Origin of the sequence: Streptomyces sp. NPDC051133 (assembly GCF_040682635.1) — a bacterium.
Taxonomy (GTDB): domain Bacteria; phylum Actinomycetota; class Actinomycetes; order Streptomycetales; family Streptomycetaceae; genus Streptomyces.
Window position 1 is genome coordinate 1 of record NZ_JBFBBK010000031.1, and the last position, 55,939, is coordinate 55,939.

The 55,939-nt window shown below is 73.6% G+C and carries 49 protein-coding genes, 3 pseudogenes and 1 riboswitch (1 of these 53 cut by a window edge); of the genes and pseudogenes, 27 read left to right on the top strand and 25 right to left on the bottom strand.

Features of this window, described 5'->3' with window-relative positions; translation table 11 throughout:
* A partial coding sequence (locus AB0N17_RS28460) for a cbb3-type cytochrome c oxidase subunit I (RefSeq protein WP_366014379.1) occupies window positions 1-473 on the bottom strand: 473 nt, incomplete at its 3' end.
* 106 nt (window positions 474-579) lie between these two features.
* Here AB0N17_RS28460 and AB0N17_RS28465 point away from each other — a divergent pair.
* Both AB0N17_RS28465 and AB0N17_RS28470 read left to right on the top strand, forming a co-directional pair.
* Window positions 580-1,143 carry a sigma-70 family RNA polymerase sigma factor gene (locus AB0N17_RS28465; protein WP_366014380.1) on the top strand — a complete coding sequence of 188 codons (564 nt, stop codon included), beginning with the start codon at window positions 580-582 and terminating at the stop codon, window positions 1,141-1,143.
* On the top strand, window positions 1,136-2,158 hold the full coding sequence (locus AB0N17_RS28470) for a CU044_5270 family protein (RefSeq protein WP_366014381.1): 1,023 nt from the start codon (window positions 1,136-1,138) through the stop codon (window positions 2,156-2,158). Before AB0N17_RS28465 ends, AB0N17_RS28470 begins: the two co-directional genes overlap by 8 nt.
* 84 nt (window positions 2,159-2,242) lie before the next feature.
* Here the strand turns inward: AB0N17_RS28470 and AB0N17_RS28475 are convergent, their stop codons facing one another.
* On the bottom strand, window positions 2,243-3,091 hold the full coding sequence (locus tag AB0N17_RS28475) for a bifunctional 5,10-methylenetetrahydrofolate dehydrogenase/5,10-methenyltetrahydrofolate cyclohydrolase (RefSeq protein ID WP_366014382.1): 849 nt from the start codon (window positions 3,089-3,091) through the stop codon (window positions 2,243-2,245).
* Window positions 3,092-3,117: 26 nt separating this feature from the next.
* Window positions 3,118-3,198, bottom strand: a riboswitch (ZMP/ZTP riboswitch).
* A 446-nt stretch (window positions 3,199-3,644) separates the two neighbouring features.
* Complete coding sequence (locus AB0N17_RS28480; RefSeq protein ID WP_366014383.1) at window positions 3,645-4,010, bottom strand: nuclear transport factor 2 family protein; 366 nt, start codon at window positions 4,008-4,010, stop codon at window positions 3,645-3,647.
* Between the two features lie 174 nt (window positions 4,011-4,184).
* Between AB0N17_RS28480 and AB0N17_RS28485 the strand changes: the two genes are divergently transcribed.
* Complete coding sequence (locus AB0N17_RS28485) at window positions 4,185-4,490, top strand: hypothetical protein (protein ID WP_366014384.1); 306 nt, start codon at window positions 4,185-4,187, stop codon at window positions 4,488-4,490.
* 65 nt (window positions 4,491-4,555) lie between these two features.
* Here AB0N17_RS28485 and AB0N17_RS28490 read toward each other — a convergent pair whose 3' ends face one another.
* Window positions 4,556-5,332 (bottom strand): acyltransferase domain-containing protein, encoded by a 777-nt coding sequence (locus tag AB0N17_RS28490; protein WP_366014385.1) that lies wholly within the window; start codon window positions 5,330-5,332, stop codon window positions 4,556-4,558.
* Window positions 5,333-5,599: 267 nt separating this feature from the next.
* Here AB0N17_RS28490 and AB0N17_RS28495 point away from each other — a divergent pair, with 267 nt between their 5' ends.
* The 4 genes and pseudogenes from AB0N17_RS28495 to AB0N17_RS28510 form a co-directional block, all read left to right on the top strand.
* Window positions 5,600-6,688, top strand: a complete 1,089-nt coding sequence (locus AB0N17_RS28495; RefSeq protein WP_366014386.1) for an S-(hydroxymethyl)mycothiol dehydrogenase — start codon at window positions 5,600-5,602, stop codon at window positions 6,686-6,688.
* Window positions 6,688-7,317: an MBL fold metallo-hydrolase gene (locus tag AB0N17_RS28500; RefSeq protein WP_366014387.1), complete on the top strand. Its 630-nt coding sequence runs from the start codon at window positions 6,688-6,690 to the stop codon at window positions 7,315-7,317. The genes AB0N17_RS28495 and AB0N17_RS28500 overlap by 1 nt, the downstream gene beginning before the upstream one ends.
* 86 nt (window positions 7,318-7,403) lie before the next feature.
* Entirely contained in the window at window positions 7,404-8,318 is a 915-nt protein-coding gene (locus tag AB0N17_RS28505) for an SDR family oxidoreductase (RefSeq protein WP_366014389.1), read from the top strand.
* Window positions 8,319-8,414: 96 nt separating this feature from the next.
* Window positions 8,415-8,779: pseudogene (locus AB0N17_RS28510) on the top strand (oxidoreductase); the annotation flags it as partial.
* On the opposite strand, the gene AB0N17_RS28515 reads toward AB0N17_RS28510, so the two are convergent.
* Window positions 8,770-10,173, bottom strand: a complete 1,404-nt coding sequence (locus tag AB0N17_RS28515; RefSeq protein ID WP_366014390.1) for an aminotransferase class I/II-fold pyridoxal phosphate-dependent enzyme — start codon at window positions 10,171-10,173, stop codon at window positions 8,770-8,772. The pseudogene AB0N17_RS28510 and the gene AB0N17_RS28515 overlap by 10 nt on opposite strands.
* Before the next feature lie 215 nt (window positions 10,174-10,388).
* Between AB0N17_RS28515 and AB0N17_RS28520 the strand changes: the two genes are divergently transcribed.
* Entirely contained in the window at window positions 10,389-11,084 is a 696-nt protein-coding gene (locus AB0N17_RS28520) for a L,D-transpeptidase family protein (RefSeq protein WP_366014391.1), read from the top strand.
* A gap of 4 nt (window positions 11,085-11,088) precedes the next feature.
* Here the strand turns inward: AB0N17_RS28520 and AB0N17_RS28525 are convergent, their stop codons facing one another.
* Window positions 11,089-12,291, bottom strand: a complete 1,203-nt coding sequence (locus AB0N17_RS28525) for a Gfo/Idh/MocA family oxidoreductase (RefSeq protein WP_366014392.1) — start codon at window positions 12,289-12,291, stop codon at window positions 11,089-11,091.
* Window positions 12,292-12,424: 133 nt separating this feature from the next.
* Between AB0N17_RS28525 and AB0N17_RS28530 the strand changes: the two genes are divergently transcribed.
* A complete protein-coding gene (locus tag AB0N17_RS28530) occupies window positions 12,425-13,573 on the top strand; it encodes an ROK family transcriptional regulator (RefSeq protein ID WP_366014393.1) in 1,149 nt (382 codons plus the stop codon).
* A gap of 99 nt (window positions 13,574-13,672) precedes the next feature.
* Window positions 13,673-13,858: a hypothetical protein gene (locus AB0N17_RS28535; protein WP_366014394.1), complete on the top strand. Its 186-nt coding sequence runs from the start codon at window positions 13,673-13,675 to the stop codon at window positions 13,856-13,858.
* Between the two features lie 118 nt (window positions 13,859-13,976).
* On the opposite strand, the gene AB0N17_RS28540 is transcribed toward AB0N17_RS28535, so the two are convergent.
* On the bottom strand, window positions 13,977-15,359 hold the full coding sequence (locus tag AB0N17_RS28540) for a S1 family peptidase (protein ID WP_366014395.1): 1,383 nt from the start codon (window positions 15,357-15,359) through the stop codon (window positions 13,977-13,979).
* 119 nt (window positions 15,360-15,478) lie between these two features.
* Window positions 15,479-16,309, bottom strand: coding sequence for an SAM-dependent methyltransferase (locus AB0N17_RS28545; protein WP_366014396.1), 831 nt, complete (start codon window positions 16,307-16,309; stop codon window positions 15,479-15,481).
* 398 nt (window positions 16,310-16,707) lie between these two features.
* On the opposite strand from AB0N17_RS28545, the gene AB0N17_RS28550 reads away from it, so the two are divergent.
* Together AB0N17_RS28550 and AB0N17_RS28555 are read left to right on the top strand one after the other, a co-directional pair.
* Complete coding sequence (locus tag AB0N17_RS28550; RefSeq protein ID WP_366014397.1) at window positions 16,708-17,886, top strand: aminotransferase class I/II-fold pyridoxal phosphate-dependent enzyme; 1,179 nt, start codon at window positions 16,708-16,710, stop codon at window positions 17,884-17,886.
* Window positions 17,887-17,979: 93 nt separating this feature from the next.
* A complete protein-coding gene (locus AB0N17_RS28555; RefSeq protein WP_366014398.1) occupies window positions 17,980-18,366 on the top strand; it encodes a PPOX class F420-dependent oxidoreductase in 387 nt (128 codons plus the stop codon).
* Between the two features lie 19 nt (window positions 18,367-18,385).
* Here AB0N17_RS28555 and AB0N17_RS28560 read toward each other — a convergent pair whose 3' ends face one another.
* From AB0N17_RS28560 to AB0N17_RS28570, 3 genes are all read right to left on the bottom strand, one after another.
* On the bottom strand, window positions 18,386-21,148 hold the full coding sequence (locus AB0N17_RS28560) for a hypothetical protein (protein ID WP_366014399.1): 2,763 nt from the start codon (window positions 21,146-21,148) through the stop codon (window positions 18,386-18,388).
* A gap of 308 nt (window positions 21,149-21,456) precedes the next feature.
* Complete coding sequence (locus AB0N17_RS28565; protein ID WP_366014400.1) at window positions 21,457-21,873, bottom strand: hypothetical protein; 417 nt, start codon at window positions 21,871-21,873, stop codon at window positions 21,457-21,459.
* Window positions 21,874-22,030: 157 nt separating this feature from the next.
* Window positions 22,031-22,777: a TetR family transcriptional regulator gene (locus AB0N17_RS28570; RefSeq protein WP_366014401.1), complete on the bottom strand. Its 747-nt coding sequence runs from the start codon at window positions 22,775-22,777 to the stop codon at window positions 22,031-22,033.
* A 183-nt stretch (window positions 22,778-22,960) separates the two neighbouring features.
* Here AB0N17_RS28570 and AB0N17_RS28575 point away from each other — a divergent pair, with 183 nt between their 5' ends.
* The 3 genes and pseudogenes from AB0N17_RS28575 (at window position 22,961) to AB0N17_RS28585 (ending at window position 25,639) form a co-directional block, all read left to right on the top strand.
* Entirely contained in the window at window positions 22,961-24,070 is a 1,110-nt protein-coding gene (locus tag AB0N17_RS28575; RefSeq protein WP_366014402.1) for a substrate-binding domain-containing protein, read from the top strand.
* Between the two features lie 427 nt (window positions 24,071-24,497).
* Window positions 24,498-24,635 (top strand): annotated as a pseudogene (locus AB0N17_RS28580) (carbohydrate ABC transporter permease); the annotation flags it as partial.
* Between the two features lie 152 nt (window positions 24,636-24,787).
* The gene (locus tag AB0N17_RS28585) at window positions 24,788-25,639 is read left to right on the top strand and encodes a hypothetical protein (RefSeq protein WP_366014403.1); all 852 of its coding nucleotides are present in this window, start codon (window positions 24,788-24,790) and stop codon (window positions 25,637-25,639) included.
* Here the strand turns inward: AB0N17_RS28585 and AB0N17_RS28590 are convergent.
* Window positions 25,626-27,869, bottom strand: a pseudogene (locus AB0N17_RS28590) (polysaccharide lyase 8 family protein). The gene AB0N17_RS28585 and the pseudogene AB0N17_RS28590 sit on opposite strands and share 14 nt — an antisense overlap.
* A 207-nt stretch (window positions 27,870-28,076) precedes the next feature.
* Between AB0N17_RS28590 and AB0N17_RS28595 the strand changes: the two are divergent.
* The gene (locus tag AB0N17_RS28595) at window positions 28,077-28,736 is read left to right on the top strand and encodes a peptidoglycan-binding domain-containing protein (protein ID WP_366014404.1); all 660 of its coding nucleotides are present in this window, start codon (window positions 28,077-28,079) and stop codon (window positions 28,734-28,736) included.
* A gap of 208 nt (window positions 28,737-28,944) precedes the next feature.
* Window positions 28,945-29,385, top strand: a complete 441-nt coding sequence (locus AB0N17_RS28600) for a flavin reductase family protein (RefSeq protein ID WP_366014469.1) — start codon at window positions 28,945-28,947, stop codon at window positions 29,383-29,385.
* 445 nt (window positions 29,386-29,830) lie between these two features.
* Here AB0N17_RS28600 and AB0N17_RS28605 read toward each other — a convergent pair whose 3' ends face one another.
* The 5 genes from AB0N17_RS28605 to AB0N17_RS28625 all read right to left on the bottom strand — a co-directional run bounded on the left by AB0N17_RS28605 (window position 29,831) and on the right by AB0N17_RS28625 (window position 36,869).
* Complete coding sequence (locus tag AB0N17_RS28605) at window positions 29,831-32,203, bottom strand: SpoIIE family protein phosphatase (protein ID WP_366014470.1); 2,373 nt, start codon at window positions 32,201-32,203, stop codon at window positions 29,831-29,833.
* 168 nt (window positions 32,204-32,371) lie between these two features.
* Window positions 32,372-32,752, bottom strand: a complete 381-nt coding sequence (locus tag AB0N17_RS28610; RefSeq protein ID WP_366014405.1) for a hypothetical protein — start codon at window positions 32,750-32,752, stop codon at window positions 32,372-32,374.
* Window positions 32,753-33,191: 439 nt separating this feature from the next.
* The gene (locus AB0N17_RS28615; RefSeq protein ID WP_366014406.1) at window positions 33,192-34,109 is read right to left on the bottom strand and encodes a MurR/RpiR family transcriptional regulator; all 918 of its coding nucleotides are present in this window, start codon (window positions 34,107-34,109) and stop codon (window positions 33,192-33,194) included.
* A 78-nt stretch (window positions 34,110-34,187) separates the two neighbouring features.
* On the bottom strand, window positions 34,188-35,891 hold the full coding sequence (locus AB0N17_RS28620) for a phospholipid carrier-dependent glycosyltransferase (protein ID WP_366014407.1): 1,704 nt from the start codon (window positions 35,889-35,891) through the stop codon (window positions 34,188-34,190).
* Window positions 35,892-36,206: 315 nt separating this feature from the next.
* On the bottom strand, window positions 36,207-36,869 hold the full coding sequence (locus AB0N17_RS28625) for a nucleoside/nucleotide kinase family protein (RefSeq protein ID WP_366014408.1): 663 nt from the start codon (window positions 36,867-36,869) through the stop codon (window positions 36,207-36,209).
* Between the two features lie 86 nt (window positions 36,870-36,955).
* Here AB0N17_RS28625 and AB0N17_RS28630 point away from each other — a divergent pair, with 86 nt between their 5' ends.
* On the top strand, window positions 36,956-37,696 hold the full coding sequence (locus AB0N17_RS28630) for a beta-phosphoglucomutase family hydrolase (protein WP_366014409.1): 741 nt from the start codon (window positions 36,956-36,958) through the stop codon (window positions 37,694-37,696).
* Window positions 37,693-40,047: a glycosyl hydrolase family 65 protein gene (locus AB0N17_RS28635; RefSeq protein WP_366014410.1), complete on the top strand. Its 2,355-nt coding sequence runs from the start codon at window positions 37,693-37,695 to the stop codon at window positions 40,045-40,047. The genes AB0N17_RS28630 and AB0N17_RS28635 overlap by 4 nt, the downstream gene beginning before the upstream one ends.
* 153 nt (window positions 40,048-40,200) lie before the next feature.
* Here AB0N17_RS28635 and AB0N17_RS28640 read toward each other — a convergent pair whose 3' ends face one another.
* Complete coding sequence (locus AB0N17_RS28640) at window positions 40,201-41,094, bottom strand: M48 family metalloprotease (protein WP_366014411.1); 894 nt, start codon at window positions 41,092-41,094, stop codon at window positions 40,201-40,203.
* On the bottom strand, window positions 41,091-41,474 hold the full coding sequence (locus AB0N17_RS28645; RefSeq protein WP_366014412.1) for a BlaI/MecI/CopY family transcriptional regulator: 384 nt from the start codon (window positions 41,472-41,474) through the stop codon (window positions 41,091-41,093). Before AB0N17_RS28645 ends, AB0N17_RS28640 begins: the two co-directional genes overlap by 4 nt.
* Window positions 41,475-41,640: 166 nt before the next feature.
* Here AB0N17_RS28645 and AB0N17_RS28650 point away from each other — a divergent pair, with 166 nt between their 5' ends.
* Window positions 41,641-43,128, top strand: a complete 1,488-nt coding sequence (locus AB0N17_RS28650; RefSeq protein WP_366014413.1) for a hypothetical protein — start codon at window positions 41,641-41,643, stop codon at window positions 43,126-43,128.
* Window positions 43,125-44,153 (top strand): lysylphosphatidylglycerol synthase domain-containing protein, encoded by a 1,029-nt coding sequence (locus AB0N17_RS28655; RefSeq protein WP_366014414.1) that lies wholly within the window; start codon window positions 43,125-43,127, stop codon window positions 44,151-44,153. The genes AB0N17_RS28650 and AB0N17_RS28655 overlap by 4 nt, the downstream gene beginning before the upstream one ends.
* Window positions 44,154-44,253: 100 nt before the next feature.
* Here AB0N17_RS28655 and AB0N17_RS28660 read toward each other — a convergent pair whose 3' ends face one another.
* From AB0N17_RS28660 to AB0N17_RS28670, 3 genes are read right to left on the bottom strand one after another with little or no spacing between them, the layout of a single operon-like run.
* Window positions 44,254-44,928 carry a phosphatase PAP2 family protein gene (locus tag AB0N17_RS28660; protein WP_366014415.1) on the bottom strand — a complete coding sequence of 225 codons (675 nt, stop codon included), beginning with the start codon at window positions 44,926-44,928 and terminating at the stop codon, window positions 44,254-44,256.
* A gap of 32 nt (window positions 44,929-44,960) precedes the next feature.
* Entirely contained in the window at window positions 44,961-45,566 is a 606-nt protein-coding gene (locus tag AB0N17_RS28665; RefSeq protein ID WP_366014416.1) for a phosphatase PAP2 family protein, read from the bottom strand.
* Window positions 45,563-46,222, bottom strand: a complete 660-nt coding sequence (locus AB0N17_RS28670) for a DedA family protein (RefSeq protein WP_366014417.1) — start codon at window positions 46,220-46,222, stop codon at window positions 45,563-45,565. Before AB0N17_RS28670 ends, AB0N17_RS28665 begins: the two co-directional genes overlap by 4 nt.
* A gap of 208 nt (window positions 46,223-46,430) precedes the next feature.
* Between AB0N17_RS28670 and efeU the strand changes: the two genes are divergently transcribed.
* From efeU to AB0N17_RS28690, 4 genes are all read left to right on the top strand, one after another.
* A complete protein-coding gene (efeU, locus tag AB0N17_RS28675; protein WP_366014418.1) occupies window positions 46,431-48,461 on the top strand; it encodes an iron uptake transporter permease EfeU in 2,031 nt (676 codons plus the stop codon).
* Between the two features lie 56 nt (window positions 48,462-48,517).
* Window positions 48,518-49,789 carry an iron uptake transporter deferrochelatase/peroxidase subunit gene (efeB, locus tag AB0N17_RS28680; RefSeq protein WP_366014471.1) on the top strand — a complete coding sequence of 424 codons (1,272 nt, stop codon included), beginning with the start codon at window positions 48,518-48,520 and terminating at the stop codon, window positions 49,787-49,789.
* 210 nt (window positions 49,790-49,999) lie between these two features.
* Window positions 50,000-51,151, top strand: coding sequence for a HoxN/HupN/NixA family nickel/cobalt transporter (locus AB0N17_RS28685; protein WP_366014419.1), 1,152 nt, complete (start codon window positions 50,000-50,002; stop codon window positions 51,149-51,151).
* Between the two features lie 83 nt (window positions 51,152-51,234).
* Window positions 51,235-51,723 (top strand): DUF5709 domain-containing protein, encoded by a 489-nt coding sequence (locus tag AB0N17_RS28690; RefSeq protein ID WP_366014420.1) that lies wholly within the window; start codon window positions 51,235-51,237, stop codon window positions 51,721-51,723.
* 29 nt (window positions 51,724-51,752) lie between these two features.
* On the opposite strand, the gene sthA is transcribed toward AB0N17_RS28690, so the two are convergent.
* Together sthA and AB0N17_RS28700 are read right to left on the bottom strand one after the other, a co-directional pair.
* Window positions 51,753-53,156, bottom strand: a complete 1,404-nt coding sequence (gene sthA / locus AB0N17_RS28695; RefSeq protein ID WP_366014421.1) for a Si-specific NAD(P)(+) transhydrogenase — start codon at window positions 53,154-53,156, stop codon at window positions 51,753-51,755.
* 185 nt (window positions 53,157-53,341) lie between these two features.
* Window positions 53,342-53,551 (bottom strand): hypothetical protein, encoded by a 210-nt coding sequence (locus tag AB0N17_RS28700; protein WP_366014422.1) that lies wholly within the window; start codon window positions 53,549-53,551, stop codon window positions 53,342-53,344.
* A 197-nt stretch (window positions 53,552-53,748) separates the two neighbouring features.
* On the opposite strand from AB0N17_RS28700, the gene AB0N17_RS28705 reads away from it, so the two are divergent.
* The gene (locus AB0N17_RS28705; protein ID WP_366014423.1) at window positions 53,749-55,587 is read left to right on the top strand and encodes a glycoside hydrolase family 15 protein; all 1,839 of its coding nucleotides are present in this window, start codon (window positions 53,749-53,751) and stop codon (window positions 55,585-55,587) included.
* Window positions 55,588-55,680: 93 nt separating this feature from the next.
* Window positions 55,681-55,914: a hypothetical protein gene (locus AB0N17_RS28710; protein WP_366014424.1), complete on the top strand. Its 234-nt coding sequence runs from the start codon at window positions 55,681-55,683 to the stop codon at window positions 55,912-55,914.
* A gap of 14 nt (window positions 55,915-55,928) precedes the next feature.
* On the opposite strand, the gene AB0N17_RS28715 is transcribed toward AB0N17_RS28710, so the two are convergent.
* On the bottom strand, window positions 55,929-55,939 hold the final stretch of the coding sequence (locus tag AB0N17_RS28715; protein WP_366014425.1) for a hypothetical protein. It continues 1,327 nt past the right edge of the window; the window shows 11 of its 1,338 coding nt (coding positions 1,328-1,338); its start codon lies beyond the right edge, outside the window; it ends in the stop codon at window positions 55,929-55,931.

Sequence of the window (55,939 nt, forward strand, 5' to 3'; positions counted from 1 at the left end):
CCCATGATCCACATGTCGGCGCCGATCCCCGGGCTGCGGACCGCGTCCGACAGCGGGGAGTAGGCGAACCAGCCGAAGTCGGCCGCACCCTGCGGGGTGAGGAAGCCGCCCACCGCGATGGTCGAGCCGAACAGGTACAGCCAGTAGGCGAACATGTTCAGCCGCGGGAACGCCACGTCGGGCGCGCCGATCTGCAGCGGCATGATCCAGTTCGTGAAACCGGCGAACAGCGGCGTGGCGAACATCAGCAGCATGATCGTGCCGTGCATCGTGAACGCCTGGTTGAACTGCTCGTTCGACATGATCTGCAGGCCCGGCCGGGCCAGCTCGGCGCGCATGAGCAACGCCATCACGCCACCGATCAGGAAGAACGCGAACGACGTGACCAAATAGAGCGTCCCGATCGTCTTGTGGTCGGTGGTCGTCAGCCACCGCACGGCCCTGATGCCCCTGATGTCTCTGATCCTCTTCACGCCCCGCCTGTGTCCGCGCCCCGCCCCTCGGTCACACTCGGACGACGCGAGGAGCATCACGGAGAAAGGGTGTGACGATCCGGGGGGCGCCGGACACGAACCGAACATGAGCAACGACGAGATCTTCGCCGCTGCCTATCGCGAGCACTACTGGGCGGTCAGCCGCTATGTGGCGAGGCGACTGCAGGGGCGCGCCGACGAGGTGGAGGAAGTGGTGGCGGAGGTGTTCACGGTCGCCTGGCGCCGCCGGGACGACCTGCCGGCCACCCCGCTGCCCTGGCTGTACGGGGTGGCCCGCAACTGCCTGGCGAACGCGGTACGCGGCTACGGGCGCCGGCGCCGGCTGGTGGACCGCATGGGCAACGACGAGGCCGCGCACGGACGGCACATCGTGGCGAGCCCCGACGCGGACGCCCCGGGCGCCTGGGTGCACGAGGCACTGGACCGGCTCTCCCCGGCGGACCGGGAGGTGCTGCGCCTCGCGGCCTGGGAGGAGCTCGGCGCCGACGAGATCGCGGTGGCCCTGGGCTGCGGCGGCCGGGCGGCGGCCATGCGCCTGCACCGCGCACGGGGCCGCCTGCGAGCCGAGATCGACCGGATGCGTGCCCTGGTCCCGCATTCCGCACCCAGCACCGACGCGACAGTCTGCGAGGACCACCGACATGGCTGACGAACTCGACCTCCTCCGCCGCGCCAACCCCGTGCCCGTCGACGCCCCCCACTTCGGCGACGGGCCGCTGGACCACCGCGCCGAGCGGCAGCTGGAGCGGCTGCTGCACGAGACGCGCGCCCGGCGCCGGCTGCGGCCGCTTCGGTCACTGCCCGGCCGTACCCCGCGCACCCGGCTGCTCTGGAGCCTCGCCGCCACCGCCGTCGTTCTCCTGATCGCCGTCGACGCCGTGCTCGGCGGTCCGAGCACCCCCCGGGCCGTCGCCGCGCCCCGCCCGCTGACCGTCCACGCCCACTCCAGGCCCGTACCCCTGAAGGAGCTGGCCGCCCTCGCCGACGCGGCCGCGTCGGGCGGCTCGCCCGCCCTGCGCAAGGGCACCCACGTGCAGTCGTGGAGCCTCGGCATGAGCGACGGGAAACCGCCCGTCACCCTGCCCGAGGAGCGTGTCGTGCGCTGGCGTGCGGACCACACCCACACCGAGCTGGTCGTGGCGACCGACCCGCGCACGCCCGGCCGGCCGGTCCTCACCGACGAGGGCGACACCCCGCACGAGGTCGCGGACGGCCATGTGATCAGCCGGACCACGTACCCGCCGATGTGGAGCGACGCCCCGCCCGAGGCGACCCCGCCGCACACCGCGGCCGCCATGAGCGCCTACCTCACCGAGCTCGCCCGGCCCCAAGCCGACCGCGGCACGGCCGCGCCGAGCACCGCCGAACTCCTCGACTCCGTCGCGGAACTCCTCGACCACTGGACCCTCGGGGCCCGCGAATCGGCGGCCGTCGTCCGGCTGTTCGCCCAGGCCGGGGGGATGCGGCCGGCCGGTGAGGTGACCGACCGCCTCGGCCGCCCCGGCCAGGCGTACCTGTACGACACCGACGGCATCCGGCACATGCTGATCCTGGAACCGCGCACCGGTGCCGTCCTCGGCATGGAGGCCACCTTCACCAAGGGCGACCCGGAGTACGGCGTGAAGGCCGGGGACGTGATGGGCTACAGCGCCTGGATGCGCTGACCGCCAGGTCCTTTCCTTCGGATCAGGCCGGCTCCGGCCGACGGGGCTTTCCGGCCGACCCCGGCAAGATCCGAAGGAGAGGGGCTAAGCCCCGAGCTGCCGGGCGGCGGCCTCGACGGTCTGCTCCAGCAGCGTGGCGATCGTCATCGGGCCGACACCGCCCGGCACCGGGGTGATCAGCGAGGCCCGCTCCACGGCCGAGTCGAAGTCGACGTCACCGACGTTGCCCGCGTTGTAGCCGGCGTCGATCACGACCGCGCCGGGCTTGATGTCCTGCCCGCGGATCAACCGCGGCCGGCCGACGGCGACGACGACGATGTCCGCCTCGCGGACCGCAGCCGACAGGTCCGCCGTCCGCGAGTGGCAGTACGTCACGGTGGCGTCCCGGGCCAGGAGCAGCATGCCCACCGGCTTGCCGAGGATCGCGCTGCGGCCCACCACCACGGCCCGCTTCCCGGCCGGGTCGACGCCGTACTCGTCCAGCAGCCGCAGGATGCCGCCGGGGGTGCAGGAGACCAAGCCCGGCAGGCCGAAGCTCATCGTGGCGAACGAGGCGAACGTGACTCCGTCGACGTCCTTCTGCGGCGCGATCGCCTCGAACGCGGCCCGCTCGTCGATGTGCTCGCCCATCGGGTGCTGCAGCAGGATCCCGTGCACACCCGGGTCGTCGGACAACTCACGCAGCGTGCGCACGAGTTCGGCGGTCGTCGTGGCGGCCGGCAGGGCCACGTGCCGGGACGCGACGCCGGCCTCGCGGCAGCGGTTCTGCTTCATGCGGACATACGTCACGGACGCGGGGTCCTCGCCGACCAGCACGGTCGCGAGGCAGGGGGCGCCGCCGGTGCGTGCGGTGAGGTCGGCGGCCTTCGCCGCGGTGTCCCCGACGATGCGCCGGGCGAGCGCGGTGCCGTCCATGAGGCGGGCCTGGGTCATGCGTCACACTCCTGAGCTGGATCGACTCTCCTCGCCCAGGCGCGCGGCATTCTCGACGGGCCGCTCCCCGGTGGTACTCCACCTCAGCGCCAGTCACGGCCCGGGTACAGCGTAGCCCAGCACGCGGACACCCCTCGGGGCGCGTCCGCCGGAACGGGTACCCACGCGGCCGGCGGGAGGCCGGCCCCGGCGGACGCCGGCCCCCGTGCAGCGGCGCCCGATTCCCTCGCTCCAGCGCTGATTTCCCTGCTCCGGTGCTGATTTCCCTGCTGTGCGCGGACGTTCGCCCCGGTTCGGCTCACCGCAGCCGGCCGTGCCGCGTGCGGCGTACGCGCGGCAGCGCGGGACGCGGGCGCCCGCGCGCCGCTCGCAGTGCCGAGCGAAGCAGCACGGCGGGCGGGAGCAGATGCGCCGGGGAGGCCTGCGCGTGTCGCCGAGGGCGGGCCGGGGGGAGTCGTCCGAGGGCCGCCCGGGCCGAGAAGGTCCAGGTCAGCCGAGAGCTGACCTGGACGCGCGCGTATCTCCTTCCGGCGCCCGTCATGCCGGGGTGCGCCTACTCGTCCCAGGCCTGGACGATCAGCTGGCTGGCGATCTTGCCGTCGCGCAGGGTGATCATCGATTCGGCGAGGACCCGGGTGCCGTCCCCGTACTGACAGCTCTCGCTGAACGCGGCGTGATCGCCCTGCACGACACACAGGTCCAGCTTGTGCGTCATGTCGCGCCGGTAGACGTCGTCCAGCATCTCGGCGATCTGGCCCCGGCCGCGCAGGACGGTGGGATGGCTGGGCTGGCTGTTGCGGTCGACGATGCGGATCTCCGCGTCGTCGGCGTAGAGCGACAGAAGGGTGTTCCCGGTGGTCCCTTCTATGCCCCGGCGCAGTGTCTCGGTGTCGAAGGCGGAACCTGTCGCGGTGCCCATGGTGACCTCCTTCAGGCGCCCGCGGCCCGACGTGGGACGAGCCGCACGGGCCTCCACCCTTCGAGGCTCCTCCGGCCCGGCGGCCTCGGCAAGCGCAGGCCCCGTGCTCCGCCTCACGGGTGAGCACGGCCCGCCGGCCGTGTCCGGGCGGCCCCCGCCGCCGTTGCTGAAGACATGATCTCAACACGACGTATCGTCGCCGCCCTCGGCCTGGCCGCCGGGGTCACGGGCTTTGCCGCCCCGCTGGCGAACGCGGCCGACGCGAGCGCACCGCACACCGGGCAGATCAACCCCATGACCGTGCTCGACTCGCTCGCCGTCAGCGACATTCCCGCCGCGCAGCAGGACCGGATGCCGCGGGTCTCCGAGCAGGTGCGCGGGCTGAACCAGCTCGGTGAGCTGAACAAGCTGAACGAACTGCACCAGGTCACCGACCTCGTGGCGCCCGTGACGGGTCTGCTGCCGGCCGTCCAGGCCTGAGCCGCGAGCGGAGTGCGGGGGCCGTCCCGGCGGGGCGGGCACGAGGGCCGTCCGCCGGGCGGCCCTCACCCCTGTCCGGCCTCGGGGCCGGCATCCGTTCCCGAGCGCAGTTCCGCCCAGTCGCGCGACAGCGCGAAGACCGAGGCCGCGCCGTCCGGGAGGACGTCCGGGAGCAGCCGGGCGAGCACGTCGCCCGGGCCCAGTTCCAGCCAGGTGCGGACCCCGTCGCGATGCAGCGGGGCGACGGCGTCCGCGAGCCGCAGGGGCGCGTGCCGCACCCAGAAGTCCGGCTCGGCGGTCTCGGCGCCCACCGGACGGGCGGTCCCGTCGCAGACGAGCGTGAGACGCGGCGCACGCGGGTGGAGCGTGGCGAGCGTGCGGCCGTAGGCGTCGAGCATCCCGTCCGGGCAGGCCCGGCCCGCCGTCTCCGCGAGGCCGCCCAGCAGCCGCGCCAGGGTGCCCACCGCGTGGCAGGCGTCCGCGAGCGAGAAGACGCCCGCGGCGTACGCGGCGGCCATCCGCCCGGCCGCCTGGCCGAACACCACGTCCGGCCGCACGCCCCAGCTCTCCAGCAGCCGGCACTGGGCCACCTGGAGCGCGAACACCGCCGGCCCGGCGAACGGCGCCCGGTCCAGCAGTGCGGCCGTCCGGCTGCCGGCGGCCGCGGACATCACGCATTCCAGCGGGAGTTCGAGATACGGATCGAGGCGCGCGCAGATCTCGTCCAGCGTCTCGGCGAACACCGGGAATTGCGAACGGAGTTCTCGTCCCGTCCCGGACGGCGGTGAGGCGCCGGCCGAGAACAGGAATGCGGTACGTCCCTTGCGGCCGTCAGAAGGCATGCCGCCATTGAGGCACGACCGGACGCGATACAGAAACCAGGCCAAGTCCCGCACCCTGCAAAAAAATTCCCATCATGGAATGACATTATTCGGTCAAATTCTTACGTGATTCTTCTGGTCCCGCCGCCCGGCCCGTTGATACGGGGCGAGCGGTGCCGGTGTGTCCGGCGGCCGGAAAGATCCACGGACACCGCCGTGGTCCGCCCCGATACCCGCCACGCGCGCGTAGGGTCGGCGGCGAAGGCAATCGATGGAAGGGGCCAGGCCATGGCGCAGGAAGTACGCGGCGTGATCGCACCGGGGAAGGACGAGCCCGTACGGGTCGAGACGATCGTGGTGCCGGACCCGGGCCCCGGCGAAGCCGTCGTACGCGTCCAGGCCTGCGGGGTCTGTCACACCGATCTGCACTACAAGCAGGGCGGCATCTCCGACGACTTCCCCTTCCTCCTCGGCCATGAGGCCGCCGGCGTCGTGGAGTCGGTCGGCGACGGCGTCACCGACGTGGCACCCGGCGACTTCGTCATCCTCAACTGGCGCGCCGTGTGCGGGAATTGCCGGGCCTGCCTGCGCGGCCGGCCCTGGTACTGCTTCAACACCCACAATGCCCGGCAGAAGATGACCCTCGCCGCCACCGGCCGGGAACTCTCCCCGGCGCTCGGCATCGGCGCGTTCGCCGAGAAGACGCTCGTCGCGGCCGGGCAGTGCACCAAGGTGGACCCGGCCGTCTCCCCGGCGGTCGCCGGACTGCTGGGCTGCGGGGTGATGGCCGGCCTCGGCGCCGCGATCAACACCGGAGGGGTCGGCCGCGGCGACTCCGTCGCCGTCATCGGCTGCGGCGGCGTCGGCGACGCGGCCGTCGCCGGAGCGAACCTGGCCGGCGCGGCGAAGATCATCGCCGTGGACATCGACGCCCGCAAGCTCGACAAGGCCCGCACGCTCGGCGCCACCCACACCGTCAACTCCAAGGAGACCGAGCCGGTCGAGGCCATCCGCGAGCTGACCGGCGGCTTCGGCGCCGACGTCGTCATCGAGGCGGTCGGCCGCCCCGAGACGTACCGGCAGGCCTTCTACGCCCGCGACCTCGCCGGCACCGTCGTCCTCGTCGGCGTCCCCACCCCCGAGATGAAGCTGGAACTGCCCCTGCTGGACGTCTTCGGCCGCGGCGGCGCCCTGAAGTCCTCCTGGTACGGCGACTGCCTGCCCTCCCGCGACTTCCCCATGCTGATCGACCTGCACCTGCAGGGCCGCCTGCCGCTCGACGCGTTCGTCACCGAGACCGTCCGCCTCGACGAGGTGGAGCAGGCCTTCGAGCGGATGCACCACGGCGACGTGCTGCGCTCGGTGGTGGTGCTGTGATGACCACCCGCATCGAACGCCTCGTCACCTCCGGGCAGTTCACGCTGGACGGCGGCACCTGGGACGTGGAGAACAACGTGTGGATCGTCGGCGACGAGCGGGAGGTGATCGTCATCGACGCCGCCCACGACGCGGACGCCATCGCCCGCGCCGTCGACGACCGGCGCCTGATCGCGATCGTCTGCACCCACGCGCACAACGACCACATCAACGCGGCGACGGAACTGGCCGACCGCACCGGCGCCACCATCTGGCTGCACCCCGACGACCTGCCGCTGTGGAAGCAGACCCACCCCCACCGCGACCCCGACCGCCACCTCCTCGACGGCCAGGTCATCGAGGCCGCCGGCGCCGACCTCACCGTCCTGCACACCCCCGGACACGCCCCGGGTGCCGTCTGCCTGTACGACCCCGCGCTCGGCACCGTCTTCACCGGCGACACCCTCTTCCAGGGCGGCCCCGGCGCCACCGGACGCTCCTTCTCCCACTTCCCGACGATCATCGACTCCATCCGCGACCGCCTGCTCACCCTCCCCCCGGAGACCAAGGTCCTCACCGGTCACGGCGACCCCACCACCATCGGCGCCGAAGCACCCCACCTGGAGGAGTGGATCGCACGCGGACACTGAAGCCCGCGTGCAACACCGACAGAAGATGTCCGGCTTTCTCGCGACAGTGGACGACGACAGCAGTCGAACCGCACGGGAGGCCGGACATGCCGGAACCACTCAAGGGCAAGGTGGCGCTGGTCGCCGGGGCGACCAGGGGCGCCGGGCGCGGCATCGCCGTCGAACTCGGCGCGGCCGGCGCCACCGTCTACGTCACCGGCCGCAGCACCCGCGCCCACCGCTCCGAGTACGACCGGCCCGAGACCATCGAGGACACCGCCGACCTGGTCACCGCGGCCGGCGGACACGGCGTCGCCGTACCCGTCGACCACCTGGACCGGGCCGCCGTCAGGGCCCTGGTGGACCGCATCGCGGACGAGCAGGGCCGGCTGGACGTCCTGGTCAACGACATCTGGGGCGCGGAGAAGCTGTTCGAGTGGGACACCCCGGTGTGGGAGCACGACCTCGACAACGGACTCAGGCTGCTCCGGCTCGCCGTCGAGACGCACGCCGTCACCAGCCACCACGCGCTGCCGCTCCTGCTGCGCCGGCCCGGCGGCCTCGTCGTGGAGGTCACCGACGGCACCGCCGACTACAACCGCGACACCTACCGCGTGAACTTCTTCTACGACCTCGCCAAGACCTCCGTGCTGCGCATGGCCTTCGCGCTCGGCCACGAACTCGGCCCGCGCGGCGCCACCGCCGTCGCCCTCACCCCGGGCTGGCTGCGCTCGGAACTGATGCTCGACGCGTACGGCGTCCGCGAGGACAACTGGCGTGAGGCCTGCGCGAAGGAACCGCACTTCGCCATCTCCGAGACCCCGCGCTTCGCCGGCCGTGCCGTGGCCGCGCTGGCCGCCGACCCCGGCGTGGCCCGGTTCAACGGGCGGTCGCTCTCCAGCGGCGGGCTCGCCCGGGTCTACGGCTTCACCGACCTCGACGGCAGTCGGCCCGACGCCTGGCGCTACCTGGTCGAGGTGCAGGACGCGGGCAGGCCGGCGGACGTCACCGGTTACCGGTGAAACGGCGCCCGCGGAGCCGTACGGCCACCCCATGACCGATCACACCCGCTTCGCAGGACACGGAGTCCTCGTCGAGCGCGCCTCGGTCCAGGCGGCGTCGAGCGGGCCGTCGCCGCGTTCGGCTCGCTCGGCGTGCCGGTCAACTGCGCCGCCCACTGCACCCCGGACGTCCCCCGCTTCGAGGACGACCCCGACGAGGCATGGGCGCTCGACCTCGACGGAGGAAAGGCCCTGGCCGCCTCCGGACGCGGGGCGATCCGAGCATCGGCTCCGTCAACGGCCCGCAGGACTTCGGCAACCACGCCTACAGCGCCGCGAAGGCCGGCCTCGGCTCGCTCGCCGCCGCGGTCGCCTTCCTCGCCTCCCGCGACGCCGCGTGGATCACCGGCACCACCCTCCGGGTCGACGGCGGCCTCACCGCCGTCGACACCGGATTCCACACGGCCCTACGTCACCCCTGACGGCGCCCGCCCGAGGCCGCCGCCAGCACGTCCAGCACCCGCTCGGTGTCGGCCCCGGTGGTGCGCCAGTTCGTGAACGCGGCCCGCAGCCCCGGCACACCGCCGTACACCGTCGTCGTCACGTACGCCTCCCCGGACTCGGCGACCGCCCGCGCCAGCGCCTCCACCCGCTCCCGCGTCGGCTCCTCGGCGAGGGTGAAGCAGACGACGTTCAGCCGGACCGGTGCCAGCAGCCGCAGCCCCGGCAGTGCGTCGACACCTGCGCCGAGCCGGCGGGCCTGGGCCACGGTGCGCTCCACGATCTCCCGGTGCCCCGCACGCCCGTAGGCCACCAGCGAGAACCACGCGGGCAGCGCGCGCAGCCGCCGGGAGTTCTCCGGGGTCAGATGCAGGAAGTCGGGCTCCCCGGCCGGAAGGCCCAGATAGGGGGAGGCGTTGTGGAACACCGCCACCTGCAGGTCGCGGCGGCGGGTGAACTGCAGGGCCGCATCGTAGGGGACGTTGAGCCACTTGTGCAGGTCCACACCGACCGAGTCGGCCGCGTCGAGACCGTCGACCAGAGCGGCGTACGCGGGACTGAGCGCGGCGAAGGCGCCGAACGCGGCGTCGACGTGCAGCCAGAAGCCGTACCGCTCCCGCAGCGCGGCGATCGCGCGCAGATCGTCGAAGTCGACGGTGTTCACGGTGCCCGCGTTCGCGACCACGATCGCCGGCCGGCCCTCCCGCTCGGCGAGCGCCGCCTCCAGGGCGGTGACGTCGACCGCCTCCCGGTTCCCGGGCAGCAGCGGCACCAGCCGCAACCGGTCCCGGCCGATGCCCAGCACCGACATCGCCTTGGCGATGCTGGAGTGCGGGCTGCCCGAGAGCACGTCGACCGGGCCCAGCGCGGCGGCCCCCTGCCGGGACACGTCCACGCCCAGCCGCTCACCGAGCCACTCCCTGCCGATCGCCAGACCGACCGTGTTGGACGCGGTCGCGCCCGTCACGAACGCCCCGCTGTGCGCCTCGCTCAGCCCGAACAGCTCGCGCAGCCAGCCCACCGTCTCCCGCTCCAGCGCCTGCGCCCACGAGCCGCCCTCGCCCGACAGGTTCTGGTCGAACGCGGACGTCAGCCAGTCCCCGGCGACCGACGCGGGCGTCGCGCCCCCGGTGACGAAGCCCAGGTAACGCGGCCCGGCCGAGCCGGAGAAGCCGTGCGCCCACCGCTCGGCGAACCGCGCGAGAGCGGCCTCGCCCCCCGCCCCCTCGTCCGGCAGGGGTGCCCGCCCGGGCGCCCGGCCGGACGCCGCGACCGGCCGCTCGGCCAGGCCTGCCGTCGCACGGGCGGCGAAGTCGCGGGCGGACTGCAGCAGTTCGGGGAGCCGGGAGAGATCGCCGGCGAGTGCGGGGTGCATGCGCCGCAGCCTAGAGCGACATGACGGCCGTGTTCCCGGTCCAATCCGCGGAATGTGGATCCTGCGGTCGTGCGAAGTTCACCGTTTCGTCACAGGGCGGCCGGAACCACAACCCTCCCACCCCCGGACAGGTCTAGTAGTCGCAATCCGCGGGAATCGCGCAGGAAGACGCCCGGGCAGGGTCCCGGACGACAGGGGAGAGGGGAAGAGGCCGCATGGGGGACATACGCAGACGAGGCGCCGTCGTACTCGGGGTCACGGGACTGGTGGCGCCGCTCACACTCGCCGTCACCGCGGCACCGGCCCAGGCCGCGAGCTGCACCACGCAGGCGGGCCCGTACCAGAAGCAGGTGGAGAAGTTCCTCGGCCGGCCCGTCGACGGCAAGCAGTCCGCCGCCGACTGCAAGGCCATCAGGGCCTTCCAGGACAGGCACGGCATCACGCCCGACATCGGCTACGCCGGATCCGTCACCTGGGGCGTGATGGACCTGATGAACAAGCAGAAGGCCGTCGGCGAGAACCCGAACAAGGACGGCAAGTGCCCGGTGAACAAGGGCCGGATCGCCTGCGTGAACCTCACGCTCCAGCTCAGCTGGATCCAGGACGGCAAGAAGCTCGTGTACGGACCGGTCCCCGTGCGCACCGGCCGCAAGGGCTACACCACCCGCACCGGCGCGAAGAAGATCTACTGGCGGGACATCGACCACGTCTCGAACATCTACGACGTGCCGATGCCCTACAGCCAGTTCTTCGACGGCGGCCAGGCCTTCCACTCGGTCGGCCTGAGCATGTGGAACCCGCCGGGCTCGCACGGCTGCGTCAACATGACCACGACGGACGCCAAGAAGTACTGGTCGCTGCTGAAGAACGGCGACGACGTCTTCGTCTACGGCCGCAAGCCCGGCACCTGATCCCTCACGCCCCGGGGGCGTCCCCGAAGTCGGGGATCTCCAGCCGGACCCCGCCCTGCCGCGCGGACTCGTGCGCGACGATGCCCGGCAGGGTGTAGCGGGCGGCCACCCACGCGTCGACCGGCGGCAGGGTACCCGTGTCGACCGCGGTGACGAAGTCGTCCACCAGGAAGTGGTGGCTGCCCTCGTGCCCGTTGTGCAGCCGGTCGAACTCCCGCGGCAGCCGCGTCCGGTCGTGCACCGGCGCCGAACCGGAGGTGAACGCCGCCCGCAGCTCCGGCGCGACATGCCGCAGCGAGGGGTCGTCGACGGACAGGGTCGGCCTGGGCTCCAGCAGCTCGCTGATGTCCTCCACCCCCTTCTTGTCCTGCCACAGCGCCACCGTCGCCAGCTGCTCCATGCTGGCCTGCGTGCCGAAGAACCGGAACCGGGACTCGCGGATGTGCGAGGGGTAGCCGACCCGCCGGAACTCGTTCGTACGGAACGAACCGCCACCCGCCACCTCGAACAGAGCGGTCGCGTTGGAGACGTCGTTGTCGAACCGGCTGACCGCACGGTCGAAGACGCCGTCGCCACGATCGTCACGCACACCGATCGCCGACACGCTCACCGCGTGCGTCCGCCAGGCGCCGAGCACCCCGCCCACCGAGTGCGTCGGGTACAGCAGCGGGGGATAGCTGGCGGTGGCCTTCCACTCTTCGCCGCCGCTGTACCGGTAGGCGTCGTAGAAGCCCAGGTCCATGTCGTGGACGTAGTCGCCCTCGGCGTAGAACATCCGGCCGAACGCGCCCCGGGCGATCTGTTCGCGGGCGTGCACGGTCGCGGGGTGGTAGTGGCTGGTCTCGCCCATCATGTACGTCAGCCCGGTCGCCCGGACCGCGTCGATGATCGCGGCTGTCTCGTCGGTGGTGATCGCCATGGGAACGGCGGAGTACACGTGCTTGCCCGCGTTCAGGCCCTGCACCACCAGCGGGCCGTGCGTCCAGCGCTGGGTGAAGATCGCGACCGCGTCCACCGCGGGCGACTCCAGCATGGCCTCGTACGAGGGAAAGGTGCCGGCGAGCCCCTGTGCCGCCACCAGCCGCTCGGCGCGCTCGGGCAGCAGATCGGTGACATATACGTCACGGACGCCGGGGTGGGCCTGGAACAGGGTGGCGAACTGACCGGAGAACTGACCGGCGCCGACGATACCGAGAGAGAAAGTCATGCCGATTACTTTTGATGCGGAAGAATCGGAGCGTCAAGAGGCCGGGAACGACCTTCTCGTACGCCTTCCTTTCCCGCTACGGTGACCTTGTTGCTTCCGATGTGGAAGAAATGAACGGGAGGGGTCGGACATCATGACCAGCTGGCTGCCGCTGAGCCCCGCGGAGCGCTCCGTGGCGATCGAGGTGCTCGTGCACGGGCCGCTGTCCCGCACAGAGCTGGCCCGGCGCCTGGCCCTCTCGCAGGGCAGCCTCACCCGGCTGACCAAACCGCTCCTGGAGTCCGGGCTGCTGGCGGAGGCCGCCGAGGCGGGCGTCACGGCGCAGGCACGGCAGGGCCGCCCCTCCCAGCCGCTCGACGTCGTCGCCGGCTCCCGCTCCTTCCTCGGCTTCAAGATCACCGCCGACACGGTCCACGGTGTCGTCACCAACCTGCGCAGCGACGTCACCGCCCGCCTCGACCGGCCCCTCACCACGCACGACCCGGCCGCCGTGGCCCGTCTGCTCGCGGGGATGACCACCGAACTCGGCGCCGGCCGGCCCGCGCCGACGGGCATCGGCATCGGCGTCGGCGGCCTGGTGCGCGAGCGGGCGGTGGTCGGCGAGTCCGCGTTCCTCGGGTGGCGGGACGTGCCGCTCGCCGCGCTCGTCGAGGAGCGCACCGGACTGCCGGTCGTCGTGGAGAACGACGTGGCCGCCCTGGTCGAGGCCGAGACCTGGTTCGGCGCGGGCCGGGGACTGGACCGCTTCGTCGTCCTGACCATCGGCGCCGGCATCGGCTACGGGCTGGTGCTCGGCGGCCGCCGGGTCCCCCACGACGGGGAGGACCGCGGCTTCGGCCGGCACTGGATCATCGACCCGTACGGGCCGCTCACCCCGGACGGCGAGCGCGGCAGCGCCGTGTCGCTGCTCACCATCCCCAGCATCCGCTACCAGATCCGCGCCGCCACCGGGCGCGACCTCCCCTACGAGGAGATCCTCGCCGGCGCCGCCGCGGGGGAGCCGATGGCCTCCCGGGTGATCGGCGAGGCGGCCCGGGCGCTCGGCACCCTGGTCGCACAGATCGCCAACTTCGCGATGCCGCAGAAGATCCTGCTCGCCGGCGAGGGCGTCGGCCTGATGGATGTGGCCGGAAACACGGTCCGGGAGACGGTCCGCGCCCACCGGCACCCGCGGGCCGCTCCGGTCGACCTGGAGACGAAGGTCTCCGGCTTCCACGACTGGGCCCGCGGCGCCGCCGTCCTGGCCATCCAGGTGCTGGTGCTGGGCGCGGCCGGAGACTGAACTCCCGCCTCCGCTTGACACATTGACGTGATGAGTAACACGGTCCGATATGTCCGTATCACGTGTACTTACTCACAGCGCCTTCACCTCGATCGGCATATGCTTCACAGCATGTCCACCACTGTTGAAACCGCCTCCGAGCGATCGGCCGCGGAGGTCAACGAGGAGATCCGGGCCCTGTGGCTCCGGTCGGGCGGGACACTGACCACCGAGCAGCGCGCGGAGTACCAGCGCCTCGTGCTGGAGTGGGCCGCCGCGGCCCCGCAGCAGTCCCGGGCGGCCTGACCGACCCGCGCGCACCGCCGCAGCACCGTCCCGGGCACCCGTGAGAGCACGGGTGCCCTTCTCGTAGCACCTCCCGGACGTCAGCCGAGACGCCTCGCCGAGACGTCCCGCCGAGACATCAGCCCCACGTGGCCGAGTAGTACCGCCGGTACGCCTTGCGGTCCTGCTCGGCGCGGATGTACCGCGTCGCGACCAACGCGATCAGACTGCCCGCGATGACCAGCAGCCCGGGACCGACGTTCCGGGTGTCCGTCAGCTGCGCCAGCAGCGTCCTGCCCTCCGAGGCGCCCGTGACCGGCGCCGAGGAGCCCGGTGAGGCCGCACTGGGCGCCACCGCGCCCTGCGCCGGCGCCGACGGCGCCGCCGACGGCGAACCGCCCGGCGCGGCACCGCCGTTCTGCGCGGACACGATCAGCCGCACACCGAGCGCCGCCATCGCCTTGGTCACCGGCTGGAAGAACGTCGTCCCGCCCGTCGTGCAGTCGCCGCTGCCGCCCGAGGTGACACCGAGCGCGATCCCCTCCGAGAACAACGGGCCGCCACTGTCGCCCGGTTCCGCGCACACCGTGGTCTGAATGAGCCCGGTGACCGTGCCCTCCGGGTAGTTGACGGTCGCGTTCAACCCCGTGACCTGCCCGTCGTGCAGACCGCTCGTGCTGCCGCTGCGGAACACCCGCTGCCCCACCGCCGCATCGGCCGCCCCGGTGATCCGCACCCCCTTGCCGCCGCCGATCGCGACGACGTCGGCGCCGTCACCGGCCTTGCCGGAGGCGTACTGCACGAGCGAGAAGTCGTTGCCGGGGAAGGTGCTGCTCACCGTATTGCCGAGCTGCCGGTCGCCCTGCGTGCCGGCGAACCAGGTGGATCCGGCGGGACCGCAGTGGCCGGCCGTGAGGATGAAGTCGCTGCGCCCGTTCGTCACGTTGAAGCCCGCCGAGCAGCGGCCCCCCGTCGACAGGATCGGCTGGGCGCCGTTCAGTCGCGTCGTGAAGGCGCCCTTCGCGCGCTCCATGTGCACGAAGCCGCCGATCCGCGTGGCCACATGACTCATCCGGGACCAGTCACCGGCGGACACCGTGCGGTCCGCCTCCACCACGACCCGGTTGGTCCGGTAGTCCACCAGCCAGGCCGTGCCGGCCACCCGTGGCGCCGAACGCAGCGCCCGGGTGGCCCCCTTCAGCTCGTCCATGCTGTGCCCGACGACCTTCGCCTCGGCCCCCGCCCGCCGCACCTCCCGCGCCGCCGCGCCGTCGGTCACCGCCACCACCGGCCGCCCGTCGGCACCGATCCAGTTGCCCGCCGTACGCGCCGTGCCGAGCCGCGCCACCAGCGCGGCACCGGTGTCCCCGGCGCCCCCGGCGGTGCTGAGCGGTCTGGCGGCGGCCGGCGGTGTCTCGCTCGCCATGGCCGCCTGGGTGACCATCGCGCCGCCCAGGAGGAGTCCGCCGACCGCCGCCAGCCGTGTCACTCGCCGGACGACCCGTCGTCGTGCGTGCCGCATGCATGGCTCCCGAACCCGAACCGCGCGCCGCCCCTGCCGGCAGCGCGGGACCCCCGGGTGGTCGAGGGCCCGCTCCTCCATACGGCGCCCGGAGCGGCCGTGTTCACCGCCGGGCGTGCTCAGCTCTTGCGGGCCACCCCGCCGAACATGGCGACCTCCTCCGGCACGGCCCCGTGGTCGTGCTCCGGACGCCAGCGCGAGCAGGACACCACGCCCGGCTCCAGCAGCTCCAGACCGTCGAAGAACCGGGTCACGTCCCCGGGGGTGCGCTGGGTCAGCCTCGGGGTGCCGTGCTCGTTCCAGAACGCGACCGCCTCGTCCACGTCCGGCATCGACGGGCTGGTGACGGTGTGCGACAGCACCAGGTGACTGCCCGACGGCAGCCGCTCCGTCAACCGCCGCACCAGGCCGTACGGGTCCTCGTCGTCGCCGACGAAGATGACCACGCCGAGCAGCATCAGCGCCACCGGCTCGGCGAAGTCCAGCGTCTTCGCCGCGTGTTCGAGGATCGCGTCGACGTCGCGCAGGTCCGCGTCCAGGTAGTCGGTACGGCCCTCGGGCGTGCTCGTCAGCAGCGCACGCGCGTGCGCCAGGACGAGCGGATCGTTGTCGACGTACACGATCCGGGACTCCGGCGCGAGCCGCTGGGCGACCTCGTGCGTGTTGTCGGCGGTCGGCAGCCCGGTGCCGATGCCCAGGAACTGCCGGATGCCCACCTCACCGACCAGGTGCCGTACGGCCCGGCCGAGGAAGAGCCGGTCGGCGCGGGCGTACTCCCCGATGCCCGGGTGCAGTCGGCGGATCTGGTCGCCGGCCGCCCGGTCGACCTCGTAGTTGTCCTTGCCGCCGAGCCAGTAGTTCCAGATGCGGGCGGTGTGCGGCCGGCTGGTGTCGACACGGGCGCGCAGCGACACGGCCACGTCGTCGGTGGCTGCCGTATTGTCGGTCACGTGGGTCAGCTCCCCTGGATGCCTGATGAGAGATACCGGGTCCAAGAGGCAATCTAGACGCCCGAGTTGATCTCCGCCGCGCCTCCGGGGTTTTCCCCCGGCGCCGACCGGGACCGGTCGCGCCCGCCGCGTCGTCGATCCTGCATCGGGCGTCGTCGACCGGGCCTGGACGCCGTCCCAGGAGCCCGGCCGGCAGGTCCCGCCGGGCCCGCCACGCGTCCTGCCGGGCTCGCCACGCGTCCTGCCGGGCCCGCCAATCGTCCCGCTGGGCTCGCCACGCGTCCCGCTGCAGCGGCGGGACGGTCCTCGGGAAGCGGCCCTCCGCCGCCGCCCCGCGCCGCCCGCCCCTCCCGGCGATCCCGTTTCCGCCCGCGCCGCGACCGCCTATCTTGAGCCCCATGACCAGCATCCCGCACGTCACCCCCGGCGAACCGGATCCGCTGCGCGCGCTCGGCCTGGAGCGGCTGCGATGCCGTACGAGCATGAAATGGCGCACCTACCCCGAGGACGTGCTGCCGCTGTGGGTCGCCGAGATGGACGTCCCGCTCGCCGAGCCCGTCGTCCGCGCCGTCACCGACGCGCTGGCGCTCGGTGACACCGGATACCCGGCAGGCACCGCCTACGCCGAGGCCCTCGCCGCCTTCGCCGCCAAGCGGTGGAACTGGGACGGGGTCGCCGTCGACCGCACCGCGATCGTTCCGGACGTGATGCTCGGAGTGGTCGAGATGCTCAAGCTGGTCACCGCACCCGGCGATCCGGTCGTCGTCAACTCGCCGGTGTACCCGCCGTTCTTCCAGTTCATCGCGCACATGGACCGCCGGGTGGTGGAGGCCCCGCTCGGTCCCGGCCGACGCATCGACCTGGCCGGCCTGGAGGAGACGTTCCGGGAGGTGACCGCGGGGGCCGGCCGGGCCGCGTTCCTGCTCTGCAGCCCGCACAACCCCACCGGCACCGTGCACACCGCCGACGAGCTGGCGGCCGTCGCCGAGCTCGCCGAGCGGTACGGCGTCCGGGTCGTGGCGGACGAGATCCACGCGCCGCTCGTCGACCCCGGCGTCATCTTCGTGCCGTACCTGGCCGTGCCCGGCGCCGCACGCGGCCTGTCCCTGATGTCGGCCTCCAAGGGCTGGAACCTGGCCGGCCTCAAGGCCGCCCTCGCCCTCGCCGGGCCCGGGGCCGCGGCCGACCTCGCGCGCCTGCCCGAAGAGGTCGGCCACGGCCCCAGCCACCTCGGCGTCATCGCGCACACGGCCGCCCTGCGGGACGCCACCGGCTGGCTGGACGCCCTGCTGGCCGGGCTGCGGGCCAACCGCGACCTGCTCACCGCCCTGCTCGCCGAGCACCTGCCCGCCATCCGCGCCTGCCCCGCCGAGGCCACCTGTCTGGCCTGGCTCGACTGCCGGGCCCTCGGCCTCGGCGACGACCCCGCCGAGGTCTTCCTCGACCGCGGACGGGTCGCCCTCAGCTCCGGTGTCCCCTTCGGCACCGGCGGCGCGGGACACGCGCGCCTGAACCTGGCGACCTCGCCCGAGATCCTCACCGAGGGGGTACGGCGGATGGCGGCGGCCCTGACCTGACCGGGCGCACCACGCGGGCGCGGCCCGCCCGCCGTGGCCCGCCCACCGCGGCCGGTCCTCCCGGGACGGCGGGCGGCTTCTAGACTGCCGGGCATGGACGGCACGCGGCTCGACCGGCTCGGCTCCGGAAAGTACCTGCTGGTGACCAGCCACCGCAGGAACGGCACTCCCGTCGCGACCCCGGTGTGGGTGGTCCGCGACGGCGACACCCTCGGCGTGTGGACGGCCGCCGACAGCGGCAAGGTCAAGCGGATCCGGCGCAGCCCCGACATCCTGGCGGGCCCCTGCGACGTCCGTGGCACCCCCACCGGCGACCAGCGGCCCGCCACCGCCGAGATCGCCGACGCGGCCACCACCGCCCGCTACCGCGAGCTGATCGCCCGCAAGTACGGCATCGTCGGCCGCCTCACCCTGCTGGGCAGCCGGCTGCGCCGCGGCCTGGACGGCACGGTCGGGATCCGGGTGACCCTCACCGACTGAGGGTCACCCGGACGGTGTCCTACGACCCGTTCAGCACCGACCCGGCCAGCACCAGCCCGCCGGGCTGCGGCTTTCCGGTGCGCATGTCGACCTGCTGGAACCGCACCGACTCCTCGGGCTCGACGACCCGGTCCTTCACCGTGGGCACGGTGACGTCGGCGCTCGTGCGGCCCGCCGGGATGTCCGTCCACAGCCAGAGGCCGTCCACCTTCGACAGCGCGCGCTCCGGGTCGGGCTTCGCCCCCGCGGTGTCCCGCAGCCAGGCGGCCGGGACGTCCTTGGTGGACAGCTCCGGCCCGGTCACCGGCGTGACCGCGAACATCGCGGACATGTCCACGTCTACCGCCTGGGACAGGGACACCCGCCACGTGAGCGACTGCCCCTCGGTGACCCGGCCGGCGACCGGCGTGACGGTCATGGTGGGCGCCGGATCGTCGTCGTGGACGGTGATCCCGCCCCGGTAGGAGCCGACCACGGTGCGGTGCACCGCCTTGACCAGGATGTCGTGCGACACGTCGGTGCCGTACCGCGTGTTGCCCCGCACCTCGACCGGCACATCGATGTCGTGGCCGCCCGGACGCACCGTCACCAGCCGGTCCCTGGCCCGCCCGGTGGCCGGGTCGAGGACGTACACCCGGACCTGGCCGCTGCCGTGGCCGGTGACCCGCACCGGCACGTGGTACGTGCGCACGCCCGAGTCGCCCTCGTCCACGGTCGCCCGTCCGACGTCCACGCGCGGCAGCGCCGCCGCCCGCACCGCGGGCGTCCCCGCACGCCAGCCCCAGGCGTCCATCAGCCAGGCCCGCCCGGACCGCGAACGCGGGGTCAGCTCCAGGGACTTGACCTCGCGCAGGTCGAGTCCCGCGCGGCCGGCCGCCGTCAGCGGCACCCGGATCTCGCGCGCCCAGTACGACGTGGTCCGCTCACTGCCCGGCAGCCCGTCGACGCCGACCCGGCCCAGCTTCGCCCGGTGGCCGGAGGCGTCCGTCAGGGACACGTCCAGCTGCGTGCCCTTCGTGTTCGGCGGCACGAACAGCCGTAGAGCCAGCGCCTTGGCACCGGCCAGCGACAGCGGCCGCCCGGCCGTCACCCGCGCGGGCGTGCCGGCGCGCGTCCAGTGCAGCGCGATCGCGTGCCGGCCCGGCTCACGGTCGATCCCCCACGGCACGAAGTGCGGCGACGCGCCCTTCGCGCCCTGCCCCAGACAGGCCTTGGCCGGGCTGGGGTCCACGGCGTCGCACAGCCGGCCGCCGGTCACCGACACCCCGCCGTCCGGCAGGAACCCGGCGCCCCGGCGCCCGCCCACCGCGTGGCTGAGCACCCGCGCCGGGTCCGCCGACGGCGCCCGCTTCCCGGAGCCGTCCAGCAACGGCCGTACGCGGTCGTCGCCGGCCAGGAACAGCCGCGCGGCGGCGGCGATGTACGTCGAGCCGGCCCGGTGCTGCCGGTCCGCGGTCAGCCGGGTCGCGGCATGCTTGCCGCACACCGGGTCCGGGTGCTGCGGGTCGTCGTAGAAGTCGTCCTCGGCGGGTGCCGCGGCCTGGCCCGGCGTCCACTCGGAGTTGAAGAAGTTGTGGTCGGCGCCGATGACGTACACGGCGCTGTGCAGCGCGGCGCCGTCGCTCACCGCGCGCGTGCCGTCGACGTACACCTCGCCCTGCAGGTCGGAGACGTCACCGTCGCAGCCGGGCAGGACGGTCACCGACGGCACGTCGGGCACCGGGTTCTGGCCGAAGACGGTGGGGCCGATCAGCACCATGCCGCGGACCCTCCAGCGGACCGGGCCGTGGTAGCCGTCCTGGTCGGCGGGCGGCGGGTAGAGGCTGTCCAGCGCGGCCCGGTTGACGCCCTCGCCGCCGCGCGAGTGCCCGATGAGCAGCACGCGGGACAGGTCGACGCGCGGCGCCCGGCGTACGATCTCCGGCGCGGTGCCGGGGTGGTCGGCCCAGTCGGCCCAGCGGGCCAGGTGCAGCCGCACCAGCGAGGAGCGCGCCTGCGCGCCGCCGTCCTCGGCCGCGAAGTCCTGGCCGTTGATGCCGTTGGCGGAGATCGACACGGTCACGTAGCCCTGCGACGCCAGGAGCTTCTGGTCGCGCAGGTAGCCCCGGTGACTGGGCACCGGCTGCATGCCGGCCGGGCAGGGCCAGTCGCCGGTGGCGTCCTCGCGGCCCTTGTAGCAGGTGACGTGGCGGCCGTGCAGGAACAGCGCCAGCGGCCGCTTGCCCTTCGCGCCGACGGGCGCGACGACCACCGCCCGCATCTCCACCGGCGCCGGGAGGCCCGGCAGCCGGACCGGGTTCAGGCTGTACTCACCCGTGCGGGTGCGATAGGCGCCGGGTTCGCCGGGGTCCACGCCGTTCGCGGGCAGCGGTGCCGGCGGCTTGACCGCCGCCCCGGCCCCGGCGGTGGTGCGGGCGTCCAACCGCCGCCCGCCGGACCAGACCTGCAGCCCCGTCAGCTCACCGGCCCGCTGTCCGTGCAGGGGCAGCCGGAACGTGTGCCCGTCCCGTCCCGGCCGCGGCACCCCCAACAGCTCGCCGCCGGAGCGGAATTCGACCCGGGCGTCCCCCATCGGCAGCGGCCGGTCCGACCGCCACTCCAGCTGCGGCGCGCCGCGCCCGCCGGCGAGCCGCCAGCCCGGCGGCAGTGTCCCGCCGTCCGAGGCGCTCGACGCCCTTGCATGTGCCGGTGGTTGCGACTGTGCGACTGCCGCCCCTGGGGATGCCGCCGCCACCGCGAGTAACGCGGCGGCGGTCACCCATATGTGCCGGGCACGGACCACTGTTCCTCCTCGAAGCCCGATCTCGGGCGTCCCGGCCTTACCGGGAGCCCCTCGGTCCCGGAGGACGGAAGGCGGAGACTGTGGGTTGCCTGTGAACGCGAGGTGATGGATCACACCGCGCGGACCGGCGCAACAGCGGTCGGCGACAACGGAGTTCGGGGCCGACGACACGACGGCCGCCGGCTCCGGCGCAGGCGTGTCCGAGGCGGTCGGGTGCCGCCCGCACCGAGGGAGTCGGCGGGCGGCCGACTCGCACCGGCCCGGCGCTCAGGTCGCGGGCCGGGGGAGTCGCTGACGGTGTACGGCCCTCAGGTCCAGGCGCGGAAGGGCTCGTCCGTCAGCTGGAAGACCGGCTCGCCGCGCACCGGGTCCTTGGCCGTGGACAGCCGGACCCGGTCGCCGCTGTGGATGCCGACCGGCGGGCCCATGACCCGGCCCCGGACGACGAAGCCCTCGGCCAGCTCGATCAGCGACACGTTGCGCGCCGCCGGCGTGTTGCGGTGCACCACGGTCGAGTGCCGGACCGTGCCGACGCCCTCGCTGCGCTCGGTGCGCAGCTCGCTGCCCTGGCACACCGGACACAGCAGCCGGTGGTACATCGCGGTGCCGCACCAGGTGCAGCGCTGGAAGTGGATGGCGTCCTTGGAGTCCGCGGCAACGGGATCGAGCACCCCCGCCGCGGAACCGGCCGCCGCATGCGCGACGCTTGCTGAGTGGTGGTACACGCTGGTCAACTCCCTGCGCTCGGCCGGAATCCCACGTGCCCGGCGCACCGGCACGCGAGTGCGCGGTTGCTGTGCCACCGTGCACGCCGACAGAGTATGGCACTCAGTGTCACGCGTAAAGGCACTCGGTACCCCGAATTTTCGGCCCGCCGCCGCTTCAGGCCCGGCCGAGCTCCGCCTCCAGCGCCTGCACCACCCGCCACAGCGGCGCGTCCCGGCGGGCGACCAGCACCACCACGTCGTCGGGACGGACCCTCTCGTCGCCCGCACCGGCCGGGCCGGGCCAGGCGTGCACCTCCGGTGCCCGCACGCTCTCCCCGAACGTCCGCTGCACATACCCCAGCGCGTGGTCCACCGCCGCGCCGGCGTCGCCCTCGCCGTCCGAGCGCAGCCAGGAACGCAGGGCGTTGTTGTGCGCGGCGACGACCGCCGCCGCGACCACGTCCGCCCGCAGTGTCCCCTCCGGCCGGCCGGCGAACCGGCCGCGCAGGTAGTCGGCGAGCGCCCGCTCGTAGCGCCACACCACCGACAGCTCGTAGGCGCGCAGGCCCGGCACCTTCTTGGTGAGCCGGTAGCGCTGCACCGAGAAGGTCGGGTTCTCCGCGTACATCCGCAGCACCGTCCGGGCCGCGTCGCACACCCGGCGCACCGGCTCGTGCTCCTCGCCGCTCGCCGCGAGGAAGGCGTGCATGTCGGCCAGACAGCGCTCGTGGTCGGGGAAGACCACGTCCTCCTTGGAGGGGAAGTAACGGAAGAACGAGCGCCTGCCGACCCCGGCCAGGGTCACGATGTCGTCCACGGTGGTCTGCTCGTACCCGCGTTCCAGGAACAGCCGGAAGGCCGCCGCGACGAGGGCGTCCCGCATCGGCGGCTTCGCGGCCGGCGCCGCACTGCTGGAGCTCATGGACGGGAACGTAGCACCCGGGGCCACCTTGTGACACTCAGTGCAGTTCGTGTGGCGTGCTGGGGGAACTGAGTGCTGTGATGCACGCGCCCGAACACCGGAGCGATCGATTTGATTGGAACCGATCGATACGATTGTGGGCGTAGAGTAAGCGACTCGGGATCACTGTGCCAGGGGGACCCCATGCGACTGCACGTCGACCAGCGCCACGAGCGGGTGCTCGAACTCGTCCGGGAGCGGGGCAGCCTGCGCGTGGCCGAACTGGCGGCCGAACTGGGCGTGTCCGCCGTCACCCTCCGGCGCGACGTGGAGGCACTCGCGGCCCAGGGCCGGGTGCAGCGGCTGCACGGAGCGGTCGTCTGGCCGGGCGACCGCGCCTCCGCCACCGCCACGGCCGGCGAGCGGCAGGAGGAGTCCGCCGAAGGCGCCGTGATCGGCATGATCGTGCCCACCACGGTGAACATCTTCGCCGACATCGTGCACGGCGCCCGGGAGGCCGTCGGCGCCCGGGGCGGACGCCTCGTCCTGGGCCTGACCGGATACGTCGACACGGAGGACTCCGTGCAGGCCGAGCACCTGGTCGCGGGTGGTGCGCAGGGGCTGCTGGTGGCGCCCAGCTGGTTCGGCGGCGTCCCCGGGCACGGGCAGGAGAAGTGGCTCACGCAGGTCCGGGTGCCCACGGTCCTGGTCGAGCGCTCCGCACCGCCCGGCAACCCCGCCGCCGACCTCGACCGGGTGCGCACCGACCGCGCCCACGGCGCCGCCCTCGCCGTCGGCCACCTGGCGGCCCTCGGGCACCGCAGGGTCGCCGCCGTGCTCCAGGAGGGCCCGCACGCCGTCCCGATCGGCGCCGGCTTCCAGGCCGCCGTCCGCGCCCGCGGCATCGACGTCGACGAAGGCGCCCCGAGCGTCCGCGAACACGGCGACTACGACGCCTGCGTCGACTACCTCGTCCGCGCGGTACGCGAACGCGGCGTCACCGCGGCCCTGGTGCACAGCGACGAGGACGCCATCGTGCTCGTGCCCCGGCTCCAGGCGCACGGCGTGCGGGTCCCCGTCGACCTCGCGCTAATCGCCTACGACGACGAGGTGGCCGGCCTCGCCGACGTGCCCCTGACCGCCGTCGCCCCGCCCACCCGCGCCGTCGGCGAACTCGCCGCGAAGCTCCTGTTGCGCCGCCTGGGCGAGCAGACCGCCGGCCGGCGGCCCGGACCCCGGCAACACATCGAACTCCTCCCGGAGTTGCGGATCCGTGCCTCCTGCGGCGGCCGGGCCCCGGACGACGGCTCCTGAACGGGCCGGGCCGCCCGGCGAACGAAGCGATCGTATGGCGATCGCTTTGATTATTTCGGTCGAACGCTCTTGATCTTGATCGGGGCGACCCAAAAGATGTCCTGCGACAGCCTCTTCCCGTACGAGGTCTCACAGGAGCCGTGCCATGACGCGTACGTCACGATCGTTCCGCACAGTCAGCGCCACCACCGCCCTCGTCGCACTCGAGCTGCTCGCCACCGCCTGCGGCAGCGGGGACGGTTCGGCCGGCGCCGCGTCCGACGGCAAGCCGGTGACCATCGACTACTGGACCTGGACGCTGGGCGCCAAGTCGACCGTCGAGGCGTTCAACAAGACGCACAAGGACGTCAAGGTCAGATTCACCGAGATCCCCAGCGGCACCGAGGGCTACAGCAAGCTCGCCAACGCCGTGAAGGCGGGCAACGCGCCCATGCTGGCACCCGGCTTCATGACGATCTTCCTGTTCTCCTTCACCGCCAGCTGGAACAACTTCTTCGGCGCGCTCGTCATGCTCAACGACGACCACCTCTACCCGGTCAACCTGGGCCTGTTCATGTGGAACAGAATCCGGGAACTGTGGGCGGCGGGCCTGTGACGGACCGGAGCCCGGGGACGCCCCCGCGGCGGAGCGCCCCCGTGCAGAACCCCGCACCCGGCGACGTAACCTTTCTTCACCGCGCCGCCGCCGACACCGGCCCCCGCCCGAGGAGATCCCGCATGCCCGCCGCCCGCCCCCGCCTGCTCTACGTCACCGACCTGGCGTACCAGGCCCGTGGGCGCCGCTACTGCGACGAGGACATCCGCCTCACCTCCCGGCTCCGCGCCCACTTCGACCTGGCCCTGTGCCATCCGCTGGACGCCACGGCCCTGATGGACGGGTACGACGCCGTCGTCGTCCGCAACAGCGGGCCCGTCCTCGGCTACCAGAAGGAGTACGACGCCTTCCGCGCGCGGGCGCTGGCCACCGGCGCCCGGGTGTACAACCCGCTCACCGGCAAGGCGGACATGGCCGGCAAGCAGTACCTGCTCGATCTGAGCGCCGAGGGCTACCCGGTGATCCCGACGGCCGGCCGCGCGGACGACCTCGACCGGCTGCCGGCCGCCGAGCGGTACGTGGTCAAGCCGAAGAACGGCGCGGACTCCCTCGGCCTGCGGATCGTCCCGGCCGGCGAGGTCGCCGCGGCCGTCGCACGCGCGGCCGGCGACGTCCTGATCCAGCCCTGCGTCGACTTCGTCCACGAGGTGTCCTTCTACTTCGTCGACGACGACTTCGAGTACGCCCTGTACGCCCCCGACCCCGAGCGCCGCTGGGAGCTGAGGCCGTACCCGGCGACCGCCGCCGACCTGGAGTTCGCCCGGCGTTTCATCGACTGGAACGACCTCGGCCACGGCATCCAGCGTGTGGACGCGTGCCGCACGCGCGACGGCGCCCTCCTGCTGGTCGAACTGGAGGACCTCAACCCCTACCTGTCCCTGGACGCCCTGCCGGAGGAGGCCGCGGACGCGTTCGCCGGCGCGCTCACGGCCTCCCTCAGCCGGTTCGTGCAGGGAGCGCTCAGCCCAGCCTGACCGTGACCCGCTGTGTGGCCCCGGCGGTGCCCGTCAGGTCGCCGAAGGCCAGCGTCAGCGCCGATCCGGTGGCCGACGAGGTGAGCGTTCCGACCGTTCCGCCGAACCAGAAGTTGACGCCGGTGAAACCGAGCGAGCGCACCGAAACCCCCTGCCGGCTGTCGGTGTTGGCGAGCACGGTCAGCCAGCCGGCGTCCGGCGGACGCGCCCGGCAGCAGCAGATAGGCGTACGACTCCTGCACCGGATCGGTGCCGTGATCGACGTACATCGTCAGGTACTTGCGGTTCAGGACGGTCGTGGCGCCGCCCTTGTTGATCGTGCTCCAGCTGCCGTCGCGGGCGTCGCGCAGGGCCCGTACCGTCGCCCCGCCCGGGAAGACGTAGCCGCCGTGTCCGCCGATGTGCGCCCACCGGGCGCCCGTGAGCGTCCCCGACCACGGGTAGGTCGCGGGCTCGGCCCTGCCGTCGACGGTGAAGGGGGCGCCTCCGGCGGGGCCGAGGTTGCGGTTCTCGACCGTCGTCTCCACGGCGGTGCCGTCCGTGCAGGTGATGCCCGCGCCGAGACAGACGACCGTGTCGTCCAGGAAGAACCACGACTTCTTCGCCACGAGCGTGGACTGCAGGCCCTTCAAGTACTGCCCGACGGCGGCCCGCTGCCCGTCCGTCACGCCGCCCACCCAGTTCACGTCCGGTTTCGCGGCGCCCCAGTCACCGCCCGCCGCGTCGGCCGGCGCCTTGCGCGAGACGGTCGTACCGGGCAGCCGGAAGGGGTCGACGGTGGGCCAGAAGGCGTCGCTGTACTGACCGCCGCCGGACGTGTCGCCCCACCAGTACAGCATCCCGGAACCGGTGTGCCAGCCGCGCAGGTTCTCGCCGTTGCCGGTCTCGTAGTAGGCGATCCTCCTGTCGGCCATGCTCAGCGAGGCCGCCCAGCCGGGTCCGCGGTGGGTGGCACGCGCCATGCCCGGGAACAGCCGGTGACCGGCCGGCTCGGCGGCCGCCGTCACCGCCCCGTCGTCCTCGACCTCCTTCAGCCGGGCCAGGTGCGGCAGGCTCAGCACCGGGTCGGCCAGCGGCGGGCTGTAGTGGTCTCGCTGCATCCAGCCCTTCACCAGGGCGCGCCAGCGCGCGTTCTCGGCCGCGCTCGCGCCCTGTCCGAGCAGCACGATCGAGGCGAGGATCGGATGGCCGCGCAGGTGGTCGTCCTGCTGGACGTGGCCGGGGTCCGAGGCCGACAGCCCCCGGCTGATCGCCCGGCCCGCGACCGCGTCCATGACCAGGCCGTCGTGGAGGAAGGGCGCCCAGGCGTGCTCCACCGCGTCGAGCACCGTCTGCCGGTCCGGGTCCGTCACCTCCCAGGCGGAGCCCGCGAGCAGCGCGAACAGCAGGCCCAGCCCGCCGAGCAGCACCGAGCCGTACGACCCGGTGTACGGCACCGAGGTGTGCTGGACGAACGAACCGTCGGCGTACAGCCCGTCCCCGGAGGTGACGTAGGGAAAGACGGGGGAGAGGGCGTCCCGGGCCAGCGCCACCTTGGCCGGGCTCGCCCCGACGACACCGCGCAGCGCCAGCACCCGGCACAGGTCGACCCGGTTGGCGCCCGTACTGGTCCCGGTGTAGCTCGCCACCGCAGAGTCGGGCACGAAGTGGTCCACGGCGGCGAGGTAGTGCGCGAGCTGCTCCGCCGACAGGGCGTCGTACATCAGCACGCAGGAGTCCAGCAGCGCCTGCGGGGCACCGATCTGCCAGCTGTACCAGTTGCCGTAGCGGGCCTGGTCCGCGTGGTAGACGTCGTCATGGAGATGGTCCAGTCCGCCGACGATCGCGTCCCGCAGCCCCGCGTCGCCGGTGAGACCGGTGCCGGGCCGGCAGTAGGCCTCGGCGAGTGTGCTCGCCGCGTGTAGCTGGTGTTCATGTTGCCCGAGTAGCCGTACGACTCCTGGTCCGTGTCCGGATCGGGCTCGGCGTAGCCGAGGTCGGGCCACAGGGAGCCGGGGGCGGGCGCCATCGTGGAGAGGTACCGGCTCGCGGTGGCGCCCAGGCCGCCGAGGCGGGAGGCGAACGGTTCGGTGGCGGGATCGAAGCCCTCGCCGAGGATCAGCAGGCACCACTTCGCCCGGAGCGTCGCGAACTCGTCCGTCGCCGCGAACGCCCGGGGACCGAGCCCCAGGGCGAAAGCGCTGCCTGAACAGAGGGCCAGAAAGCCACGGCGTGACCAAGGAGTCGTCATGGCGGCGCTTTCTAGCACGCGCTTGCTCAAACGCTCAATAACTCGTACCGAATTGATCGTTACGATCGTTCGGGGCGTCTTGGGTGGGCGCGGTGTGGCCCGGGGTGGGCGACGGCATCCGTGAACGGGTTCGCGGTGGCCCCCGTATCTCAGTCCGGGGACCGCGCAAGCCCCGGCCCCGCACGCACGGGACGGAAGGAGAGCCAGGTGCCGACACCGCCCGACCCGGAACAGCCGCACCCCGGACCGGTCCTGGAACCCGTCCGGGTCCTGCGCCTGCGCCGCTTCGACGCCCTCGCCGAACTGATGCGGGAGGTGCGGCCGGACCCGGTGACGTACCGGCCCGCCGGCTCGGCGGCCGAGGAGGAGACGCAGGAACTGCCGCCCGTACCCGCAGCCCCCGGCGGCACCGGCTCCGGCCGCGCACTGCGGCGGGCCGCCGTCGCCGTGGCCGTCGCGGCCGCCGCGCTCGTCGGTTTCGGCTGCGCTCTGCTGCTGCCCGGCCGCCAGCAGGCGGCCGCCACCGTCCGGCCCACCCCGCCGGCGACGACCGCACCGCCGGCCACCCCGGCCACGCCCACCCCCACGGCCGCCCCCACCCCCACGGCCGTCACCGACCCCGACGGGCCGGGCACCCTCCGCCAGGGCGACACCGGCCCCGAGGTCACCGAACTGCAGGAACGCCTGCTGCGGATCCCGGACGTCTACCGCGACGGCTCGACCGGCGGCACCTACGACACGACCCTCACGGCGGCCGTGGCCCGCTTCCAGCTCTGGTACGGCATCAGCGGCGACGAGACCGGCGTCTACGGCGACGACACGCGCCGCGCACTGGAGTCACGAACCGCTCTCGGCGACGATTCGTGAAGAGCACGCGGGGAACGGTGGTCGGCGGGACAGCGGTGGCGCAACGGCAGCGAGCGGGGTGACGGACGTGGACGGCGCGGCGGACACGAACGACAGCACGGGCGACAGGACGAGCGACAGCACGAGCGGCGGGACCGGCGCGAGCGGCCACCCCGCCACGCGTGGCGCGCCGGATCCCGGCCGGTTCTTCGAGCGGCTGAACCCCGACATGTGCGTGGTCACGGCCGTCGCCGACGGGGAGCGGGCCGGCTGCCTGGTCGGCTTCGCCTCGCAGTGCTCCCTCAAGCCGCCCCGGTTCACCGTCTGGCTGTCCAAGGTCAACCACACCTACCGGGTCGCCCGGGCCGCGCAGTGCCTCGCCGTCCACCTGCTCACCCGTGACCGGCGCGACCTCGCCGAACTCTTCGGCGGGGAGACGGGCGACGACGTGGACAAGTTCGTCGGGGTGGACTGGTCCGAGGAGTACGGCGGCGCGCTCGTGCTGCGGGACGCGGCGGCCTGGTTCGTCGGCACCATCCTCCACCGCACCGACGGCGGCGATCACGTCGGCTTCGTCCTGGACCCGGTGCAGTGGGGAGAGGGGCGGGCCGGCCCCCTGCTGCGGCTCTCCGACGCGCTGCCCATCGACGCCGGCCACCCCGTGGAGTGAGCTGATTCGAACGCCGGGCAATGCCTTGCAAAAATGCCCGGGCCGGGACGGTGGGCGGCCCTCATCATGGTCAGCCCCGCGGCCGTCGGTCGTGTGACGGACCGCACCACGATCGAAGGCCATGCCGATGACCGGCTCCCGCATCCCGGGCCTGCTCCTGCCCGCCGTCCTCCTGCTGGCCCTGGTCATCGGCGCATGCTGGTACTGGCGCCACCGCGACGACGACTGACCACGCCCCGCCCCGGGCCAACCGACGGCCTCCGCCCTGCCGGACGGCCTCCGCCCTGCCGGACGGCCTCCGCCCTGCCGGACGGCCTCCGCCCTGCCGGACGGCCTCCGCCCCACCGGACGGCCTCCGCCCCGCCCCGACCGCGCCGGCACGCGGACCCCGGCCACCCGGCGCGCCCGCCCCACCAGGCCACCCGGCGCGTCCCGTCCTCAGTCCTCAGTCCTCCGCGTCCGCCACGCCCTCCCGCGGCATGCTGATGTCCAGCACGCACACGTCGTCCCGCCGGGCCTCCGGCAGCATCGAGGAGAGCAGCGCGTCCAGGGAGCCGGCCTCGCCGCAACCGTGGGTGCGCACCGCCTCGGCCAGGCGCTCGAAGCCCGCGTCGAGGCCCTCGCCGGGGCGCTCGACCAGGCCGTCGGTGTACAGCAGGAGCCGGTCTCCCGGTTCCAGCGGCAGCTCCGCCGACTCGTAGCGAGGGGCCGCGCTCGCGCCGAGCAGCATGCCGCCGGGCCGGTCCAGGTAGCGCACCTCGCCGTGCCGCACGAGCAGCGGCGGCGGATGCCCGGCCTGGGCCCAGTTCAGGACGTGCCGGGCGGCGTCGTAGTGGGCCAGGACCATGGTGGCGGTGGTCTGGCTGTCACGGGAGTGCAGCAGCAGCTGGTTGAGCCGCGCCAGCGCCCCGGTCAGCGAGGAGCCGGTGCTGACCATGCCCTTCGCGGTGAACCGGAGCTGCGCCATGGTGGCCACCGCGTCGATGCCGTGGCCCGCCACGTCCCCGACGACGAACAGCGCGGAGTCGTCGGAGAGTTCGACGGCGCTGAACCAGTCGCCGCCGACGTGGATGCCGGCCTGGGAGGGCAGGTACGCGACCTCGACGCGCAGCCCGGCCCGCCGCACCGGCTTGCTGGGCAGCGGCAGCAGCGCGTGCTGCAGCCGGGTGGCCAGGGCACGCTCGGCCTGCAGGATTCCGCGCTGCAGCAGCATCGCACGCTCGCTCTCCACCAGGGCGAGTTCGGCGCTGCGCTGCGCGGTCAGGTCCTGGACGACGCCGTGCACCTCGACCGGGGTGCCGTCCGGCGCGGTGACGGCCTCCGTGACCATCCGCAGATGCCGCACGCCCTCGGGGGTCTCGATACGGAAGGGCACGTCGAACGGGCGGGCGTGGCCGACGAGTTCGGCGATCGCGTGGGCCAGCGGGCCCGCGTCCTCCGGCAGGGCCAGCTCCGGCAGCCGCTCCATCCGCAGCGGCCCGCGCGCGGCGCTCCGGCCGAGTACGTCGTACGCCTGCGCGGACCAGGAGATCTCCTGCGTGACCAGGTTCCAGTTCGCCCAGGCGAGGTTGCCGAGCCGCTGCACGTCGTCCAGGCGCTGCTTCTGCAGGGCCAGGGGGTCGTGCCGCAGCCAGCTCACCAGCAGGCGCTCGCCCAGCGAGGCCGCCCGGACCGAGTAGGTGGCGGTCACGGGTACGTCGTCGATCACGTCCTGGTAGGCGAACGGCTCGCTCTGGAACGGCACCCCGGTCCGCAGCGCCTCCAGATAGCCGTGCCACAGCGGTTCGCCCGCGACGGACGGGTAGCTCTCCAGGATGCGCTCGCCGACCAGGCTCCGGCCGGTGCGGCCGAACACGTCGACCGCCTCCGGGGTGGCGGCGTCGATGCGGTAGTCCTCCACCTCGCCGGAGGCGGCGCGCAGCGGGGTCAGCAGGATCGCCGTGTCCGGCAGGGCGTCGAACACCGCCTGCACGGTCTGGGCGACCTCACTGTCCGGGTCCTCCCGGGGCATGTCGATGGCGCGCAGCCGGCCCGCGCACAGCCGGGCCACCGCCCGCAGCAGCTCCCGCTCGCGCGGCGTGAACGCTCCGTCGCGGCGCCGCAGCACGCCGAGGGCGACCCGGGCGGTGTGCCCGGCCGGCACGGGCAGCCAGGCGCGGCTGAGCCACCGCTCGGGCGGGTCCCCGATCAGCAGGTACCGGGTGCGGTCCGCGGCGAGGTCTTCCAGCCAGCGCGGCTCGCCGGACGCCAGGGCCTCGGACGCGACCATTCCGGCCGGCCGGGACACATGCCGCCACCGGGCGGCGAGGGCAGGGTCGATTCCGGCGTATCCGAGCAGTTCGAGCCCGTCGTCGGGCTGCAGCTCGTACAGCAGCAGGGCGTCGGCGCCGATCTCGGGGGCCAGGTGGTCCAGCAGGCACCCGGCCAGCTGGTGCGCCGAGCCTGCCCGGACCAGGGCCCGGCCGATCGTGCCCAGCGTCTCCGCCAGGTCCATGGTGCCGGGGGCGGCGGTCGCCCAGGAGCCGACGCCGGACGACACCCCCACGGGTGCGACGGGGGGCTCCTCCTGGGGCGGCCGGAGGTCGCCGAGGGTGATCCAGCACTCCTCGAGGAGGGTGCGGTTGCCGTCCTTGGCGCGCTGCAGCAGTTCCTCGTGCGCCGCGCTCGGGGTGCAGCCGGTGGTCGCCATCAGGACGCCCTTGGCCCGCTCCAGCACCGCGGTGGTCGCGGCCAGCTCGCGCAGCCGCTCCAGTTCCGCGCGCTGCCGGGCCACGACCTTGGCCAGCGCCGCCTGCTCGGCGCCGGTGCCGGAGTCCATCGAGGGCACGGGCTCGCTCGTCACGCGATGAGCATGGCACATCCCGGCCCGTTCGATCACCGGTCTGCCGGGTCCGGCTTCCCCTGCGCCCGACGTGCACGGCGGGGGGTCGACCGGCGGAGGACGCACGGGGGCGTCCGGGTCCACGGATGCGGGCGAGGGAGCCGGTCAGCGGCCGGCGCCGCGCCCGGCCAGGGCCTCGCTGACGGCGCGCACGCTGCGGGCGATGTGCTGCAGCTGCATGACCTCGGCCGCGTACATCTTGATCGTGTGTTCGATGACCGACTCGGGTAGCCCCAGCATGGGCAGTTCGGCCCGCGCGGTCTGCAGCGCGGTCCGTGCCACCCGGATCTCCTGCTGGACCTGGAGCTGGGCATGCCGGGCGAGCAGTACGGGGTGGCGGATGAGCGCCGGATAACTGGCGTAGCGCGCGGGGATCAGCTCACGCAGCCACTTGGCCGCCGAGCGCTCCCAGTCGTAGCTGCCCGGCGTCTTGACCTGACAGGGCCAGTCGGGGGTGATGCGCGTACTGGTCAGGGGCATGATCATCGCTTCCGGTGTGCGGCGTCGTGAGGGTGGTCGACGGGTTCGGGGCGGCCCCGGCCTAGGGGATGGCCGGGGCCGCCGCGGGCGCGTCGCGCAGACGACGCGCCCCGGTGCACCCCGGGCGCCGACGTGGGTAGGGGACGGCGGCAGGGGGTGTCCGTGCGGGGGCCCGGGCGTCGGGAACGGCGCCGCGGTGGGGCTTGCAGGCGCATGGGCGGTTCCGTCGGCTTTCTCGGGGCGGTGGTGCGAGCGGTGAGTCCGCGGGGGTGCGGTACGCGCCCGGAGTGGTGCGGGCGCGGTCCGTGAGCAGAGTATTTATATATGCCGAGCGGTTTGCAAGACGCATGAAAACATTCATGCGCGGTATGTGGTGAATGATCCCCGTCCAGGGGGTGCGGTGACGGCGGGATCGCCGGAGAACGGCCGGATCTCGAAGGAAGAGTCAGTCCTTGAGGAAGAACTGGTGCTGCTCGGAGAGCTGTTCGTACTTCTCCAGCCGGGCCTGGGTGCGCTCCGGATCGGCGTCGGTCATCGCCTGCAGCAGCGCGGCGGCCAGCACGCCGGGCGCGGCGTAGGTGTCGAAGACCATCCGGGAGCCGGTGCCGGTGGCGAAGACGACGTCGGCCTCGTCGGCCACCGGCCCCAGCGCCAGGTCGGTCACCAGGGCGACCTTCAGACCGGCCCCGCGCGCCACCCGGACCGCCTGGAGGGTCTCCTGGGAGTGCCGGGGCATGGCGAAGGCCAGCACCCAGGTGCCGCCGGCCTCTCCGGACTGCAGCAGCGCGTCGTAGGCCACGCTGCCGCCCCGGGTCACCAGCCGCACGTCGGGGTGGATCCGGCGGGCGGCGTAGCCGAAGTACTCGGCCAGCGACACCGAGATGCGCAGGCCGAGCACGGTCAGCGGGGTGGAGCGGGACAGTTCGCGGCCGACGTGGATGATCCGGTCCGGGTCGGCGAAGTCGCGCCGCAGGTTCTCCAGGTTCTGGATCTCGGCGTCGACGGCCGCCTGCAGCTCGTTGGCGATGTTCTCCTCGGCGGGGGCGCCGGCGAGCGTGCTCAGCGCGATCGCCTGGAGCCGCTCCCGCAGCGCCGGGTAGCCGCTGAAGCCCACGGCGGCGGCGAAGCGGGTGACGGAGGGCTGGCTGACCCCGACCCGGTCGGCCAGCTCGGTGATCGACAGGAACGCGGCCTCGGTGATGTGCTCGATCAGGTACTGGGCGATGCGCCGCTGGCCGGGCGAGAGCCGGGGGCCGTCGAACAGTTCGCGGAGCTGGGACGTCGGCGCGGCCTCGGTCTCGGGCACGGCCTTGCCCGAGGTGATCGCTGCTGCCTGTGCGCGTGCCTGCTGCGGCGAGGGCACCGGTCCGCCTCCTTTGTCTCCCACGACCACAAAACATAGCTCACCAAGGGTCGTGACCAGCGGCTCGAGCGATCCGGCTCACCGCCGGAAGAGGCTGATCGAATGCCCCACTTCGCCGACCGGGTGACTGGTGGCGATCAGCTCGGCCAGCCGCCCGCGCGCCTTGGCGGCCGAGGAGTCCGACACCACCAGCAGCCCGTGCACCCTCTCCGCGGGGACCGTGCGCGGATCGGCGGCGTGGATGCCGTAGTACGCGGGCACACCGCTGCCCTTGTACACGAGCCACACCCGCTCGCCCGGATACCGCTGCCGGAGCCGGTCCGCGAGCCGGCCCAGGTCCTGGCCCCAGTCCACGTTGGAGTCGTGCAGCAGCTCGTGGGTGTGCGCCGGACCGCCGAAGGCCTCGTTGGAGTACGGCAGGTAGTACGGGTACGTCCGCAGGGAGCTGACCGCCACGAACAGCACCAGCGCACCGGCCGGCAGCACGGCCCGGCGCCACCGCAGCGCCGGCACACACGCCGCCGCGACCGCCAGGAACATCGGCACGAACAACGCGTACCGCGTCCCGAAGTCCCGCGAGCCCGTCATCGCCGCCGCCAGCAGCACCAGGGGCGGCAGCAGCAGGTACGGCGCCGCCGGCCGCAGCCGCCGTACCGCCACGACCGCCACGGCGCCGGCCGAACCCAGCGCCAGCAGCCCGAGCGGTGTCTTCACCAGCAGGGCGGCCGGCAGGTAGTACCAGAGGGAACCGGTGTACACGTGCCCGAACAGAAAGCCCTGCCACGGGTAGGCCTCCAGCCCGAACTGCACCCGCATCCCCGCCCGGTACGCCTCCGGCACCGGCAGCAGGTCCACCACCGTGCCCCGCAGACCGTGCAGGGCCGGGACCGGCTCGGCGGGCGCGAACCGCAGCCGCGGATCGACCGCGAGATACACCGCCCACACCACCCCGACGGCCACCACCGCGACGACGGCGGCGCCCCGGAGCGCGGAAAGCGCTGTCCGGCGGGCACCGGCGGGCCGTCCGGCGCCGGACCGGGCCGCGGCCGCGGCGGAGACCGCCGCGAGGGCCAGCAGCACCGGGACCGCCGGCAGTGCGCTCATCTTCGTGGCCACGGCCGCCCCCAGCGCCGCCCCGGCGAGCGCCAGACAGCGGACCGGACGGCGGCGCGCCCGCCACACCAGCCACGCCGACGTCAGGACGAACCCGGCCGCCGGCACGTCCAGCGTCGCCAGCGATCCGTGCGCGATCAGATCGGGGGAGAAGGCGTACAGCGCGAGCGCCGCCAGGGCGCCCGCCGTGCCCGCCACCTCGCGGGCGAACGCGAAGGCGACCAGCCCGAACAGCAGCGTCAGCACGATCACCGGCAGCCGCGCCCACAGCATCAGCCGCCAGGGATCGTTGCCCGACTCGTACAGCAGATACCGGCCCACGTCCCCCTGCGTGCCGGTGTACGACGGGTCGTAGTGCGGGCCGGCCACCGCCACACCGGCCGCGATCAGCAGCTTCCCCAGCGGCGGATGCTCGGGGTTGTAGCGCACCCGGTGCTCGTGGAGGTAGTCGGTGGCCGTCGCGACGTACACCGGCTCGTCGATGGTAGGCGTCTGCCGCAGGGCCGTCGTCACCATGGCCGCGGCCATCTGGGCCAGCAGCAGTGCCACCAGCGCCGGCACCAGCCACCGCCGGTGCCGGCGCACACGGGCGTACCCGCGTGGGGGCCGCAGGGGCCCGGCGACGGGAGCCTCGGGTGCCGAAGCCGTGTGCTGTATGCGCGCCATCATCCGCCCCACGGTGGCACCGGGGGCGTCACCGCTGCACGAGTCGTACCGGCAGACCCTCTGCCGTGCCCACGGGTACGGCCCGCGGCCGGCCGCGGTTCACCCCGGCCCGCTCCGACCGCCCGGGAAGCCGGCCGGCACGGCTCCCGCCCGCCTCACGCCCGAGGCAGCCTCGAACACCCCGACGCCCGCTCCGACACCGGTGACACCTCCCTCGGCGTCACCACCCTGCTCGCCCTCGCCGGGAGGAACAGTGCGCGCGGCTGCGGCAGTTGGCGCACGGCCATCGGTCCGGTGCTCACCCTGCGCCGCTGAGCGTCAGCCCTCGGGGAGAGCGGGGGCGGGCAGTGCGCCCGCCGGCACCACCAGGTCCGCCCGGTCCCGGGTCGCCGCGACCAGGTCCGCGTTGCGCTGGTCGGTGCCCCGCACCCAGGCCACGGCCGCCGCGCGGTCCTTGCCGAACTCCTCGTGCCGGGCTACCAGGCGGCGGATCCGCTCGTCCTCCGGGATCTCGCAGAACCACACCTCGTCCAGGCACGGCCGTACCCGCGCCCACGAACCCTCCTCCACCAGCAGGTAGTTGCCCTCGGTCACCACCAGCCGGGCGGCCGGCGGCACCGGGATCGCGCCCGCGACCGGCTGCTCCAGCACCCGTTCGAAGCCGGGCGCGTACACCACGTCGTCGGTGTCCTCGCGCAGCCGCCGCAGCAGCGCCGCGTACCCGGCCGGGTCGAAGGTGTCCGGGGCGCCCTTGCGGTGCCGGCGGCCCAGCCGGTCCAGTTCGGCGTCGGCCAGGTGGAAGCCGTCCATGGGGACGTGTGCCGCCCAGCACGTGCCGTCGCCGCCGAGGGCGCCCACCAGGCGCTCGGCGAGGGTCGTCTTGCCCGCTCCGGGGCTGCCGGCGATGCCGAGGATCGCGCGCCGGCCGCCCCCGGTGAGGGCGCGGGCGCGGGCGAGGAGGTCGTCGAAGGTCAGCGGCACACAGCAGAGTGTGTCACCGGGCCCGCGCGCACACGTGTGGCGTGCGCCACCCACTGGACGGCGCTCGACGGGGAACAGTCCTGGGTATGACTCAGCTCGGTCTGCCCGACACCATCCAGGCCTGCCTCTTCGACCTCGACGGGGTGGTCACCAAGACGGCCGTCGTGCACGCGGCCGCCTGGAAGGAGACCTTCGACGCCTTCCTGCGGGACTACGAGGGCGCGCAGGCGCGGCCGTTCGACGCGGTCGCCGAATACGACGAGTACGTCGACGGCCGCCCCCGCGCCGACGGCGTCCGCGCCTTCCTCGACTCGCGCGGCATCCGGCTGCCCGAGGGCGGTCCGGGTGATCCGCCGGACGCGCGCACCGTGCACGGGCTCGGCAACCGCAAGAACCGCCTGCTGCTGGAGAAGATCCGCACCGGGGGCGTGGAGGCCTACGAGGGCACCCTGCGCTATCTGGAGGCGGTCCGCGCGCAGGGGCTGCGCACGGCGATCGTCTCCTCCAGCGCCAACTGCCGGGACGTGCTGCGCTCCGTCGGCGCCGAGCACTTCTTCGACGTCCGCATCGACGGCGTGGTCGCCGCCGAGCGGAACCTGCCGGGCAAGCCGCACCCCGACACCTTCCTGGCCGCCGCCCGGGACCTCGGCGTGGAGGCGTCGCGGGCGGCCGTGTTCGAGGACGCGCTGGCCGGCATGGACGCGGGCCGCGCGGGAGGCTTCGGCTACGTCGTCGGACTGGACCGGGTGGGCCAGGCCGACGCGCTGTACGCGCACGGGGCGAGCGTCGTCGTCAAGGATCTCGCCGAGCTGGGAGGCAAGCAGTGATCACCGACCGGTCGTACGCCGTCGAGCCGTGGGCCGTCCGCGAGACCGCCCTCGACCTCGACGTCCTCGCCCAGAGCGAGTCGGTGTTCGCACTGTCCAACGGCCATGTCGGCTGGCGCGGCAACCTCGACGAGGGCGAACCGCACGGTCTGCCCGGCAGTTACCTCAACGGCGTGCACGAGGTGCACCCGCTGCCGTACGCGGAGGCCGGGTACGGCTATCCCGAGTCGGGCCAGACGGTCATCAACGTCACCAACGGCAAGGTCCTGCGGCTGCTCGTGGACGACGAGCCGTTCGATCTGCGCTACGGCCGGCTCGTCTCCCACGAGCGGGTGCTGGACCTGCGTCGCGGGGTCCTGGAGCGGACCTGCGAGTGGACCTCCCCGGCCGGCTCCACGGTCCGGGTGCGCTCGACGCGGCTGGTGTCGCTCACCCAGCGCGCGGTCGCCGCCGTCGCCTACGAGGTGGAGCCGGTCGACTGCCGCACCCGGGTGGTGATCCAGTCGGAGCTGGTCGCCAACGAGAGCCTGCCCGGGTCCGACGGCGACCCGCGCGCGGCGATGGCACTGCAGTCCCCGCTGGAGCAGGAGGACCACTTCTCCTCCGGTGACCGGCTGCGGCTGGTGCACCGCACCCGGCGCAGCGGCCTGCGGGTGGCCGTGGCCGCCGACCACGTCGTCAGCGGCCCGGAGCGCACCACCACCCGCAGCGAGAGCGACATCGACGTGGCCCGGCTGACCGTCACCTCCGTGCTGGAGCCCGGGCAGACGCTCCGGGTGGAGAAGCTGGTCGCGCACGGCTGGTCCGGCACCCGCTCGCTGCCCGCGATGGCCGACCAGGTCGACGCCGCGCTCGCCGCCGCCGCGCACGACGGCTGGCAGGGCCTGCTGGCCGACCAGCGGGCCTGCCTGGACGACTTCTGGGCGCGCGCCGACGTCGAGGTGGAGGGCGACGAGGAGATCCAGCAGGCCGTCCGGTTCGCGCTGTTCCACGTCCTGCAGGCGGGGGCCCGCGCCGAGCAGCGCGCGATCCCGGCGAAGGGACTGACCGGCTCCGGCTACGACGGGCACGCCTTCTGGGACACCGAGATGTTCGTGCTGCCCCTGCTCACCCACACCGCGCCCGCGGCCGTCGCCGAGGCGCTGCGCTGGCGGTACAACACCCTGGACGAGGCCCGCGAGCGCGCCGCCCAGCTGGGGCTCGGCGGGGCCGCGTTCCCGTGGCGGACCATCGCCGGGTCGGAGGGCTCGGCGTACTGGCCGGCGGGCACCGCCGCCTTCCACGTCAACGCCGACATAGCCGACGCGGTCGTCCGCTACGTCGAGGCCACGGGCGACACCGCCTTCGAGCGCGAGGCGGGGGTGGAACTGCTGGTGGAGACGGCCCGGCTGTGGCGCTCGCTCGGCCACCACGACGCGCACGGCGTGTTCCACCTCGACGGCGTCACCGGGCCCGACGAGTACAGCGCGGTCGCGGACGACAACACCTACACCAACCTGATGGCCCGGCAGAACCTGCTAGCCGCCGCCGACGCCGTCGAACGCCACCCCCGCGAGGCGCGCCGGCTCGGCGTGGACGAGGAGGAGGGCGCCGGCTGGCGGGACGCGGCCGAGGCGATGCACGTCCCGTACAACCACGAACTCGGCGTCCACGAACAGCACGCCGGGTTCACCCGCTACCAGCGCTGGGACTTCGCCGGCACCCGCCCCGACCAGTACCCGCTGCTGCTGCACTTCCCCTACTTCGACCTGTACCGCAAACAGGTCGTCAAGCAGGCCGACCTGGTGCTGGCCCTGTACACCTGCGGCGACTGGTTCGACGCGGAGCACGACGAGGAGCAGATCGCCCGGAACTTCGCCTACTACGAGCCGCTGACCGTACGGGACTCCTCCCTGTCCGCCTGCTGCCAGGCCGTCGTCGCCGCCCGGGCGGGCCATCTGGACCTCGCCTACGCCTATACGGCCGAGGCCGCGCTGATGGACCTGCGGGACCTGGAGCACAACACGCGGGACGGGCTGCACATCGCCTCGCTGGCCGGTACCTGGATGGCGCTGGTGGCGGGCTTCGGCGGGATGCGCCGGGCCGGCGACCGGCTGCGGTTCGCGCCCCGGCTGCCCGAACGGCTGCGCCGGCTCGCCTTCAACGTCCAGTTCCGCGGGCGCCGGCTGCGCGTGGACATCGGCGCCGACAAGGCCACCTACCTGCTGCTGGACGGCCCGCCGCTGACCCTGCACCACCACGGCGAGCCGCTGACGGTCGGCACCGACGACCCGGCCGTGCGGACCGTGCCGCCGGTGACGCGCCGACCCGCCCCCGAACAGCCGCCGCACCGCGCGCCGAACGGCGGCTGAGGCTCCTGCCGGCCGAGCCCGGCCGACGGCGGGAGGCGGGTGTTGCCGTGCGCCCGGTGCCGGGTGGCCGCGGACTCCGGCGCCTCCCGCCGGACGGTGGAGGTCCGTCGCGGCGTGGCCGGTTCGGCGCGCCCACCGACGGGGCGCGCTGTCTCAGTCCAGCGCGCCGGACAGTACGGCCAGCAGGTCGCCGGTGGCGTCGGCGGCGAGCAGCGCCGCGAGCGCGCCGAGCACGAGGACGGCCAGCGCGGCGGGCCACAGCGACGGCGGCGGGCCGGTCTGCAGGGCCGCGATGCGGCGGGTGACGGCCCGGTCGGTGAACTGCAGGGCGCAGGCCGTGCGGGCCCGGCCGGCGCAGAGCGCGGCCCGGGCCAGCGCCCGGGCGGTGGCCCGCCGGTCCCCGACCGCGCTCGCCGCCTGCTCGTCCGCCCAGCGCTCCACGAGGAAGGTGACGGCCGAACGCACCGGCGTCAGCAGCGGGTTGGCGGCCGCGGCGAGTGTCGCCGCCGTCACCAGCGGCCCGTGCCGGTGCGTGAGGTGGGCGCGCTCGTGCGCGAGGAGCACCCGCCGCTCGCCGGGCGGGAGCGCGCTCAGCATCGCGGAGGTGACCAGGATCCGGCCCGGCCGGCCGGGGATCGCGAAGGCCTGCGGCACCGCGGAGGCGGCGACGATCAGCTCGGTGTCCGCGGGCTGCCCCGTGCACAGCCGGCGCAGTGCCCGCCGGGTGCGCCGCTCGGCCCGCACCGCGCGGTGCACCCTGAGGGCGACGACCAGCAGCGCCGCACACGCGGCCAGCCCGATCGCCTCCGGCACCGGGTCCACCACCGGATGCCCGTCCTGCCGGGCCTCGCGGACCACCGGTGGCGCGTCCCCGAGCAGCGCGGCGGCCAGCAGCACCAGCGACCAGGTGGTGGCCGCAGCGGTCAGTACGGCGGCCGAGGTCAGCACGCGTGTGGCGAGCGCCGGAGCGACCCTGGGGGCGATCGCCGGGCCGGCCAGGGCGAGCACCAGCGACAGCAGCAGGGGGGTGTACACGTCGTACCTCATGCGCCCCCTCCGGCGAGCAGCTCGCGCAGCGCCCGCTCCTCCTCGGGACTGAGTCCGGTCACGAACTGCTGGAGCGTGGCGATCGGGTCCGGGCCCCGGTCCAGGGCCTCGTGCATCGCCTCGGCGGTCAGCTCCGCCGCGTTCTTCGCGGGCCGGTACGCGCCCCGCCGCCCGTCGGCGTCACGGAGCACCAGCCCCTTGTCGTACAGGCGTTTGAGGATGGTGTGCACGGTGTTGTAGGCGAGGTCGCCGTCGATCTCGGCCTGGATCTCCGCCGGGGTCAGCGGCCGCTCCGTCGCCCAGAGGGCGGCCAGTACCTCGCTCTCCAGCGCCCCGGCGCCACGCCGCTCCGATCTGCCCCGGGACCCTGTGCCAGCCATGCTCCAACCTTACAGCGCGTAGGGGCGCCCCCGGATGGCCGCACCTGCTCGGGCCGAGGCGCCCCCTAGGGGATAGTTTGGCCGTGTTTCCCCCGCCTCCCGTCTGTCACCCTACAGACTGTAGGGTGGCAGCGGCCCGCCGGGCGGCGGGAACAGAGGGGTGATCATGGCCGGCAGCGCGCACGACACACTCGCCGGACTCCGGCGCGAGCGCCCCCGCCGCGCGCCCGACGACCTCTCGCACCGCGGAGTCACCGCCCCGCTCGCGGCCGTGGCCGCCGCCTTCACCCTCGCCCAACTGCTCCTCGTCCGGCCCGGGATGGGCCTCGGCTGGGACGAGACGGTCTACGTCAGCCAGGTCTCCGCCCACGCCCCGGCCGCCTTCTTCAGCGCCCCGCGCGCCCGGGGCGTCTCCCTGCTCGTCGCGCCGGTCGCCTCCTGGTCCTCCTCGACCGCGCTGCTGCGGATCTACCTCGCCCTCCTCTCCGGCCTCGCCCTGTTCCTCGCCCTGCGGACCTGGCGCGGCCTGCTCCCGGCCCGCGTGCTCGCCCTGGCCGGCGCCCTCTTCGCCTCCCTGTGGGTGACCCTCTTCTACGGTCCCCAGGCCATGCCCAACTACTGGGTCGCCGTCGGCGCCCTGGCCACCGTCGCCTGCTTCCTGCGCACCCGCGCGCACCCCCGGGACCGGGCCGCCGTGTGGGGCCTCGCGGCGGGCGCGGCACTGATGGCGTGGATGCGGCCCGTCGACGCCGTCTGGACGGTCCTGCCGCTGCTCGCGCTCGGCCTCCTCGGCCGCGCCTGGCGGACCCTGGCCGTCCTGCTCGGCGGGCTCGCCGCGGGGGCCGTCGAATGGGTGGTCGAGGCCTGCACGAGCTACGGCGGCCTGGCGCGCAGGCTGTCGGCCGGCTCGGCGATCCAGGGCGGTCTCGGCTGGCACCTCGCCGTCGTCGACCAGCTGCGCAGCCTGGGCGGGCGGGCGCTGTGCCGGCCGTGCACCGGCGACCTGCCGAACCCGGCGGTCACCGTCTGGTGGTACGTCCTGCCCCCGCTCGCCGCGCTCGGGCTGACCGTCGCGGTCCGCGCCCGGCGCACGGCGGCCACGGCGCTGCCGCTCGCCTGCGCGGCCACGGCCGCCTTCCCCTACCTGTTCCTCATCGGCTACGCCGCGCCCCGCTTCCTGCTGCCCGCCTACGCCCTGCTCGTCCTCCCCGTCGCCGGCGCGCTCGCGCACCTGGTGACCGCCTCGCGCCCGTCCCGGCGCCCGGTCGTCGTGACCCTGGTCTGCCTCGGGCTCGCAGCCCATCTCGTGGTCCAGCTGGCCGTTCTCGTACACCTCGTGCGGGGCACCACCGCCGCACACCGGGTCTGGTCGCGCACCGCGGCCGAGCTGCACCGCCTGGGCGTCCGGCCGCCCTGCCTGGTCACCGGGAACGAGGCCATCCCGGTGGCGTTCTACGCCGGCTGTTCCTCCGCCGCCACGACCGGGCACAACGCCAACAGCACCGAGCACGGCATCGCCCTGACCGCCCGGCGTCTGCCGGTGGCCGCACTGGTGCCGAAGGGCTCCCGGCCGCCCGCGTACGCCCGCGCCTGGGTGTCCGTGCCGCTCGGCGACCAGCGGCTGTACTACGTCGTGCCGGAGGGCGGCGCATGACATCTCCCGTAAAGGCATCCGTGGAAGCACCGACGACCGTCACGCCCGCAGAGCCCACGGGCCCCACCGCGGACGGACCCCGCGCGGCTCCCGCGGAGCGCACCGCCGCCCGGCGGCGCCGCGCCCGCTGGCACGCCGGTGTCTGCCTCGCCGTCCTGCTCGGCGTGCTGTACCTGGCCCGCCGGCACTGGGCCACGCTGGAGAGCGGCGCCGGGCGGCTGGCCGGGGCCGACCCGGGCTGGCTGCTGCTCGGCGCGACCGCGGCCGTGGGTACCTGGGCCGCCTCGGCGCTCGCCCAGCAGGGTGCCGTCCTGCGGCGGCTGCCCGGGCCCCGGCTGGTCGCCGCCCAGTTCGCCGCCTCCGCCGCCAACCACCTGCTGCCCGCGGGGCTGGGCGCGGGCGCGGTGAACCTGCGGTTCCTGATGCGCTGCGGGCTGCCCACGGCACGTTCGGCCAGCGCGCTCGCCGTCAAGGCCACCGCCGGCGGGGCCGTCCGCCTGGTCCTGATCGCACTGCTCGCCCCCGCCTGCCCCGGCCTGCTGCGGCTGCCGCACCTCACCCCGGCCGTGCTCGCCGCCGTACCGTGCGCCCTTCTGCTGGTGGCGGCCCTGCCGCTGACGCCCTGGTGGCCACGGTGCCGCCGGGCCCTCACCGCCGTACTGGCCGACATCCGCGCGCTGCACACCGGGCCGGCCCGCGCGGCGGCCCTGTGGGGCGGCTCCCTCGCCTTCGCCGCCCTGCACGCGCTGGTCCTCATCGCCGTCACCCGGGCCGTCGCGGTACCGCTGCCCCCGCTCCAGGTGGCCCTGCTGTACCTCGCCGCCAGCAGCGCCGCCGCCCTGCTGCCCAGTCCGGGCGGCCTCGGCACCCTCGACGCCGCGCTGGCCTACGCCCTCACCGCCACCGGCACCCCCGCGGCGGCGGCCGCCTCCGCGGTGCTCGGCTACCGCATGCTGACCGTCTGGCTGCCCCTGCTGCCGGGCCTGCTGGTGCTCGGGGTGCTGATGCGCCGCAAGGCGCTGTGAGGACAGGGGGAGACCTCAGGAGCCGGCCGGGAGGGGGATCGGACCGGTCAGCGCGCCGCCCGCCGGGGCGGCCCGCGCCGCGGCCGGCTTGGACTCCGGTTCAGCGTGATCTCGCCCGGCGTTCGGCGGGAACGCGGCACGCGGGCAGCCGGCCGGCCGCCGCCCACAGAAGGAGGCCGGACCAGCCGACGGCGAACAGCCAGCCGGCGACCACATCGGTGAACCAGTGCACGCCGAGGAAGACGCGGGTCAGCCCGACCCCTGCCGCCCAGCAGGCGGCCACCAGGCACATCGTGGTCCGGCCGCGCGGGGCGCGCAGGCACAGGGCCAGGATCAGCAGGCCGGCCGTCAGCGCAGCCGTGGTGGTGTGCCCGGAGGGGAACGACCAGCCCGAGGGGTGCGTCTGCCAGTCGTAGGACGGCGGCCGGTGCCGGCCGACCAGCTCCATCACGCCGTACCGCACCGCCTGGCCCGCGGCGAGGCAGCAGACGGCGAGCGGCACGGCCAGCAGCCGCTGCCGCGCGGTGCGGCCCGCGATCAGCCCGGCCAGGACCGCCAGGAGGTAGGGCACGACCCCCGTGCCGGTGGCGGTCAGCCCGCGCGCGACCGCCACGGCCTCCGGCGGACGGTGGCCGACGGACCAGGACAGCAGGCCCTGGTCCGGGCCGAGCGGGCCCCCGTGGCCACGGGTCACCGCCAGGGCCAGCACGGCGAACGCCACCCAGGCACCCAGGCCCACGGCACCCGCCCGACGCGCGGCCGTCGGGCGCTTCACGGCCCCTTCCTCGGGTGCGGCCTGCGCGCGGTTCATGGCACCAGCAGCGGGCGCAGCCAGGTCCCGGACAGCCGCCCCGCCAGCCCCGCCGGCCGGCGCCGCACCAGCCGCATCACCAGGAACCCGGCCGCCGCGCCGGTCACCGCACCCGCGACGACGTCGTGCGGATAGTGCACCCCGACCCATATCCGCGACGCCGCCATGGCGAGCGCGCACACCGAGGCGAGCACCCCGAGCGAGCGGGCGACGAAGAACAGGGCGACGGCGGCGGCGCACGCGATCGCCGTGTGATTGCTCGGGAAGGACCAGTCACCGCGCGCCGGACACGCCTCCAGGGTGCGGAAGGCCAGCCCCCGGCAGGGCCGGTCCTCGCGCACCAGCAGCTTCACCCCGCTGTTCACGCCGTACGCCACCAGCACGGCCACCGGCACGGCGAGAGCCGTCAGCGCGTCGGCCGCGCCCAGACGGCGGGCCCGCCACCAGCCCGCGAGCATGAGCAGCGCGAACACCCCCAGTCCGTACGCCGACCACACCGCGACCGTGTCGTCCAGCCAGGCCGGGGAGCGGTGCGCGAGGTCCACCACGTCCGTGTAGAGCGGTCCGTCGACCGAAGCCCCGGACAGGGCGAGCGCCGTCATCGGGCCTCCTTCGCGGCCCTGCGGGAGCGCAGCACCTCGGCGGCGACCGGGAGCAGCGACACGACGACGATCAGCGCGATCAGCGGCAGCAGATACGTGTCGACATTCGGGATCGAGGAGCCCAGCGCGTATCCGCCGAGCGTGAGACCGAGACTCCAGACGAGGCCGCCCGCCACCTGCCAGAGGGTGAAGGTCCGGGCCGGCACGCCGAGCGCCCCGGCCATCGGGTTCAGCACCGTGCGCACCACGGGCACGAAGCGGGCCAGCACGATCGCCTTCGCATGGCCGTACCGGTCCAGCAGCTCCTCGGCCCGCCGCGCGCCCTCGTGCAGCTTCGGCGACCGGCTGCGGGCCAGCAGCGCGCCGCCCGCCTTCCGGCCGAGCAGGAACCCGCACTGCGAGCCGGCCAGCGCGCCGACGGCCGCCGTGACGAGGAGCGGGCCGAGCGACAGGTGCACCCCGCTGTCCGACGCCCCCGTGCACAGCAGCCCCGCCGTGAACAGCAGCGAGTCCCCCGGCAGGAAGAACCCGATCAGCAGGCCCGTCTCGGCGAACAGCACCACGCCGACGCCGAGCACGCCGAAGGCGCCCAGCAGCGAGTGGGCGTCGAGCACGTTGACCGCGAGCTGCGACGACAGGGGTGGGGGAGTGGCCATCGCCGTGCACCCTTTCCTAGGACGGGTCGGCAAGATCCGACTACACATTTGTAGACCGTCTACCGAACTGTAGACGAACGGAGGGTGGCGATCGTTCCCGGACTTTGCCCGGGCATTGCCGCTTTATGACCGGCTGACTACACGGCCGTGGTCATGATGGTCCGCGAAGGTAAGGCATGCCTTCACTAACCGGGGAGGGCAGCAGGGCATGTGGGACGACGCGTTTCCGAGTTTCCTGATCGGGCTGAGGGAGGGACTCGAAGCCGGGCTCATCGTCTCCATCCTGGTCGCCACCCTCGTCCGGGCCGGGGCCCGCTCGCGTCTCGCCCAGGTGTGGACCGGCGTCCTGGCCGCCGTCGGTGTGGCCATGGGCTTCGGCGCCGTCCTCACCTTCACCGCCGCGTCGATGCCGCAGACCGCCCAGGAGGCCTTCGGCGGCACCCTCAGCGTGATCGCCGTCGCGTTCGTCACCGCCATGGTGTTCTGGATGCGCCGCTCGGCCCGCAGCCTCTCCGGCGAGCTGAAGGAGAAGGTCACCGGCGCGCTCGCCATGGGCTCCGGTGTGCTGATCCTCACCTCCTTCCTCGCCGTCGGCCGCGAGGGCCTGGAGACCGCCCTCTTCCTGTGGACCACCGCGCGGGCGGCCGGCGAGTCCGCGGGCCCGCTGGCCGGCGCCGGCATCGGCCTGGTCATCGCGGCCGGCCTGTGCTGGGGCCTGTACCGGCGCGTCCTGAAGATCAACCTCACGAAGTTCTTCACCGCCACCGGCGCCGTCCTGATCGTCATCGCCGCCGGCGTCCTCGGCTACGGCCTGCGCGACCTCCAGGAGGGCGGTGTGCTGCCCGGCAGGACCGCCTACGCGGTGGACCTCGCCGGCAGCGTCGACGCCGGCTCCTGGTACAGCACCCTCGTCCAGGGCGTGTTCAACCTGACCCCCACCATGACCTGGCTCCAGGTCGCGGCCTACGTCGCCTACCTGGCCGTCGTGATGAGCCTGTTCGTCCGCGGCGTACGGGCGCCGGCGCCCGGCCCCGCCGCCGAGCGCCCCGCGCAGCGGCCGAAGCCGGCCCGGCCCGAGCGGCGCCGGCCGGTCTGGGTGGTCCCGGCCGCCGTGGTCGCCGTACCCGCCGTCCTCGCCGGACTCGTCGTCGCCTTCTCCCGGCCCAAGCCCGCCGGAGACCAGACCGTCGCCGTCTCCGAGACCGAGTGCGGCAAGGGGTTCGCCGCCCCGGAGCCGGGCCGGCAGACGTTCCAGATGCGCAACACCGGCGACAAGACCTCAGAGGTGTACCTGGTCGACCCGTCGACCGGCGCCGTCTACGGCGAGATCGAGGGCCTGGCCCCCGGCACCACCCGCGATCTCGTCGCCACCGTCGCCGGCGGCACCTACGCCTGGCGCTGCGTCCCCACCGGCGGCAGGGCGGTCACCTCCAAGCCGGTCAGCGTCAGCGGCGGCGGCGCGGCCAAGCCGGTCGTGCCCGTCTCCGAGCAGGACCTCGCCGCACCCCTGAAGGCGTACAGGACGTACGTCGGGCAGGGCCTGGACACCCTCGTCGGCCAGACCAGGACGCTCGCCGACGACATCGAGGGCGGCCACCTGGGCAAGGCCCGCACCGACTGGCTGACCGCCCACCGCACCTACGCCTCCCTCGGCGCCGCCTACGGCACCTTCGAGGACTTCGACCAGAAGATCGACGGCCGCGCCGACGGACTGCCGGACGGCGTCGACGACAAGGACTTCAGCGGCTTCCACCGGCTCGAGTACGGCCTGTGGCACGGCCGGCCGGCCAAGGAGCTGACCGGACCCGCGCAGCAGCTCGCCACGGACGCCGCCGGGCTCCGCAAGGCGTTCCCGGGCCAGGAGTTCGCCCCCGGCGACCTGCCGCTGCGTGCGCACGAGATCCTCGAGAACACCCTGCAGTTCGAGCTGACCGGCGACACCGACGAGGGCAGCGGCACGAACCTCGCCACCGCCGACGCCAACCTCTCGGGCACCCGCGAGCTGCTCACCGTCCTGAAGCCGCTGCTCACCGCTCGCGCGCCGAAGCTGCTGCCCACCGTCGACGCGGACGTCGCGCGCGTGCAGAAGCTCCTGGACGCCGCCCACGCCGGGTCCCACTGGACCGCCGTCGACCGGCTCGCCGCCGCCGACAAGCAGCGCCTCGACGGCGCCACCGGCCAGCTGCTGGAAGACCTCGCCCCGGTCCCGGACCTCCTCGAGATCCGGAAGTCCGCCTGATGACCACCGCGCACCAGCGCCCCGAACACCCCGAGCACCCCGAAGGGAACCCGCCGATGCCGACCGCCGACACGCCGACCTGCCCCGCCGGCCCCGCCCGCCGCTCCTTCGTGCGGACCGCCCTGGGCGCCGGTGCCGCCGGAGCGGTGCTGGCCGGCGGCGGCTTCGCCCTCGGCGAGAGCGGCGGCACGGCCGAGGCGCAGGCCACCGGCGCGGACGGCACGGTGAGGATCCCCTTCCACGGCGACCACCAGGCCGGCATCACCACCCCGGCGCCGGCCGCCGCCACCTTCGTCTCCCTCGACGTCATCGCCGACGACCGCAAGGGCCTCACCGACCTGCTGCGGACCCTCACCGAGCGGGCCCGCTTCCTCACCTCCGGCGGCGCCCCCGCCGACCTCGGGGTCGGCGCGCCGCCCTCCGACAACGGCATCCTCGGCCCCCAGGTCCCCGCGGACGGCCTCACGGTCACCGTCGGCGTGGGCGCCTCCCTCTTCGACGACCGCTACGGCCTCGCCAAGGCCAGGCCCGCCCGGCTCACCCCGATGCGGACCTTCCCCAACGACCACCTGAACGCGGCCGAGTGCCACGGCGACCTCTCCCTGCAGATCTGCGCCCAGAGCCAGGACACCGTGCTGCACGCGCTGCGTGACATAGCCCGGCACACCCGGGGCGCCATGCAGATCAAGTGGCGCATCGACGGCTTCCAGAACGCCCCCCGGCCCACCGGGGCCCAGCGCAACCTGCTCGGCTTCAAGGACGGCATCGCCAACCCGGACGTCACCTCCGCCCGCGAGACCGGCAAGCTCATCTGGGTCGGCGAAGGACAGGGCGAGCCCGCCTGGACCAGGGGCGGCAGCTACCAGGTCGTCCGGATCATCCGCATGCTGGTCGAGTTCTGGGACCGGGTCTCGCTCACCGAGCAGGAGAAGATGTTCGGCCGCCGCAAGGACACCGGCGCCCCGCTCGACGGCGCCAAGGAGACCGACATCCCCCAGTACGCCAAGGACCCGCACGGCACCGCGATCCCGCTCGACGCCCACATCCGCCTCGCCAACCCCCGCACGGCCCGGACGGACGGCTCCCGCATCCTGCGCCGCGGCTACAACTACGACCGGGGCGTGGACAACGTCGGCAACCTCGACATGGGCCTGGTGTTCTGCTGCTACCAGCAGGACGTCAAGCGCCAGTTCGAGGCCGTGCAGACGCGGCTGATCGACGAGCCCCTGGTCGACTACATCTCCCCGACGGGCGGCGGCTACTTCTTCGCGCTGCCCGGCGTGCGGGACACCGGGGACTGGCTGGGCCGGGGCATGCTCTCCGCCTGACCCCCCACTCCGCACGGCGGGCCCTTCCGCGCTCATGGCTCTTTCCCACCCATGGCTTCTTTCCCATCCATGGCTTTCGCCCACGGCTTCTTTCCCCGCCCATGGGGAAGGCCTGCCGACGCCTTTACTGCACATGGGTTGCAAGTACGGGATGATGGCACGAGGCTGTGCTGCGCAGCCGTACCCGCACACCGAAGGATGACCCACCCGATGACGGCCGCCCCTGATTCCGCTCCGTCCCTCCCCGCCCGGGCCGAGACCAAGCGCTCGGCCTGGCACCGTGTCCGCGGCTCCATGACGCGGCAGGAGTGGATCAGGGTCGGCGGGATGGCCGCGTTCGTGCTCGCCCTGCACGTCATCGGCTGGGGCACGCTGGTCGGCGTCATCGCCCCGCAGCACTTCAGCGTCGGCAAGGAGTCCTTCGGCATCGGCATCGGCGTGACCGCCTACACCCTGGGCATGCGGCACGCCTTCGACGCGGACCACATCGCGGCGATCGACAACACCACCCGCAAGCTGATGGGCGAGGGACAGCGGCCCCTGTCGGTCGGCTTCTGGTTCTCCCTCGGCCACTCCAGCATCGTCTTCGGCCTCGCCCTGCTGCTCTCGCTCGGCATGAAGACCCTCGCCGGACCCGTCCGGAACGACGGCTCCGACCTGCACCGGGTCACCGGCCTGATCGGCACGACGGTCTCCGGTACCTTCCTCTACCTGATCGCCGGCATCAACCTCGTCGTCCTGGCCGGCATCTGGAAGGTCTTCCGGCAGATGCGCTCCGGTGCCTACGACGAGGCGGCGCTGGAGACGCAGCTGAACAACCGCGGCTTCATGAACCGCCTGCTCGGCCGGGTCACCGGCTCGATCACCAAGCCGTGGCAGATGTACCCCCTCGGCCTGCTCTTCGGCCTCGGCTTCGACACGGCCACGGAGATCGCCCTGCTCGTCCTCGCCGGCTCCGGCGCCGCTTCCGGCCTGCCCTGGTACGCCATCCTGTGCCTGCCGGTGCTCTTCGCGGCGGGCATGTCCCTGCTGGACACCATCGACGGCTCGTTCATGAACTTCGCCTACGAGTGGGCGTTCTCCCAGCCGGTCCGCAAGGTCTACTACAACCTCACCATCACCGGCCTGTCCGTGGCGGTCGCCCTCGTCATCGGCACCGTGGAACTGCTCGGCCTGCTCGCCGACCGGCTCGGCCTGCACGGCGCGTTCTGGGACTGGATCTCCGGCCTCGACCTCAACACCGTCGGCTTCGTCATCGTCGGCCTCTTCTTCGCCACCTGGGCGGTCGCCCTGCTGGTGTGGAAGGCGGGCCGCATCGAGGAGAAGTGGACGGCGGGCCTGGCCGAACAGTCCGCGGACTGAGCCGATCGCGCGCCGACGGGGTTAGGCGCCCGGCTGCGGGAAACGCGGACCTGGACCGCCCGCGAGCCGCGAAGGAGGCGACCATGACCGACCAGCAGTCCGGGCAGAGCCCGATGGCCGACGACGCCTACCAGCCCACCGGTACCAACGAGGAGCAAGAGGACGCCGGACCCCTGGACCTGCAGGACGCGGTCGGCGAGCGCACCTACGACGACGTCCTCGACGAGGGCTACTCCCCGCCCGAACGCCCCCTCGGCGTCACCAAGCACGGCACCACCGCCGCCGAGCAGCACGAGGGGGAGACCCTCGACGAACGGCTCGGCCAGGAGGTGCCCGACGCGCAGCCGGTGGCCGGCGACGACATCGGCGACCTCCCCGGCGGCACGGGCGAACCGGTCGACCCCGAGGCGGGCGGGTCCCGCGCCGGCCGCCTGGTCGCCCCGGACGAGGGCGCCCGCACCGACACCGTGAAGGAGGAGGTCGCGCGGGACGTGGGGATCGACGGGGGAGCGGCGGGGGCCGAGGAGGCCGCCGTCCATGTGGTGCCGGACGAGACGGAGCTGCCGGAGTGACCGGCGCTCCACGCCGTCTCGGTTCCCCCTCAGTCCCCCAGGTGATCGATCTGCCGCAGCTTGTTCGTCGCGTCCAGCGCGGCCACCTTGTAGGACTCCGCCAGCGTCGGATAGTTGAACACCGCGTTGACCAGGTAGTCCACCGTGCCCCCGCACCCCATCACGGACTGCCCGATGTGGATCAGCTCGGTCGCGCCCGAGCCGAAGCAGTGCACCCCGAGCAGCGTCCGGTCCACCGGTGAGACCAGCAGTTTCAGCATGCCGTGGGAGTCCCCGATGATCTGCCCGCGGGCCAGCTCCCGGTACCGGGCCACGCCCACCTCGAAGGGCACCCGGTCCTCGGTGAGCTGGTCCTCGGTCCGGCCCACGAAGCTGATCTCCGGGATCGTGTAGATGCCGATGGGCTGCAGGTCGTGCATGCGTCCCGCCGGTTCCCCGCAGGCGTGGTACGCGGCGGCACGGCCCTGTTCCATGGAGGTCGCCGCGAGCGCGGGGAAGCCGATGACGTCGCCGACGGCGTAGATGTGCGGCACCGCGGTGCGGTAATCACCGTCCACCGGGATCCGGCCGCGCGGGTCCGCCGCGAGGCCCGCCTTGTCCAGGCCGAGCCCGTCGGTGAGCCCCTGCCGGCCCGCCGAGTACATCACCGTGTCCGCGGGGATCTTCTTGCCGCTCTCCAGCACGGTGAGCGTGCCGTGGGCATGCCGCTCGACGGCGGCGACGGTCTCCCCGAACCGGAAGGTGACGGCCAGATCCCGCAGGTGGTACTTGAGCGACTCCACTATCTCGACGTCGCACAGGTCCAGCATCCCGGGACGCTTCTCGACCACCGTCACCCTGCTGCCGAGCGCGGCGAACATCGACGCGTACTCCATGCCGATCACGCCCGCGCCGACGATCACCATCGAGCGCGGCACCCGCTCCAGCGAGAGCACGTTGTCCGAGTCCATGATGGTCCGCCCGTCGAACTCGACACTGTCCGGGCGGGCCGGCCGGGTGCCGGTCGCGATCACGATGTGCTCGGCGTCGATGCGCCGTTCCCGGCCGGAGGCCTCGGCCAGGGCGACGGTGTGCGGGCCGGCGAACCGCGCGGTGCCGGAGTACACGGTGACGTGGTTGCGGGCGAGCTGGCTGCGGACGACGTCCACCTCGCGGCCGACGACGTGCCGGGTGCGCGCGGTCAGGTCGGCGACGGTGATGTCCTCCTTCAGCCGGTAGCTCTGCCCGTACAGATCGCGCTGGGTCAGGCCGGTCAGGTACAGCACCGCCTCGCGCAGGGTCTTGGAGGGGATGGTGCCGGTGTGCAGGGAGACCCCGCCGAGCATCTCGGGGCGGTCGACGACGGCGACCCGGCGGCCCAGTTTGGCCGCGGCGATGGCGGCCTTCTGGCCACCGGGTCCGGATCCGATGACGAGCATGTCGAAGTCGGGCACCCTCGGGAGTCTGACAGCCCCCGGGCCCTGCGCGGAAGGGATGGGCAGCCGCCGAAATACCCGGTTCCGCGCAGGAGTTGCCCGCGGCGCGTCACGGTGCCCGCGCGCGCGACCGTGCCGGGCCGGCCGGGCGTGCCCACGCCCGGCCGGATCTCCCGTTCGGTTCCCTCGTCCCCGGACCGCCCCTAGGGCAGCAGCTTCTCGACGGCTGCGGCGCCCTCCGTCTCCAGCTTGCGCCGCGCCCAGTCGAGGTTCTGCGGGGTGACGTCCCTGCCCGCCGCCATCACCAGGTCCTCCGGGGAGACGTCCTTCGCCGGAGCGGAGTGGAGCAGGGCGTCCGGGGTGCAGTGGTCGTCGGACGACCTCCGGGACTCTTCGGGTGTGGATGTCGACATGATGCCTCCTCCTCGGTCCGGATGACCGCATCCGTGCCGGTGCCGCCTGACGGGGCACACTCTCACCATTCCGCGCCTCGGCGCACCCTGCATCCGGAGGCGTCCGAGTTGCGCGTGCCGAGCGCCTGCCCACGCCACCGCGGGTCACTCGCTCCTAAGCTGGAAAACATCGAGCACCGTTCACCGGGAGGCCGCCGATGGCCGACACCCTTTTCCGCGAGGACGCCGCCCGCAGCCCCCGCTACCTGCCGATCGCCGAGCACGGACTCATCGGTGACCTGCGCAGCGTGGCCCTGGTCGGCAGCAACGGCACGATCGACTGGTACTGCTGCCCGTCCTTCGACGACCCCAGCGTCTTCGCGGCCGTACTGGACGCCGAGCGCGGCGGCTCCTTCGAGCTGGCCGCCGCCGTACCGGCGCGCACCAAGCAGTTCTACTTCCCCGACACCAACGTGCTGATCACCCGCTTCTTCACCGAGGACGGCGTCGGCGAGGTGCAGGACTTCATGCCCGTCACCGGGGAGGGCCCCGGCGAGGCGGGCCGGCACCGGCTGATCCGGCGTGTGGTGTGCGTGCGCGGCACCGTGCCGTTCCGGGTGCTGGTCGCGCCGCGGTTCGGCTACGGCGCCGATCCGCACACCTTGCGCGGCGTCGACGGCATGCTCCTGTTCGAGTCGCCCCGGCGGTCGCTGGCGCTGACGTCGACCGTGGACCTGGAGTGCGACAGCCGTGACGCGCGCGCCGACTTCAAGCTGGCCGAGGGCGAGTCCGCGGTGTTCGCCCTCGACCAGGTCGACGGCGCGGTGGTCCCGCGCGGCTGCGCCCACGCCGAGGCCGAGCACCAGTTCAACGCCACGGTCACCTACTGGCGGCGCTGGCTGCACCAGTCCCGCTACCGGGGCCGCTGGCGCGAGATGGTGCACCGCTCCGCCCTCACCCTGAAGCTGCTCACCTACGCCCCGACCGGCGCCATCGTCGCGGCCCCCACCACCAGCCTCCCCGAGCAGCTCGGGGGCGAGCGCAACTGGGACTACCGGTACGTGTGGGTGCGCGACGCCGCCTTCGCCGTCTACGCGCTGCTGCGGCTCGGCTTCAGCGGAGAGGCCGAGGCGTTCATGCGGTTCCTGACCACGCACATCAGTCCCGGCTGCGGCGACGCCTCCGGCCCGCTGCAGATCATGTACGGCATCGACGGCCGCACCGACCTGCCGGAACGGGAACTGCCGCACCTGGAGGGCCACCAGGGCTCCGCCCCGGTCCGGGTCGGCAACGCCGCCGCCGACCAGCTCCAGCTGGACATCTACGGCGCCCTGATCGACTCGATCTACCTCTACGACAAGTGGGCCCAGCCCATCTCCAGCTGCCAGTGGGACGACGTGTGCCGGCTGGTCGACTGGGTCTGCGCCCACTGGGACCAGCCCGACGAGGGTGTCTGGGAGACCCGCGGCGGCCGCAAGAACTTCCTGTACTCGCGGCTGATGTGCTGGGTCGCGATCGAGCGCGCCATCCGCCTCGCCACCCACCGTGGACTGCCCGCGGATCACCGGCGCTGGCGGCAGGCCCGCGACGCGATCTACCGGCGGATCATGGACCGCGGCTGGTCCGAGTGCCGGGGCGCCTTCGTGCAGACCGAGGGCGGTGACGTCCTCGACGCGTCCCTGCTGATGATGCCGCTGGCCAAGTTCATCGCCCCCACCGACCCCAAGTGGCTGTCCACCCTGGACGCCCTCACCGAGGACCTGGTCTCCGACTCGCTCGTCTACCGCTACGACCCGCAGTCCAGCCCCGACGGGCTGCGCGGCGACGAGGGCACCTTCTCCATCTGCTCCTTCTGGTACGTCGAGGCCCTGGTGCGGGCCGGCCGGCTCGACGAGGCCAGGCTGGCGTTCGAGAAGATGCTCACCTACGCCAACCACCTCGGCCTGTACGCCGAGGAGATCGGCCGGACCGGCGAGCAACAGGGCAACTTCCCGCAGGCGTTCACGCACCTGGCGCTGATCAGTGCCGCCTTCAACCTGGACCGCGCCCTCGGATGACGATTCGGGCGGTGTGTCCCCAGGTCGCACGGGTACCCGGGGGTCTCCGGAAGCGGAATCGCAGGCAGGGTCCACAGAAGGAGGAGACCCCGTATGACCAGCACCAGCGAGACCGGTGGCGTCACCGGCACCCGCGACAAGAACTACGACCTGATCTGGTACGTCGAGGCGTGCCTGGACAACGCCCTGCGCCTGGAGACGTACATCCAGGACGCCGAACGCGAGCACGACGCCGAACTCGTGGACCTGTTCCACAAGGCTCAGGCCGACAGCCGCAAGGGCGCCGAGATGGGGAAGCACCTGCTGCGCTCGCGGCTGAGCGCCTGACCGCTTCCTCCGGTTCAGGCGAACC

Excerpts from the sequence above, each read along its gene's own strand:
- AB0N17_RS28465 (WP_366014380.1), top strand. The coding sequence starts at position 580 with ATGAGCAACGACGAGATCTTCGCCGCTGCCTATCGCGAGCACTACTGG.
- AB0N17_RS28470 (WP_366014381.1), top strand. The coding sequence starts at position 1,136 with ATGGCTGACGAACTCGACCTCCTCCGCCGCGCCAACCCCGTGCCCGTC.
- AB0N17_RS28475 (WP_366014382.1), bottom strand. The coding sequence starts at position 3,091 with ATGACCCAGGCCCGCCTCATGGACGGCACCGCGCTCGCCCGGCGCATC.
- AB0N17_RS28480 (WP_366014383.1), bottom strand. The coding sequence starts at position 4,010 with ATGGGCACCGCGACAGGTTCCGCCTTCGACACCGAGACACTGCGCCGG.
- AB0N17_RS28485 (WP_366014384.1), top strand. The coding sequence starts at position 4,185 with ATGATCTCAACACGACGTATCGTCGCCGCCCTCGGCCTGGCCGCCGGG.
- AB0N17_RS28490 (WP_366014385.1), bottom strand. The coding sequence starts at position 5,332 with ATGCCTTCTGACGGCCGCAAGGGACGTACCGCATTCCTGTTCTCGGCC.
- AB0N17_RS28495 (WP_366014386.1), top strand. The coding sequence starts at position 5,600 with ATGGCGCAGGAAGTACGCGGCGTGATCGCACCGGGGAAGGACGAGCCC.
- AB0N17_RS28500 (WP_366014387.1), top strand. The coding sequence starts at position 6,688 with ATGACCACCCGCATCGAACGCCTCGTCACCTCCGGGCAGTTCACGCTG.
- AB0N17_RS28505 (WP_366014389.1), top strand. The coding sequence starts at position 7,404 with ATGCCGGAACCACTCAAGGGCAAGGTGGCGCTGGTCGCCGGGGCGACC.
- AB0N17_RS28515 (WP_366014390.1), bottom strand. The coding sequence starts at position 10,173 with ATGCACCCCGCACTCGCCGGCGATCTCTCCCGGCTCCCCGAACTGCTG.
- AB0N17_RS28520 (WP_366014391.1), top strand. The coding sequence starts at position 10,389 with ATGGGGGACATACGCAGACGAGGCGCCGTCGTACTCGGGGTCACGGGA.
- AB0N17_RS28525 (WP_366014392.1), bottom strand. The coding sequence starts at position 12,291 with ATGACTTTCTCTCTCGGTATCGTCGGCGCCGGTCAGTTCTCCGGTCAG.
- AB0N17_RS28530 (WP_366014393.1), top strand. The coding sequence starts at position 12,425 with ATGACCAGCTGGCTGCCGCTGAGCCCCGCGGAGCGCTCCGTGGCGATC.
- AB0N17_RS28535 (WP_366014394.1), top strand. The coding sequence starts at position 13,673 with ATGCTTCACAGCATGTCCACCACTGTTGAAACCGCCTCCGAGCGATCG.
- AB0N17_RS28540 (WP_366014395.1), bottom strand. The coding sequence starts at position 15,359 with ATGCGGCACGCACGACGACGGGTCGTCCGGCGAGTGACACGGCTGGCG.
- AB0N17_RS28550 (WP_366014397.1), top strand. The coding sequence starts at position 16,708 with ATGACCAGCATCCCGCACGTCACCCCCGGCGAACCGGATCCGCTGCGC.
- AB0N17_RS28555 (WP_366014398.1), top strand. The coding sequence starts at position 17,980 with ATGGACGGCACGCGGCTCGACCGGCTCGGCTCCGGAAAGTACCTGCTG.
- AB0N17_RS28570 (WP_366014401.1), bottom strand. The coding sequence starts at position 22,777 with ATGAGCTCCAGCAGTGCGGCGCCGGCCGCGAAGCCGCCGATGCGGGAC.
- AB0N17_RS28575 (WP_366014402.1), top strand. The coding sequence starts at position 22,961 with ATGCGACTGCACGTCGACCAGCGCCACGAGCGGGTGCTCGAACTCGTC.
- AB0N17_RS28585 (WP_366014403.1), top strand. The coding sequence starts at position 24,788 with ATGCCCGCCGCCCGCCCCCGCCTGCTCTACGTCACCGACCTGGCGTAC.
- AB0N17_RS28600 (WP_366014469.1), top strand. The coding sequence starts at position 28,945 with ATGTGCGTGGTCACGGCCGTCGCCGACGGGGAGCGGGCCGGCTGCCTG.
- AB0N17_RS28605 (WP_366014470.1), bottom strand. The coding sequence starts at position 32,203 with ATGGACTCCGGCACCGGCGCCGAGCAGGCGGCGCTGGCCAAGGTCGTG.
- AB0N17_RS28610 (WP_366014405.1), bottom strand. The coding sequence starts at position 32,752 with ATGATCATGCCCCTGACCAGTACGCGCATCACCCCCGACTGGCCCTGT.
- AB0N17_RS28620 (WP_366014407.1), bottom strand. The coding sequence starts at position 35,891 with ATGATGGCGCGCATACAGCACACGGCTTCGGCACCCGAGGCTCCCGTC.
- AB0N17_RS28630 (WP_366014409.1), top strand. The coding sequence starts at position 36,956 with ATGACTCAGCTCGGTCTGCCCGACACCATCCAGGCCTGCCTCTTCGAC.
- AB0N17_RS28640 (WP_366014411.1), bottom strand. The coding sequence starts at position 41,094 with ATGAGGTACGACGTGTACACCCCCCTGCTGCTGTCGCTGGTGCTCGCC.
- AB0N17_RS28645 (WP_366014412.1), bottom strand. The coding sequence starts at position 41,474 with ATGGCTGGCACAGGGTCCCGGGGCAGATCGGAGCGGCGTGGCGCCGGG.
- AB0N17_RS28650 (WP_366014413.1), top strand. The coding sequence starts at position 41,641 with ATGGCCGGCAGCGCGCACGACACACTCGCCGGACTCCGGCGCGAGCGC.
- AB0N17_RS28655 (WP_366014414.1), top strand. The coding sequence starts at position 43,125 with ATGACATCTCCCGTAAAGGCATCCGTGGAAGCACCGACGACCGTCACG.
- AB0N17_RS28665 (WP_366014416.1), bottom strand. The coding sequence starts at position 45,566 with ATGACGGCGCTCGCCCTGTCCGGGGCTTCGGTCGACGGACCGCTCTAC.
- AB0N17_RS28670 (WP_366014417.1), bottom strand. The coding sequence starts at position 46,222 with ATGGCCACTCCCCCACCCCTGTCGTCGCAGCTCGCGGTCAACGTGCTC.
- efeU (WP_366014418.1), top strand. The coding sequence starts at position 46,431 with ATGTGGGACGACGCGTTTCCGAGTTTCCTGATCGGGCTGAGGGAGGGA.
- efeB (WP_366014471.1), top strand. The coding sequence starts at position 48,518 with ATGCCGACCGCCGACACGCCGACCTGCCCCGCCGGCCCCGCCCGCCGC.
- AB0N17_RS28685 (WP_366014419.1), top strand. The coding sequence starts at position 50,000 with ATGACGGCCGCCCCTGATTCCGCTCCGTCCCTCCCCGCCCGGGCCGAG.
- AB0N17_RS28690 (WP_366014420.1), top strand. The coding sequence starts at position 51,235 with ATGACCGACCAGCAGTCCGGGCAGAGCCCGATGGCCGACGACGCCTAC.
- AB0N17_RS28700 (WP_366014422.1), bottom strand. The coding sequence starts at position 53,551 with ATGTCGACATCCACACCCGAAGAGTCCCGGAGGTCGTCCGACGACCAC.
- AB0N17_RS28705 (WP_366014423.1), top strand. The coding sequence starts at position 53,749 with ATGGCCGACACCCTTTTCCGCGAGGACGCCGCCCGCAGCCCCCGCTAC.
- AB0N17_RS28710 (WP_366014424.1), top strand. The coding sequence starts at position 55,681 with ATGACCAGCACCAGCGAGACCGGTGGCGTCACCGGCACCCGCGACAAG.